Here is a 53592-nt window from a genome sequence, read left to right on the forward strand (position 1 = left end):
GATGTCTTCCAGCGCGGATTCGTCGCCAGCATCGGCGATTTGGCTCAGGTACTTTTGCTTCAGATCGTCCATGACAGGCCCTTGGAATAATACCCCGTCCTGCTAGCCCTCTCGCCCCTCGAATGCAAGCCGTAGGGGTTGTGGCGCCACGGGGGAACCACCACCTCTGCAAAGCGTTAGGCCGCATCCCCTCGGCGCGCCCTGCTTCAGCGGCGCGCCCAACCTCCCCCGAAAGGACAGACTGATGAAAATTCTGATGGTTCTGACATCGCATGATGAATTGGGCGACACCGGCAACAAGACCGGCTTTTGGCTCGAAGAATTCGCCGCCCCCTATTACGTTTTCAAGGACGCGGGCGCGGATGTGACCCTTGCCTCGCCCAAGGGCGGGCAGCCGCCGCTCGACCCCAATAGCGACAGCGAAGACGCGCAGACCGACGCCACCCGCCGGTTCAAGGGCGATGACGCCGCGCAGCAGGCACTGGCCTCGACCAAAGTGCTGGGCGATGTGGACGCGGATGGTTTCGATGCGATCTTCTACCCCGGCGGCCACGGCCCCCTGTGGGATCTGGCCAATGACGCCGACAGCAAGCGCCTGATCGAAACCTTCTGGGCCTCCGAGCGCCCCGTGGGGGCCGTCTGCCACGCGCCTGCTGTGTTCAAGGACACCCAAGCCAACGGCAAGCCGCTGGTTTCGGGCAAACGCGTGACCGGCTTTACCAACACCGAGGAAGAAGGCGTTGGCCTGACCGAGGTGGTGCCCTTCTTGGTCGAAGACATGCTGAAGGAAAACGGCGGCGACTACAGCAAGGGCGACGATTGGGCGTCCTATGTGCTGGTCGACGGCAAGCTGGTCACCGGCCAGAACCCCGCCTCTTCCGAGGAAGCGGCGAAAGAGATGCTGGCGCTCTTGAAGTGACGGCAGGTGGGGGGCGCAAGACCGCGCCCCCTCTCCCCCATGGGAGGAACCGCCACAGGGCGCGCCGTGTTTTGCCCGTGAAAGGAGCCTCCGAGATGGCAGATTATGACCGCAGCACCGGCGCCCCATGGAGCGCCGAAGACCTCGAACAGCTTCGCATTCTTGCAGCAGAGGGCACGGCGACCAGCGTGATCGCGGTGCAACTGAACCGCAGCGAAGAGGCGATTGCGCATCGCGCCTCACAGGATGGGATCAACCTGACCGCCGCCAGCCACAATCCCTATGACCCCGACAGCCTAAACCGATAGCAGGGCGCGCCCGTTTTTCTTGTGCTTTGCAATCAACCGCTTTTGCACGGGGCCCGCTGGGATCTGATGCGCGGGGGTGCCGAAGCCGTCACCCTCAACCAAAGCGGGGAAGAGCGTCGCGAACTCCTCGCGCTGCGCCTGACCGAGGGTTTTCACCGTTTCGGCATTCAGCAAAAAGCTCTCGCTCGGCGCGCCTTCGGCATAGACGATCTGATGCTTTTCAAAGACCAAGTGGAAATACTCCACCTGTGAGATGCCCTCATCCACATGCACCCCCGGCAGTTCGGTCAACCGGATCGCGGCGACGAGCACAGCCATCGCGCCGCAGATCCGCTTGACGATGCCTGAACGCGCGACCATGCGATGCTGTCTTGAGACCATGAGGTCACGCTTCGGCAGCCCCGCGCCCAAGGCTCCGGCACTGATCCGAATGGGGTAGAGCTTGGGGTTCTTCGCCAACTCCCCCACCCCGACCCTGCGGCGCAGCGCCGCGACAAGCTCCTGATAGCCGTGGCCTTGGGTCAGCACACGCACGCCGGGGGCCAAAGCCTCAACCGGGAGATCGCCCGCTTCGGTGGTGATCAGCGTGCCGCGCGCGAAACAGGCCACGCCGGTCGAGACCAGATCGCCCTCCTCGCGCATCGTGTCGATGTCGGATTTCCACGCCAGATTCCCCAATAACCCGCCCTCGGGCAGGTCTGAGAAATCGACTGTCATGGTGGTGAACAAATCCCCCGCAGCCGGGCTGCCTGCCAGATTGACGATGCCGGAATAGGTCACCTCAAGATCACCGGCCAAGTCCCGCGAACCGGACTCCACGCGGAAGGGAAACCCCTCAAGCGAAGTGGGGGTCGAGCCGCCATTGGGGTCATCGTCCGCCGTGGTGGTGGTGTCGAAAACGGAACTGGCGGGCTGAAGGTCGATCTCCATTGTGGCGAGCGGCTTGGTCGTCTCAAGATGGTGCCAGTCATAGCCGAAGGACATCTGCGTATCCTCGCCCACCGCCGCGCCATTCGTATAGGGATCTGTTGCGTGCCACGTCAGCGTCTCGACCGAGCCATCGGCATAGGTCAGCGTGATCCGCGCGCCCTCCAGATCGACGCCGCGCGAACTGGTATCGTCGCGAATGCCGTAGACCGTCTCATGGGGGTCTTCGTCCAACCTATTGATTACAATTCCGGGCATAAACGTCCCCACCTTTTACAAATAACTTGCCGACAAACAGCGCCAATTGCTGCGGCACCGGTGCAGATAGGCTGCACAGTGACCTGTCGTTGGGGCAGATTGTCCATGGGGGTGAGGAGCAGGCAAGGCCGTGGCAAGGGATTATCGGGGCAAGATTATGGCAAGGCCCTTGCGCCCGCCCCGAAACGCAGATCCCCCAAACGCAAAAAGCCCCGCCATCCGGCAGGGCTTTCGCACATTCAAAGCAATCTTGGCTTAGGCCGCCAGCGCGTCCTGCGCTTGCTTGACGATCGCACCGAAGGCTTCGGGCTCGTGCACGGCCAGATCGGCCAGAACCTTGCGGTCCACTTCGATGCCGGCCAGCGTCAGACCGTTGATGAAGCGGCTGTATGTCAGCGCCTCGTCGTGGCTGCGCACGGCGGCGTTGATCCGCTGGATCCACAGGGCGCGGAAGTTGCGCTTGCGGTTCTTGCGGTCACGCGTTGCATATTGGTTGGCCTTGTCGACCGCCTGCGTGGCGACCTTGAAGACGTTCTTGCGGCGACCATAGTAGCCTTTTGCGGCTTTGATGATCTTCTTGTGACGCGCGTGGGTGACTGTACCACCTTTAACTCGGGACATCTCGGCTCTCCTTAATCAGCGGGCGTAGGGCATGAAGCCCTTGACGATCTTTGCATCGGCTTCCGACAGGGTTGTCGTGCCGCGTGCGTTACGGATGAACTTGTTGGTCCGCTTGATCATGCCGTGCTGTTTGCCGGCTTGGCTGGCGATGACCTTGCCGGTCGCCGAGACCTTGAAGCGCTTCTTGGCGCTCGATTTCGTCTTCATCTTGGGCATTTCCGTCTCCGTCTTTTGAGTTCGGTATAAACACGACTCGGCATGCCACTTGAGGCCGGTCGTGCAGGCTAAGATGCGCCGTATAGGCGCGGTCGGTCAGGGATGCAAGAGGTTTCGCGCAGCCCCTCAGGGCAAGAAGTCCGCCGCGACCGAGACGAAGACCTCCGGCAGGTTCTCAAAGGAATAGCGCCCCGGGTTTTCGCGCAGCGCAAAGACGATCAGCCCGCCCGCGATCAAGATCGTGATGGCCGAGGCGCGCGGCGACCGACGGTCGGTCACCGCGGACAGGATCGAGGGGATCGACAGCACCGCCAGAACGATGCCCACCACCATTGCCAAATCAGAGTCCACGCAACATCCCCCTATCTGAGGAAAGGCTACTCTGGATCGGAGGCGTAAATCAAACGTTCGTCACAGGGCGCGACGCGCAGAATATTGGTGCTGCCCGGCACGTTGAAGGGCACACCGGCGGTGACGACGATATGATCCTCCGGTCCGGCATACCCCTCTGACAGGGCGGCCCGCGCGGCGCTCAGCACGGCCAGCTTAAACCGGTCATGCCCATCGGTGATGATGCAATTCGTGCCCCAGCTCAGCGCCAGACGGCGCGCGGTGTTGACCAGCGGCGACAGGGCGATGATCGGCACACGGGGCCGTTCGCGGGCGGTCAGCAGGGCGGTGGTGCCCGATTGGGTAAAGCAGCAGATCGCCTTGATGTCCGTCGTCTCGGCAATCTCACGCGCGGCGGCGACGATGCCATCGGCCACGGTGGTGCGATCCGCCGTACGCGAGGATTCGATGATCTGCGTATAGGTCGAATCGGCTTCGACCTCTTGAGCCACGTTGTCCATCGTTGCAACGGCCTGCAGCGGGTAATCCCCGGCGGCGGATTCGGCGCTCAGCATCACGGCGTCGGCGCCTTCGTAAATCGCGGTGGCCACGTCCGAGACTTCGGCGCGGGTCGGCATCGGGCTTTCGATCATCGATTCGAGCATCTGTGTCGCCACGATCACCGGCTTGGCCGCCGCGCGGCATTTGCGCACCAGACGTTTCTGAATCGGCGGCACATTCTGCACCGGCAGCTCCACGCCCAGATCGCCCCGTGCCACCATGATGCCGTCGCTGACATCCAAGATCGCCTCGAACCGCTCCACCGCCGCGGGCTTCTCGATCTTCGACAGCACCGCCGCCCGGCCTCTGACCAGATCGCGCGCCTCGGTCACATCCTCGGGCCGCTGAACAAAGCTGAGGGCGAGCCAGTCGACCCCCAATTCGCAGACGAACTCCAGATCGGCGCGGTCTTTCTCAGAAAGCGCGGCCAGCGGCAGCAGCACGTCGGGCACGTTCACGCCCTTGCGGTTTGAGATGACACCGCCCGTCACCACTTCGCAATCGGCGAAATCCGGGCCGCAGTCGCGCACTTTGAGGCGGATCTTGCCATCATTGATCAACAGGCTCGCGCACGGCTCAAGGGCTGCGAAAATCTCAGGATGGGGCAGGCAGACGCGGGTCGCATCGCCCGGCGTCTCGTCAAGATCAAGCCGGAAGGATGCCCCCTCTTCCAAGGTTGGCCCATCGCCCTCGAACACGCCAACGCGCAGTTTCGGCCCCTGAAGGTCCGCCAGAATGCCGATCGCGCCGCCGGTCTCTTTCTCGATATCGCGGATGATCCGGTGCTTTTCCCGGATCTCTTCGTGGCTTCCGTGGCTCATGTTCAGGCGGAAAACATCCGCCCCGGCGTTGTGCAATGCCGCGATCACCTCTCGGGTTTCAGAGGCTGGCCCAAGCGTGGCCACGATCTTTACATTGCGCAAACGTCTCATATCTGTTCCTTCGTGTCCTATGTCCCCAGAGCGAATGTTAACGATAACATCGCCTGTCCGGTGGCCTAGCGCCCCCATGAGTGCCTGTCAAAGGTTTCATCAGAATGACGGTCCATCGCGGTTCCGTCCAGTGATATGAGAAGGAAGCTGTCATGCCCAGCCAACAAGAGATCGAACTGCAAGCCGCCGCCTTTCGGCGGTTGCAGAAACACCTGATGGAAGATCGGACGGATGTGCAGAACATCGACATGATGAACCTCGCCGGTTTTTGCCGCAACTGCCTCTCGCGCTGGTATCAAGAGGCCGCCAACGAACGCGGCATCGAGATGGGCAAGGACGAGGCGCGCGAATTGTTCTACGGGATGACGATGGACGAATGGAAAGCCAACTATCAGACCGATGCGAACGACAGCCAGAAAGAGGCGTTCAAAACAGCCTTTGAAGAGAATGTCGGAAAGGGTTGAGCAACCCGCCTGAATGAACCCACAAAGCGGGCGCGCATCCCTGTGCGCCCGCCTTTGCCTCGGCCAAGCGCGCTGAAGGGCTTCGCCTAGAACTGATAGAGCACAAGCCAATCCGCTTTGAGCGCAGGCCGCGCGGTGCCTTCGATTTCTACCGTTGCGGCAAAGCGGGTCATCAGGTCACCCCGCCCGCGCCTCTGCGCCTCGGCCAGCGTGAACCGCCCCCGAATCCGCTTGCCGGAATGCACGGGCGCCACGAAGCGCACGCTGTCGAACCCGTAGTTGATCGATGCCTTCGTTCCCGTCACCACCGGCAGCGCACCGTAAGCCATGCCCGACATCATCGACAGGGTGAGCATCCCATGCGCCACGGTGCCGCCAAAATCCGTCTTGGCCGCGCGGAGCGGGTCGACATGGATGAACTGGTGATCCTCGGTCACATCGGCAAAAGCGTCGATCCGCGCCTGATCCATCATGAACCACGGCGAGACGCCCAACTCACGGCCCACGGCGGCTTCCATCTCTGCCCGGTCAATCTCTCTGCGCATCGCGGCCTCCTCTTTGCGCCAGTCTAGCCGCGCGGGCGTTCGCTGCGAAAGCCCTTGCACCCGGCGGGACATCTCTCATGCTGGGGCCAAGCAGAGCGGAGCCGCCATGAACACCCCCATCCTCGCCCTTATCACCGTCGCCATCGCCGGGGCCGCCGTGGCCCTGCAAACCCCGATCAACGCTGCCTTGGGCCGCAACATTGGCAGCGGGGTCGCTGCGGCGGCGGTGTCCTTTGGCGTCGGCTTTGCGATCCTGTTGGGGGTCTTGCTGCTGCGGGGCGAGTTGAGCGCCCTGCCCCGCGCGACCTCGGCCTCGCCCGTTTTGCTGCTGGGCGGGGTGTTGGGGGCCTTCTACGTCTGGTCGGTGCTTTGGGCGATCCCGACGCTGGGGGCGCTGACAGTGATCTCGGCGCTGATCCTCGGGCAGTTGAGCGCGGCGCTGGTGATCGATGCCACGGGGCTTTTGGGGCTGTCGGTGCAGGCCATCACCCCCACCCGCATTGCCGCCGCCGCGCTGGTGGCGGCGGGGCTGGTTTTATCGCGGTTCTGAAACTCAGATCGCGGTTTTGCGCATCTCTTCGAGATAGATTTCACGCAAACGGGGCGCAAGCTTGCCCGGCGTGCCGCTGCCGATCTTGGCGCCGTCGATCTCAACCACCGGCGTCACGAAAGCGCTGGCCGAGGTGACAAAAGCCTCATCCGCCTGCTGCGCCTCTTCGATGGTGAAGTTCCGCTCTTCCACCTGCATCTGCGCTTCGCGGGCCAGTTCCAGCACCGCCTTGCGGGTGATGCCGTGCAGGATGTCGTTCGAGGTCTCGCGCGTTACGATCTTGCCGTCCTTGACGATATAGGCGTTGTTCGACGTGCCTTCGGTCACAAAACCATCTTCGACCATCCAAGCGTCTTCGACACCGGCTTTCTTGGCCATCATCTTGCCCATCGACGGGTAGAGCAGCTGCACCGTTTTGATATCGCGGCGGCCCCAGCGGATGTCTTCGATGCTGATCACGCGGATGCCGTCACGGGCGGCGGGATTGTCGGCCAGCCCCGGCTTGGACTGGGTGAACAGCACCAGCGAGGGCGCGGTCGTCTCGGGGTCGGGGAAGGCGAAATCGCGGTCGCCATCCGACCCGCGCGTCACCTGAAGATAGATCAACCCGTCTTTGATGTCGTTGAGACGCACCAACTCGCGGTGAATTTCCAGCAGTTCTTCGGTCGTCGCAGGCGCGCGCATGTCAAGCTCGCTCATCGAGCGGGTCAGACGCTGGGCATGGCCGTCAAAGGCGATGAGCTTGCCATTCAGCACGCTCGTCACCTCATAGACCCCATCGGCCATCAGGAATCCCCGGTCAAAGATCGAGATCTTGGCCTGATCCTCGGGCAGGTATTCGCCGTTTACATAGACAGTTCGCATGGTCACCCCCAGAGCGCTGCGGCGGGGGGATGCACGCCCGCGCCGTCGAATTTCAAAGCATTGGCGCGGTCTTCGGCCAGAAGCAGCGGGCCGTCAAGGTCCACCACCTTCGCGCCTTGGGCGACCAGCGTCGCGGGTCCCATGGCCAGCGACGAGCCGACCATGCAGCCCACCATGACCTCAAACCCCTCGGCCCGCGCTGCATCGCGCAGCGCCAGCGCCTCGGTCAGCCCGCCGGTCTTGTCCAGTTTGATGTTCACCACATCGTATTTGCCCTTGAGGCCCGGCAGGCTGGCGCGGTCATGGCAGCTTTCATCCGCGCAGACGGGCACGGGGCGGTCCATCCCCAAAAGCGCGTCGTCTTCGCCAGCGGGCAGGGGCTGTTCGACCAGCGCCACACCCAGACGGAGCAGATGCGGGGCGAGGTCGGCATAGACCTCAGCCGACCAGCCCTCATTGGCGTCGATGATGATTGTGGCATCGGGCGCCCCGGCGCGCACCGCTTCGAGCCGCGGCATGTCATCGGGCGTGCCGAGCTTGATCTTCAGCAGTGGCCGATAGCTGTGTTTCGCCGCCTGCGCGCGCATTGCCTCGGGTTCGTCCAGCGAGAGGGTATAGGCCGTGATCTCCGGCCCCGGCGCGGTCAGCCCGGCCAACTCCCACACCCGCTTGCCTGCGCGTTTGGCCTCCAGATCCCACAGCGCGCAGTCGACCGCGTTGCGTGCGGCCCCGGCAGGCAGCAGATCATAGAGCGCTTGGCGGGTGATATCGCCCGGCAGGCCGTTGATTTCAGCCGTGACCGATTCGAGGGTCTCGTCATAGCGCGCGTAGGGCACGCATTCGCCCCAGCCGGTCACGCCGCCTTCGGTTACGCGGACGGTCAGCACCTTGGCCTCGGTCCGCGAGCCGCGGCTGATGGTAAAGACCTGCGCCAGTTTGAACGTATCTGCGGTAACGTCGATCTGCATGGTCACAGCGCCGCCAGCGCATCGGCCAGTCGCGCCGCCCCTTGGCGGAAGGGATCAACCGCAGGCAGGCCAAGACGCTCTTCAACCTCGGCCAGATAGGCATCCGCCTCGGCCTCGGACATGTGGTAGGTGTTGACCGAGATACCGACGACTTTGCAGTCTGGGTTCGGCACCTGCGCCAGCGTCAGCGCCATGTCGCGCACCGCTTCAAGGCTGGGCAGGCTGTATTCCGGCAAGCCGCGCATATGGGTCCGGGTCGGCTCATGGCACAGAATCAGCGCATCGGGCTGGCCGCCGTGGATCAGCGCCATGGTCACCCCGGAATAAGAGACGTGGAACAGGCTGCCCTGCCCTTCGATGATGTCCCAATGGTCATCGTCATTGGCGGGGGTGAGATATTCCACCGACCCGGCCATGAAATCGGCGATCACCGCATCCAGCGGCACGCCTTCGCCGGTGATCAGGATGCCGGTCTGGCCGGTGGCGCGGAAGGTGCTTTTCATGCCTTTCTCGCGCATCGCCTCGTCCAGCGCGAGGGCGGTGTACATTTTCCCGACCGAACAATCGGTGCCCACGGCCAGAACCCGTTTGCCGCTGCGTTTCTTACCGTCGGCGATCGGGTATTCGACGCTGGGCACGCGCACGTCATGCAATGTGGTGCCGTTCGCCTCGGCAGCCGCCACCAGATCGGCTTCGTTGCGCAGCAGGTTGTGCAGGCCCGAGGCGATGTCGAAGCCCATGTTCAGCGCCTCAATCAGCACCTCTTTCCATGCCGCGCTGATTTTACCGCCACGGTTGGCGACACCGATGACCAATGTCTCGGCCCCCGCCTCACGCGCTTCGGCCAGCGTCATGTCTTGCAGACCGAGATCGGCCTTGCAGCCCTCCATGCGGAACTGGCCGACCGCATTGTCGGGCCGCCAATCCTTGATACCTTGAGCGACCTTGGCGGACAGAGAGTCAGGCGCGTCGCCCAGAAAGAGCAGATAGGGGGTTTTGATCATGGCAAGCCTCCGGCATTGAATTTGTCCGCATATTGCGCGCGAGAATACGCAAGTGCGTGGCGTTGTCGACGCGTCTGCATGCAAATGCGCGGCATTTCCCGCGAATTACCGTTGGCTGCGCAAAATTCGTGCGCACCTTTCGTCGAAGGGCGGGCCTTTCGAAATGCTGCAACTGCGAAAACCTCCTTGCGATTGACGGCGCAATTTCATACCAGAATGAAGACACACGTTGAAATAATATTACCCATAGGTGCCCCATGAGCTTTCGCATTCAGCCTGCCGCCCCTGCCCGTCCGAACCGCTGCCAATTGTTCGGCCCCGGTTCCCGTCCGGCGATCTTTGAAAAGATGGCAGCGTCGGATGCCGATGTGATCAACCTCGACCTCGAAGACAGCGTGGCACCTTCGGACAAGGACAGCGCGCGCGCCAATATCATCAAGGCGATTTCCGAGATCGACTGGGGCAACAAGACGCTTTCGGTGCGGATCAACGGGCTGGACACGCCCTATTGGTATCGTGACGTGGTGGAACTGCTGGAGCAGGCCGGGCCGCGGCTTGACCAGATCATGATCCCCAAGGTGGGCTGCGCGGCGGATGTCTATGCCGTTGACGCGCTGGTGACGGCGGTCGAGACCGCCAAGGGCCGCGAGAAGAAGATCAGCTTTGAGGTCATCATCGAATCCGCTGCCGGTATCGCCCATGTGGAAGAGATCGCCGCGTCTTCCCCCCGCTTGCAGGCCATGTCGCTGGGGGCCGCCGATTTCGCCGCCTCCATGGGGATGCAGACCACCGGCATCGGCGGCACGCAGGAGAACTACTATATGCAGCGCGGCGAGCAGAAGCATTGGTCGGACCCGTGGCACTGGGCGCAGGCTGCCATCGTCGCCGCCTGCCGCACCCATGGCGTGCTGCCCGTCGACGGGCCTTTCGGCGATTTCTCGGACGACGAAGGTTTCCGGGCGCAGGCGCGCCGCTCGGCCACGTTGGGCATGGTCGGCAAATGGGCGATCCACCCCAAGCAGGTGGCGCTGAGCAACGAGGTGTTCACGCCGTCGGAAGAGGCTGTGGCCGAAGCGCGCGAAATCCTCGCCGCGATGGAAGAGGCCAAGGCCAAGGGCGAAGGGGCCACCGTCTATAAGGGGCGTTTGGTGGATATCGCCAGCATCAAACAGGCTGAGGTGATCGTGCGCCAGTCCGAGATGATCGCCGGGGGCTGAGCGCTTTTGGCAAGCCGCCGGGGGCCCTGCCCCCGGACCCCCGAGGGTATTTGAAAAAGGATGAAGAGGGAGGGGCGTGGGCTTGCCTGCCTTGCAAACCCGCGTTGCAAACCGGCGCGCGGCGCTCCATATACACAGGCAACAAGCCGGAGCATGCAATGACCCAATATCTGGATTTCGAAAAACCCCTGGCCGAGATCGAAGGCAAGGCGGAAGAGCTGCGGGCGTTGGCCCGGTCCAATGAAGAGATGGACATCACCGATGAGGCCCGCGCGCTGGATAAGAAAGCCGCCGGGATGCTCGAAGACCTCTATGGCTCTTTGACGCCTTGGCGGAAATGTCAGGTGGCGCGCCATCCGGAGCGGCCCCATTGCAAGGATTATATCGAGGCGCTTTTCACCGAGTTCACGCCTTTGGCCGGGGATCGAAACTTTGCCGATGATCTGGCCGTCATGGGCGGGTTGGCGCGGTTCAATGATACGCCTGTCGTGGTGATTGGCCATGAGAAGGGCAATGACACCAAGAGCCGGATCGAGCGCAATTTCGGCATGGCGCGGCCTGAGGGCTATCGCAAGGCGGTGCGGTTGATGGAACTGGCGGATAAGTTCAACCTGCCGGTGGTCACCATCGTCGACACGCCCGGCGCCTATCCCGGCAAGGGTGCCGAAGAGCGCGGCCAGTCCGAGGCGATTGCCCGTTCGACGGAGAAATGCCTGCAGATCGGCGTGCCTTTGGTCAGCGTGATTGTGGGCGAAGGCGGCTCTGGCGGGGCGGTGGCATTCGCCACGGCGAACCGTGTCGCGATGTTGGAGCATTCGGTTTATTCGGTGATCACGCCCGAAGGCTGTGCGTCGATCCTGTGGAAAGACAGCGAGAAGATGCGCGAGGCCGCCGAGCAGATGCGTCTGACGGCTGATGAGCTCAAGACGCTCGGCGTGATCGACCAGATCATCCCTGAGCCGATGGGGGGTGCGCATCGCCATGCCGAGGAATCGATCAAGGCCGTGGGCAAGTCGATCAAAGCGATGCTCAAGGAACTTGATGGCAAGGACGGCAAGACGCTGGTTCAGGAACGCCGGACCAAGTTCCTTGAGATGGGGCGCAAGGGGCTGGCGGCCTAAGCCAGCCGCCGCCGAAAACGCGGATCGGGCGTGATTTGATCGAAACCGGCGGCGCGGTAGAAACCCTGCGCGCGCCGGTTTTTTGTATCCGTGCCCACGGTGACATAGCTGCATCCTTGGCTCTGGGCGTGGTCCAGCGCCGCTTCGACCAGCGCGCGGCCAATGCCGCGCCCGCGGGCCGTGTCGCAGACGAAGAGGTGGTGCAGGTCCATCCCTCTTGCGCCAAATTGCAACTGCATCTGCGGGCAGAGCGCGGCATAGCCATGCAGGCCGGTGGCGCCTTCGGCCACCAGAAGGGTCACCCAGGGTGTGGGGCCGAAGCAGTCACGTTCCAGCGCGGCGCGCGTCACGGTGGCGGTGTCACCATGGCAGGCGGCCAGCGCGTGGGCCAGATCGAGCACCATCGGCAGGTCGGATTTCACGGCGGGTCGAATGGGGGGCATGTCGTCTCTTTCTGTGAGGCCACAGGGAGACAGGATAAGCCGCGCTGTGGCGGCTTGTGGGTATGGGAATGGGTGCCGCGCCGGTCAGGAGCGGGGGTAATAGACAGATGTGAAGCTGGTCTTTTCCATATGCCTTTGATGCGCCGCCGCTGCCTGACTGTCAAGCCATGGGCGGGATCAGCTGGCCAGCATGCGCAGCCCTTGGGTCACGTCCGAACGCACCGCCAGCCGCAGCCCCGGCTCATCGCCGGCGCGCAGGGCGGCGATGATCAGACGGTGGAAATGCGGCGGCTCGGTCCGGCGCAGGCGGCCATAGAGCGCGCGCATGGTGGGGCCGAGTTGCAGCCAGACCGTTTCTGCCATGGCGAGCATAGCGGGCGCTTGGGCACGCAGGTAGAGCGTGCGGTGAAATTCGAGATTGGTGCGGATATAGCTGACCGCATCGCGGTGGGCCACGGCCTCGGCAATATTGGTGTTGATCGTCTGCATCCGCTCGATCAGCGCCATATGGGCGCGTGGCAGGGCGCGAGAGGCAAGCTCGACCTCCAAGAGCGCGCGGAGGGCGGCCAACTCCTCGATCCGCTCGTTGCTGAGTTCGGGGGTGGAGATGCGCCCGGAGGTCGACATGGTCAGCGCCCCCTCTGCCGCCAGCCGCCGCACCGCTTCGCGCGCCGGGGTCATTGAGACCTCATATTCCTTGCCAATGCCGCGCAGGGTCAGCGCGTGACCGGGCGGCAGATCGCCATGCATGATCCGCGCGCGCAGGCGGCGGTAGACACGATCATGGGCCAGCGGCGTGGCCTCGACAGGGCGTGGAGTCAGGTTCATGATGCGGTTGTGATCACAAACCAGCCACCCGTCAAGCGCGGCATTTTGCAGCCAAGACGCGATCACCCGTTGTCGCGGGCCTTGCGGCGATTTATCGGAGGTCAAACTGCCTTAAGGAGACGCGCTGTGACCAAACGAAACTTCATCCGTCATGTGGTCTTTTTCTCAGCCAAGGACCCCAAGGACATTCCGACGATCGTGGCGGGGCTTTGGAAATTGGCCGACATTCCGCATTCGACGACTTTCGAGATCTGCGAAAACACCCGTGTCGATGCGCTGTCGGGGGATGTGGATGTGGTCGTCTATGCCGAATTCCCGGATGCCGAGGCGCTGACCGCCTATAAGGCGCATCCGATCTACCAGGAATCCATCGATATCGTGCGGCCCCTACGCGATATGCGCGTGCCTGCGGACTTTTAAGGCGCGCCATGGCTGGCCCGCGCGTTCTTTTCGACACTGGCCCGCTGGGGCACGGCACGGCCTTCACCGCGCCGCGGCGGATCATCAGTGCCGATACCCCGGCTGAGGTGCCTGCGGCCTTTGCAGCACTTGAAGCGGCGCAGGAAAGCGGCGCGTGGTTGGCAGGCTATGCGAGTTATGAGTTGGGCTATCTCGGCTCGCACAAGCTGCGCGAGTTGATGCCTGCGGCGCGCGGGCTGCCCCTGCTGCGTTTCGGCGTTTTTGATGCGCCCGAGGCCTATGGTTTTGCCGAAGATGCGGGTGATGCCAGCCTATCGGCGCTCACGCCGGATTGGGATTTTGCGCAGTATCAGGCCGCCTTTGCTGAGGTGCAGGACTTCATCAGCGCGGGGGACATCTATCAGGCCAATCTGACCTTCGGGATGGAGGGGCGCTATACCGGGACGCCAGCGGCGCTTTATGCCCGGCTGCGCCAGCGGCAAAGCGTGGCACATGGGGCTTTCGTCGATCTTGGCGGCCCTGTGCTGTTGTCACGCTCGCCGGAGTTGTTTTTCGCGCTCACCGCCGAGGGGCAGCTCACCGCCCGCCCGATGAAGGGCACGGCGCGGCGGGGGCGGGACGCTGGGGAGGACGCGAAGCTGCGCGGAGAGCTTGCGGCTTCGGAAAAGAACATGGCCGAGAACCTGATGATCGTGGACCTTTTGCGCAACGACATCAGCCGGATCGCGGAGGTGGGCAGTGTCGAGGTGCCGAAACTGTTCGAGATCGAGACCTATGAGACCCTGCATCAGATGACCTCGCGCATCACGGCGCAGGTCTTGCCGGGAAAGCGGCTGACCGACCTTTTTCACGCGCTCTTTCCCTGCGGCTCGATCACTGGCGCTCCCAAGATCCGCGCGATGCAGATCCTGCGCGCTTTGGAGCCGGCCCCGCGCGATGCCTATTGCGGGGCGGTGGGGTGGATCGCCCCCACGGGTGCGATGCAGTTCAATGTGGCGATCCGCACGGCGACCTGTCACCCAGAGGGGCGGCTGCGGCTGAACGTGGGCGGCGGCGTGGTGCATGACAGCACGGCCGAGGATGAATATGCCGAAGCGCTGCTGAAGGCGCGTTTCGCCACGCTCACCTAGAACCGGTAACGATGCAGCCCGCCGCCGTGGTCGCGCAGCCATTGGCGCGGCGCCTGATAATCGCCGTAGATCCGCGTGACCTCGGCCCAGAAGGCGGGGGAGTGGTTCATCTGCGCCAGATGCGCGACCTCATGGGCGGCGACATAGTCGAGCACCTCGGGCGGGGTCATAATCAGCCGCCAAGAGAACATCAGCGCCCCGTCGCTTGAACAAGACCCCCAGCGGGAGCGCGTGTCGCGCAGGGTGATGCGGGCATAGGGCTTGCCCAGTAGCGCGGCATAGTCGTCACAAGCCCCGGCGAGGCGGTCGCGCGCCACTTCGCGCAGGTGTGCGGCCAGACGTTTGCCCAGGCTTTCCTCCGGGCCGGGCACGAGGATCTCTTCGGGGCCGATCCGCACCCCCCTCCCCTGCCCGCCGCGCACGCGCAGCAGCTTGCCGCCTACCGGGAGTTCGGCCCCCGGGGCCACGATCACATCCTCGCCGCGCGCGGCGAGGTGTTGGCGAATCCAGTCCTGTTTGCTTTCGGCAAAGGCCAGCGCCTCACGCTCTGCCAGCCGTTTCGGCATGGTCAGGGTCACCCGTCCGTCCAATTGCGAGATGCGCAGTGAGATGCGCCGCGCGCGCGCCGAACGGCGCAGGATCAGCGGAATCGGCGGGTTGCCGGGCAGCACAGGGTCTTTCATTACCGGAGCAACGTCCCTAGATAGAGGCCAAAGCCTTTGACAGTGCCCCCCTCATATGGCACTTGGCCGGAATCATCTACACGCAACAGCAATATTATAAAGGGGTGTTTCATGCCCAACGAAGAATGGGGAACCAAGCGCCTGTGCCCCACTACGGGCAAGCGCTTCTATGACCTCAACAAGAATCCGATCATCAGCCCCTACACGGGCGAAGAGGTCGAGGTCGACAATTCCAAGTCGCGCATGATCGCGGCGGACGCCGAGGATGCGGTCACAGCCAAAGCCAAGAAGGGCGACAAGGTTGATGAGGAATCCTTGGTCGATGACGATGACGCGGTCGATGTGGATCTGGACGACGACATCCTCGACGATGACGACGATGATGACGATACAGTACCGCTCGACGACCTCGCCGATGTGGCGTCGGACGACGAAGATTAATTAATCGGCGGCGGGGTCAATTTTCCGCTTGATCCCGCCTCCGCCAGCGCCTAGACAGCGCCACAGAACGACCCGGATCACACGATCACGATCCACGATGGGGCCTTAGCTCAGCTGGGAGAGCGCCTGCATGGCATGCAGGAGGTCAGCGGTTCGATCCCGCTAGGCTCCACCAAGCCTTTTGCAAAGCAAAAGGCGTTGCGCGGCAGTCGCTTCGCAGAAGCGATGAGAGCGCAAACCCACCCTACTCAAAATCGGACAATGCTAGCGCCTAGCTGCATACGATGCGTCGCGATCGTTTCCTGAGGGTCATCGCCTTCCCGCGTGCAAGCGATGGCCCGGCGCCTGCGGCTGGTTTCCGGGCCCCGGGGGGGGCAACTTCAACCGATTAAAAAACCGCCCGCCGGATCAGGTTCAACCCCGCCACCATCAAGACCACCAAAGTCATCTTGCGAAACAGCACCGGATCGACCCGGTCCATCACCTTGCTGCCGAGCCAAACGCCCAGCATCACCGGTAGAATCAACAGCGCCGAGAAGGGCCAGGTCTGCGCGTTCAGAACGCCCGAGCCGATATGCGCGACGAGAAGCGCCACCGCGCCCAGCCCGTAGATCACCCCTTGGATCCGCATCTGATCATGTTTCGCGGTCCCGAGCGCGGTGAGATAGGCCACCGTGGGCGGCCCCCAGATGCCGGAAATCCCCCCAACGGCCCCGGCAAATCCGCCCACCAGCGCCTCGACCTTCGTCGACCGCTGGGCCAGATGAAACTGATGTTTCGACAGTTGCAGCAGCGCAAACAGCACCACCGGCACGCCGATCATCAGCAGCATCACGGTCGCCGGCACCAGTCGCACCATCTGGGCGGAGAGCACCAGCATCACGCCACCGCAGAGCAGGAACACCCAAAACAACTTGATCGACCGCAGCGCGGCCTGCGGCCCCTGCCGCAGCGCTTGGAAGGCATTGGCCAGCACCGTGGGCAAAATCAGCCCCGCCAATGCCAGATCGGGCGCCATGAAGGTCGTGAGACCGGAAATCAGCACCAGCGGCAGGGCAAAGCCCACCACGCCTTTGACGAAGCCACCGCAAAGACCGATTGCAAGTGCAGCATAAAATTCGAACGGGGTGAGAAAGGGGAAAATACTGTTCATACCGTTACATAGCACCCTCCTCCGGGGCCGCACGTCAAAAATGACTGCGCAAGATTAGAACAAAATGCCGCAGCAAAACGTATCTTTGTTGTGCTGCGACTGCGAAAGGTCTATGCCTGTCCCAAGCAAGAAAGGACAGCCCATGGCACATGACGGTCAGGACATGACGATGCATCGCGTAATTCTCGACGATCTGATCGGGCAGACCGGCGCGGCCCTGCTGCCGCTCGACCAATTGCTCGAAACCGCCACCGCCGCGGTCCGCGCGCAGGTGAGCGATGGCGACCGCGTGTCGGCCAAGCTGATCGAGGCTAACCAGACCGCCGCCCACGGGCTTGCTTGGCTCGCCACCTATGTCCAAGCCCTGCGTCAGATGCAGCTTTGGGCCGAGCGGCTGCAAAGTGAGGGGCGCTTTGGCGAGGTGGAGCAACTGCTGCACCAGATCGCCTTTGGCGAATACCTCTGCCAGATCCGCGGCGGCATCCAGATGAACCAAGGGGAGATGCTGCGCCTGCAAGATCTGGGGCTGAGCGCCGAGGATGAGGCCGCGCTCGACGATCCTGCGATCACCAGTCTGACCCGCGCGGGCAACACCCAAGCCGCGCGCAGCCGTCTGGTTGAACTGATGCAGGAACGCAACGCCGATGTGACATTCGGCGTCAGCGGACTGGACGAAGAGCTTGAAATGATCCGCGATCAGTTCCGCCGCTACGCGGTGGAAAAGGTCGAGCCGCACGCCCATGACTGGCACCTCAAGGATGAGCTGATCCCGATGGAGGTGATCGAGGAACTGGCCGAGATGGGCGTCTTCGGCCTGACCATCCCCGAAGAATACGGCGGGCTGGGCCTGACCAAAGCGTCGATGTGCGTGGTCAGCGAAGAGCTGTCGCGCGGCTACATCGGGGTCGGCTCGCTCGGCACCCGCTCGGAAATTGCCGCCGAACTGATCCTCTGCGGCGGCACCGAGGCGCAGAAAGAGAAATGGCTGCCCCGCATCGCCAGCGCCGAGACCCTGCCCACGGCGGTCTTTACCGAGCCGAACACCGGCTCCGACCTCGGCAGTCTGCGCACCCGTGCGGTCAAGGACGGGGACGACTACAAGGTGACCGGCAACAAGACATGGATCACCCATGCCGCGCGCACCCATGTGATGACCCTGCTGGCGCGCACCGATCCCGAAACCAGCGATCACCGCGGGTTGTCGATGTTCCTCGCCGAGAAAACGCCCGGCGATGATGCCAACCCCTTCCCCACCCCCGGCATGACTGGCGGTGAGATCGAGGTGCTGGGCTATCGTGGGATGAAGGAATACGAACTGGGTTTCGACGGTTTCGAGGTGAAGGGCGAGAACCTTCTCGGCGGCGAAGAGGGGCGCGGCTTTAAACAGCTGATGGAGACCTTCGAGAGCGCCCGCATCCAGACCGCCGCCCGCGCCATCGGCGTGGCGCAATCGGCGCTGGATATCTCGATGCAATACGCCCAAGACCGCAAGCAATTCGGCAAGGCACTGATCAACTTCCCCCGCGTCTCAGGCAAGCTGGCGATGATGGCGGTTGAGCTGATGGTGGCGCGGCAGCTGACCTATTACAGCGCCTTCGAGAAGGACGCCGGCCGCCGCTGCGACGTAGAGGCGGGCATGGCCAAACTGCTGGGCGCACGGGTCGCATGGGCGGCGGCCGACAACGGCTTGCAAATCCACGGCGGCAACGGTTTTGCTCTGGAGTACAAGATCAGCCGGGTGCTTTGCGACGCGCGGATCCTCAACATTTTTGAGGGCGCCGCCGAGATTCAGGCGCAGGTTATTGCCCGCCGCCTTCTGGGCTGATCTGCCGGGGTTGCAAGCGCTGCCGATGTCAGGGACATAGGCGGCGCTTCACTCCAAAGGACAGCCCATGCGCAGCTTTCTGATCCTCGCCGCCCTCAGCGCCCTGCCGCAATGCCAAGGCGATGAAACCGTCCGTGCCTATGGCGCGGGCGACAAGACATGGCATCTGGTGAAGTTGGACGGCAAGCCCTTCGATGCCCGCGCGACCCTGACCTTCCCCGAGACCGGCAAGATCGCCGGGCTGGCCCCCTGCAACGCCTATAGCGCCGCGATGACGGTGCCCTACCCGTGGTTCGACACCGGCCATATCGCCGTCACCCGCCGCGCCTGCCCCGACCTTGCGGGCGAGACGGCGTTCCTCGATGCGCTGACAGAGGTGACCATTTCAGACGTGCTGGGCGACACGATGATCTTGTCGGACGACAGCGGCGAACGTCTGGTTTTCAAAGCCGCCGACTAAAGGCCTCGACAAAGCGCGCGCGGGCTTCCGGCAGGGGTTTGCCGCCCAAGTCCCGCGCCAGATGCACGGTCAGGAAATGCCCCGTCGTCCGCAGCCCCTGCGCCACCTCAGCATCATTGCCCGCCCCGCCGCGCAGCACGGGCGGCAGGGGCAAGAGCCGATCCGCCCACTCCCCCGCCCCCTTGGCCGAGACCGCGCGCCCGGTCTTGGGAGAGACATAGATCAGCCCCTCGGTCGCCCCCGTCACCGCGCAGGCGTCGAGGTCGAGCGCATAGCCCATTTCCTCCAAAAGGCGCAGCTCCCACTTGAGGTAGGCCAGCGGCCAGACATCGCCCTGCCCCAGCATATCCAACAGCGCCTCGGTGCGCCGATAAAGCGCCGGATGCGGCTCGCGTTCGGGCAGGCAAAAGGCCAAGAGCGCGGTGACCGCGTTCAGCCCCGCCAGTGCCAGACGGTCCTGCATTGCCACGGCGGCACGGCTGCGCAAAGGCTCGACGGTGAAGGCGCCGATGTGGTCCTCCAGCCGCGCGCGCCATGCCACGTCAAGCTGCGCGCCGGGTTGCAGACTGGGGGCGATCTTGCGGCTGGTGCCGCCGCGGACGATGCCAGCGTGGCGGCCTTGGGCGGGGGTGAAGACCTCAATGATGGCGGAGGTCTCGCCATGTCGCCGCGCGCTCAGCAGGATGCCCTGATCGCGCCATTCCATCAGGCGAGCCCCGGTTCGTCCAGAAGGTGCCGCCCGGCGCGGTCCTCGACCTCGATCACCCAGAGGTCGGGATCGAAGCTGCGTTGGCGGGTAACGGTGGCATCGACCTCAGGTTCGTCGCCCGCGGCCAGTTCGACCCACTTACGCGCGCCGCTCATCAGATCGAAAGAACGCTGGAACAGCACCGCGCGGCCATCGAGCGTTGCCAGCTTCACCAGCACCGCGCCGCCGGTGTCATCGCCATGGGCGACCACGAAAGCGGGGATGTCCTGCAACCTGAGCCGCGCGAGATAGGCATCGACCCAGAAGCGCGCGGTCAGGCGGGCCATGGCAGACCTTTGGCGTCAGTCATTGCCATCTTTGAAATCCAGGCCCATCTCGGAATAGCGCTCGGCCTCTTCCAGCCAATTGGCGCGGACTTTCACCTGCAGGAACAGATGCACCTTGCGGCCGAGGAACTCTTCGAGTTCCTCTCGGGCGGCCTTGCCCACGGCCTTGATCGTCTCGCCTTTGTTGCCCAGCACGATGCCCTTGTGGCCGTCGCGAACGACATAGACCAGCTGGTCGATCCGGGCCGAGCCGTCCTTGCGCTCTTCCCAGTTCTCGGTCTCGACGGTGAGCTGGTAGGGCAGTTCCTGATGTAGGCGCAGGGTCAGTTTCTCGCGCGTGATCTCAGCGGCGATGTTGCGCATCGGCAGGTCGGCGATCTGGTCTTCGGGGTAGAGCCACGGGCCTTCCGGCACCTCGCCCGCCAGCCATTCGCGCAGGGTATCGGTGCCGTGACCGCGCTCGGCGGAGATCATGAAGGTTTCGGCAAACTCAAACCGCTCGTTCATCTTCTCGGCCAGCCCCAGCAGCACCGGCGCCTCGACGCGGTCGATCTTGTTGATCGCCAGCGCCACGCGGCGGCCTTTGGCGATGTTGCCGAGCTCTTCGAGGATGCGCTCCACGCCCTCGGTCACGCCGCGGTGCGCCTCGATCAGCAGCACGATCACGTCGGCATCCGCGGCCCCGCCCCAAGCGGCGGCGACCATGGCGCGGTCCAGCCTACGGCGCGGCTGGAAGAGGCCCGGCGTGTCGACGAAGACCAGTTGCGCATCGCCCTCCATCGCCACGCCGCGGATGCGGGCGCGGGTGGTCTGGACCTTATGTGTCACGATCGAGACCTTGGCCCCGACCATGCGGTTCAGCAGGGTGGATTTGCCCGCGTTGGGCTCTCCGATCAGGGCGACGAATCCGGCACGGGTGGTCATGTATTGCTCTCCAATTGCCGCAGCAGCGTGCTGGCGGCCGCCTGTTCGGCGGCGCGTTTCGACGGCGCGGTGGCGGCGGCCTCGGCCCCGTTGTCCAACCGCGCGGTAATGGTAAAGACGGGCGCGTGATCCGGGCCGCTGCGCCCGGTCTGCACATAGCGCGGCGGGTTCAGCCCGCGCGCCTGCGCCCATTCCTGCAGCGCCGTCTTGGCGTCGCGCGCGTCTTCCTTGACGGTTTTAAGGCGGTCACCCCAGAGCCGCAGCACGAGGTCTTTGGCAGCGTCAAAACCACCGTCGAGATAGACCGCGGCGATCACCGCCTCGATCGCATCGCCCAAAAGCGCCTGTTTGCGCCGCCCGCCCGAGATCATCTCGGACCGACCGAGCTTGAGCACCTTGCCCAGATCAATCTCACGCGCCACATCGGCGCAGGTTTCCTTGCGTACCAATGCGTTGAAACGGGGGGCCAACTGGCCTTCGCTGGCGCCGGGATCAAGCGCCAGCAGCGCTTCGGCCATGACAAGGCCCAGCACCCGGTCGCCCAGAAACTCCAACCGCTGGTTGTCGTCGCGGTTGGCCGAGGACATGGAGGCGTGCGTCACCGCGCGCACCAGCAGCTCCGGCTTGGCAAAGTGATGGCCAATCCGCGTCTCGAAGGCTTTGAGGTCTCCGCTCAGCTTCATCTGACAGCTTCAAAGAAGCGGTCGCCGCGCCATGTCCAGAAGAACAGCATCGAACGCCCGGCAGAGCTGAACATGATGCGATCCGCGCGGCCAATGAGGTTTTCGAACGGCACGAAACCCACGCCCCCGGCGCGCTGCGCCAGACGGCTGTCGGCAGAGTTGTCGCGGTTGTCGCCCATGAAGAAGTAATGCCCCTCGGGCACGGTATAGACGCCTGTGTTGTCCGACTGCTGATTGGTGATGTTCAGGGTCGGGTAGGACACGCCATTGGGCAGGGTTTCGATCTGGCGGCTCTTTTCGCAGGTCGCCCCTTGGCCCACGGGGCCGTTTTCGCAGCGCGGGCGCAGTTGTTGCGGGCCTTGGGGGGCCATGACCTCTTCAAACGTGCCGGCATCTTCGACCTCGACCGGGGTGCCGTTCAGGCTGATGACACCGTTTTTGATCTGCACCTTGTCCCCCGGCAGGCCAATCAGGCGCTTGATATAGTCGCGGCCCGAGACAGGGTGACGGAAGACGACCACATCGCCGCGCTCAGGCTCAGAACCGAAGAGGCGCTCGTTATCCCCATCAAAGACTCCGCAGACATCCTTGGCGTCAATCTCGATCCCGACACCGGGCAGCATCAGGCTGGGGCAAGAGGCGTAGGAATAGCCGTAGGCCATCTTGTTCACGAAGAGGAAATCACCGATCAGCAGCGTCTCTTTCATGGAGCCTGAGGGGATCCAGAAGGGCTGGAAGAACAGGGTCCGAAAGACACCGGCGATCAGCAGCGCCCAAAAGATTGTCTTGATGGTTTCGACAAAGGCGTTGCCGGTTTTTTCCTTAGCGGCCATGCGGCGCTCCTGACATATAGGTTTGGGGTTACATGCGGGGCCGTGCGGGCCAAGTCAAGTGACGCGGGGCCGGATCGGCCTGCCCCGCGTGCATATGACGCGAAACGGCGGGGTGCGCCAGTCTATGCAGCCTAATCGGCAAGAGGGCGCGCTTCGATCACCACGAAAGCCTGCGCCCAAGGGTGATCGTCGGTCAGGGTGACATGGATGATCGCCTCATGCCCCGGCGGGGTCATCGCGGCGAGACGGTCCGCGGCCCAGCCCGTGACCTCCATCACCGGCTGACCGCTGCGCAGATTGCTCACCGCCATGTCGCGCCAAGCGATGCCCATGCGCAGCCCGGTGCCAAGCGCCTTTGAACATGCCTCTTTCGCAGCCCAGCGTTTGGCATAGGTGCCCGCCACATCATGGCGGCGCTCGGCCTTGCGTTGCTCCACCTCGGTGAACACCCGGTTGCGAAACCGGTCGCCAAAACGGTCGAGCGTGCCTTGGATACGCTCGATATTTGCCAGATCAGTGCCGATGCCGAGGATCATTGAGTGCCATTCTTGCCGCGTGACGGGGCCGATGGCCCTTTGCCCTCAATAGATCACGCGGCGAAAGCGAGGAAAAGCGGCAATCCGACGCGAAAACGCCGCCCCGCAGGAACGGGACGGCGTTGAACCTACCACAAGGCGCGGCGCTTAGGCTGCGACGTGGCGCGCCTTCTCGGCTTTCGCCTCGTCGATGGCGCGCTGAACGGCGGCGCGCTGTTCGGTCAGGAACTCATAGCCGGGGCGGCCAGCAGTGGCTTTGATCGCATCGTCGTAGTTTTCGACCAATGCGGATTCGCCGTTGATGATCTCGTCATAGACAGCTTCGTTGTCGCCGGTCACTGCGTCGCGCAGCTTCAGCCAACCGCGGTGAGCCGATGCGGCGGCAGAGCCTTCTTCGGATACATCCACGCCGTCGACGCCAAGCTGGCGGTGCAGTTCTGTGTGGAACTTCTCACGTTCCGCGATGCGCTGGTCGAAGAAGCCGACAAAAGCCGCTTCGTCCGAGACCTGCTTGCGGGATTCACGATAGCCGTCGCGGCTGTCGATCAGGCGGGTGTGCAGTTTCTTCAGCGTGTCGATATGGTCGCTCATTGGTGCCTCCTTAGGTTTGTTAACCAGTCTGGCGGCCCAACGCGGCCAAGGCCGCTTTAGGTCCGGAGGGAGGCACGCTTTGAGAGATTTTCCGCCACCGGCGGGCGGCGGGCTCAGCCCTCGCGGGCCTCATCCATCAGGCGGCGCATCTCGGCAATCGCGGGTTCCAACCCGAGGAAGATCGCCTCTCCAATCAGGAAGTGCCCGATGTTAAGTTCCCGCACCTCGGGGAAAGCGGCGATCGGGGTGACGGTGTCATAGGTCAGCCCGTGGCCCGCGTGCACCTCAAGCCCGAGAGAGTCGGCGAAACGCGACATCTCGCGCAGCTTGTTGAGTTCGGCATCCGCCTCATCCCAACGGCCCTCGGCGAAGGCATCGCAATAGGCACCGGTGTGCAATTCGATCACCTCTGCGCCGATGCGGTTGGCGGCTTCGATCTGCGCGCGCTCGGCTGCGATGAAGATCGACACCCTGCTGCCCGCCTCGCGCAGGGGCGCGATGAAATGGGCCAATTTGTTCTCTTCCCGCGCGACTTCCAGCCCGCCTTCGGTGGTCCGCTCTTCGCGCTTTTCAGGCACGATGCAGACCGCGTGGGGCTTGTGGCGCAGGGCGATCTTTTGCATCTCATCCGTCGCGGCCATCTCGAAGTTGAGCGGGACCGACAGCACCTCCATCAAACCTTCGATATCGGCATCCGAGATATGCCGCCGGTCTTCGCGCAGATGCGCGGTGATGCCATCGGCCCCGGCCTTTTCCGCGATCTTGGCCGCGCGCAGCGGGTCGGGATAGGCGCCGCCCCGTGCGTTGCGCACCGTCGCCACATGGTCAATGTTCACGCCCAATCTCAGCTTTGGTTGATCCGCCATCTCGATTCCCCTTGCATCACTTGCCCCGACCATAGGTCGGAACTTTCGCCAACCCCATAGGGAGAAGCGGTTTTTCCCGAAAATTGATGGTGCGACAGGATCAGTCGGCGTGGCGCTTGGCGTCGGCCTTTTGCGCCGCCTTATGCTTGAGCGCCTCGAACTTGGCTTTGATCATGCCGCGCCGCCGCTTTTGATAGGCGCGCAGCACCGGGACCGAAATGTAATAGGCGATAGAGGCGCAGATCATCCCCGGCAGGATACCCCCGATCAGATAGGGGTAGAAGACCTGATGGAAGAACACCGTCAGCCCGGTCCAATCCATCTGGGTATCGGTAAAGATCGCGACGAAATTCTCTTTCAGATCGCGCCCGGCGTCGAGAAACTTACCCCCGAAAGAGCGATGCGCCGTCGGCGCCACAGGCGCGCCAAGGATCCAATGCCCGGTTTGCAGGGCCGCGATGCCGATGGGCACATAGGTCAGCGGATTGCCAAAGAAAGTCGCCATCAGCGCAGCAAGGATATTGGCCCGCATCACCCGCCCGATCAACGCGGCCACGATAAAATGCAGGCCATAGAAGGGCGTGAAGGTGGTAAAGACCCCGGCCCAGATGCCGCGCGCGATGCGCTCGGGGCTGTCGGGCAGCCGCCGCATGCGGTGTTTGACATAGTGAAACGCACGCGTCCAACCACCGCGCGGCCACAGAAACTCGGCCAGCGCGCGCAGGGTCGGTTTCGGATCGCGGCGTTTGAAAATCAAGTCTCAGGTCCAGTATCGGCGTTTCGTCTGCGCAGGGTCAGGTGGTCTTTTCGACGGTCTTTCCCATGCTCATATTGCGGTGCCTGCTGACATCGGCGACCTCACTCTCGGCTTCGAGCGTGGACATCAGCGAATGCAGGTGACTCACGTCTCGGAGATCCACATAGACCACCAGCCGGTAAAAGTCAGGCTTGCGCTCCACAAACTCCAGATCCGAAATATTGGCCGAGGCTTCGCCGATCAAGGTGCAGACCCGCCCCAGAACGCCCGCGCCATTGCCGATAGTGATGTCCAGCGCACAGGTATAGACCGCCGGATGGCTGCCGTCATGCCAACGCAGATCGAGCCAGCGTTCGGGCTGGTCTTCGTATTCCGAGAGGCGGTCACAATCGATGGCATGGACAGTCACGCCCTTGCCCCGGAAGGTGATGCCGACGATCCGCTCACCGGGCAGCGGGGTGCAGCAGGGCGCGCGGTCAAAGCTCTGCCCCGGCTCCAGCCCCACGACCGCGCGGCGCACGTCGATCTGTTCGCCCTTTTGCGGGGCAAGGTCGGGATAGACGCATTCCACCACTTCGCGGCCCGTGAGTTCCGAACTGCCAAGCCGGGCGAGCACTTCGTCGGGGCCATTCAACCGCATGTTCTTGGCCACGGTATGCAGCACCTTATCGGTGGCCTTTTTGCCCACCTGCGCAAAGGCCGAACGCGCCAATTCGCGGCCCAGTTTGATAAAGCGCTCGCGGTCGACCTCACGCAGGGAGCGCCGGATCGCCGACTTGGCCTTGCCCGTGGTGGCAATGTCGAGCCACGTCACCTGTGGCGTCTGGCCCTGCGCGGTGGTGATCTCAATCGACTGGCCGTTCTTGATCCGGGTCCACAGCGGCACGCGCATCCCGTCGACCTTGGCCCCCACACAGGCGTTGCCGATACGGGTGTGGATCGCATAGGCGAAATCAATCGGCGTAGCCCCGCGCGGCAGCTTCACCACATCGCCCTTGGGCGTGAAGCAGAACACCTGATCGGCGTACATCTCAAGCTTCACGGCTTCGAGGAAATCCTCGTGATCGGTCTCGGCGTCGAACTGTTCGGTCAGCTGGCTGATCCACTTGGCAGGATCGACAGCAAAGGGGTTCCGGCTGCGCACGCCGTCGCGGTAGGACCAATGGGCGGCGACGCCGGTCTCGGCCACGTCATGCATCTGGCGGGTGCGGATCTGCACCTCCACCCGCTTGCCATCGCGGCCCGAGACGGTGGTGTGGATTGACCGGTAACCGTTGGTCTTGGGCTGGCTGATGTAATCCTTGAACCGCCCCGGCACCGCGCGCCAGCGGCGATGGATCGCCCCGAGGGTGCGGTAGCAGTCTTCTTCAGAGGCGGTAATCACGCGAAAGCCGTAGATGTCGGACAGGCGGGAGAAGCTTTGCTCCTTCTCCTCCATCTTGCGCCAGATCGAATAGGGTTTCTTGGCCCGGCCAAAGACCTCGGCTTCGATATCCGCCTTTTCCAACTCCACCCGCATGTCGCCGGTGATGCGCTGGATCACATCGCCGGTGTCGCGTTGCAGGGTGATGAAGCGGCGAATGATCGAGGCGCGCGCCTCGGGATTGAGCACCCGAAACGCGAGGTCTTCCAACTCTTCGCGCATCCACTGCATGCCCATGCGGCCCGCCAGCGGCGCATAGATGTCCATCGTCTCCCGCGCCTTTTTGATCTGCTTGTCCGGGCGCATGGATTTGATCGTGCGCATGTTGTGCAGACGGTCGGCGAGCTTGACGAGGATGACGCGCAGGTCCTTGGACATCGCCATGAAAAGCTTGCGGAAATTCTCGGCCTGTTTGGTCTCGGTCGAGTTTAGCTGAAGGTTGGTCAGCTTGGTGACGCCATCGACCAATTCTGCCACTTCGCCGCCAAAGAGGCTTTGCACCTCGGCATAAGACGCTTTGGTGTCTTCAATCGTGTCGTGCAGAAGGGCGGTGATGATCGTCGCATCGTCAAGCTGCTGTTCCGTGAGGATCGCAGCGACAGCGACGGGATGAGTGAAATAGGGCTCACCGGAATGGCGAAACTGCCCCTCATGCATCCGCGCCCCATAGTCGAAAGCGGCGCGGATCAGGGGTTCGTTGGTACGCGGATTGTAGCCTTGAACGAGAGCGATCAGGTCGTCGGCAGTAATGTCGGCGCTGTTCATGCCATCTGCCTCATAGCCCCGGCCGGGGCGCGGGGGTTAGCCCTGCCCCTGTGCGGCCATCAACTGGCGCAGCAACATCTCTTCGGACATGCTGTCTTCTTCGGGCTTGTCCTCTTCGGCCCCCATCAGAAGCGCCATCGCGTCTTCTTCGGGCTCATCGACTTCGATCTGGCTCTGGTTGCTTTCGATCAGACGCTCGCGCAGGTCATCGGCCGACTGTGTTTCTTCGGCGATTTCGCGCAGGGACACGACGGGGTTCTTGTCGTTGTCACGGTCAACGGTCAACTGCGATCCGGCAGAGATCTCGCGGGCACGATGTGCGGCCAGCATGACGAGTTCGAAACGGTTCGGAACCTTATCCACACAATCTTCGACGGTGACGCGGGCCATGAAGCCTCCAATATCTCATTTGCTGCCAGAAGTGCAGTATTTAAGCCGCCTCGGGCAGATTTACAAGCCGTTATTGCAGCCGCCGCACCTCGGCACGATCCCGCTCAGGCAGGGCTTCAAGCAGGGCGCGCACCGGCTTTCCAATCAGCGGATGCACCCAGTTGGGGGCCACATCGGCCAGCGGCACCAAGACGAAGGCGCGGTCCTGTAGCCGGGGATGCGGCAAGATCAATTGCTCCGGCGTGCGGCCAATCTGTGCCTCCAAAGGCAGCTCGCGCCATATCTTGTGGGTCTGACGGTCTGGCAACACGATATCATCACAGGCCAAAAGATCCAAATCCAAGGTCCGCTGGCCCCAGCGTTGCACCCGCGCACGGCCCATCTGCGCCTCGATCCGGTGCAAGACGCCAAGAGCGGTCTGCGGATCCCACGGCGCTTCGAGCCAGGCCGCGGCATTCACATAGTCTGGCCCCGCCCCTGCGGGAAAGGCCGGAGTGTGATAGAATGCACTCGTGGCGCGAATCACCGCGCCGGACGTCTGCAATAGCTTTAAAGCCGATTTTAGCGTTTCCTGAGGTTTACCCACAGAAGATGCAAGGTTACCGCCGAGTGCAACCAGAAGACTATACTTTCGTATAGGGTCTTTACTGCTTAATTCCATACCCTCGGGGTCTTGCGACATCGTTAAAAAGCCTTAGTTATGCACCCTGATGTGGGGGCATCGCCAGAGGTCACGGATTTATTAATCCGCGGCGATTACAGTTCAAACCGGGAATACGGCGAAGCCTGCCGAAAGGATAGTTTAATGTTCTACAAAGATGAGCGGTTGGCGCTTTTTATAGATGGCTCCAACCTCTACGCCGCGGCAAAGACGCTGGGCTTCGACATCGACTACAAGCTGCTGCGGCAAGAGTTCATGCGCCGCGGCAAGCTGCTGCGCGCCTTCTACTATACCGCGCTTTTGGAAAACGATGAATATTCGCCGATCCGCCCGCTTGTCGACTGGTTGAACTACAACGGCTTTTCCATGGTGACCAAACCGGCCAAGGAATACACCGACAGCATGGGCCGCCGCAAAGTCAAAGGCGATATGGACATCGAACTGGCCGTCGATGCGATGGAACTGGCCCCGCGTGTCGATCACATCGTGATCTTCTCTGGCGATGGTGATTTCCGCCCGCTGGTGGAAAGCCTGCAACGCCAAGGCGTGCGCGTCTCCGTCGTCTCCACGATCCGCAGCCAGCCGCCGATGATCTCGGACGATCTGCGCCGCCAAGCCGACAACTTTATCGAGCTTGACGATCTGCGTGACGTTATCGGCCGCCCGCCGCGCGATCCCGCACCGCACGACTAATCGACGCAGCCCCATTTCGTGCAGAACCATGCCGCCCCCGCGCGGCAGCGGTCTTATTGTGCGCAGCGTCAGGATGATGGGCAAACGAATACCAGGCCAGCGACTGTGGCGTCACTGGCCTGTGAAATTTCTAAAATACCCCAGGGAAGATACAATACAGCACATGAACCCATGCGTTCCCCTTGATCCCACACTACCTGCTCCCGTAGAAGTAGACGACCCCCCGAAAAAGGGGGGTAAAAGTGAGGGAAGATGCTGTTCGATGCCGCTGTACGTTTGGAAAAGCTGCAAGATGTTAGCGCGCTTTGGGATGGGATCGTAAAGACATTTCGAGAGACCGGCTTTACCCATGCCATCCACATCAGCGTGGGTGCGGATTTCAAAGACGCTCAGTTTCTGTCCACCATCCCCGACCTTTACGATGACCTCCCGCCCGAGGATGATCCATTCCTGCACCACTCGTGCAACAGTTATGATGTGCTGACGATCGGCCAGGCCTTCGTACACCTCTACCCCGATGTCACCCCGTCCGAGCATTCGCTGATCGCCCGCGCAGGTCGCGAAGGTCTGCATGCTGCCTTCGCCGTGCCGATGCGGCTGAAGGGCTCCGAACGTTTTGGCGGCTTCATCGTCGGCAACGGGATGGAGGCTGATGAGTTCGAGCGCGCCTTCAGCGACATTGCCGAGGATCTGCGCCTCTTCTGCCTGCTGATGCACCGCCGGATCGAAGACCTGACCGGCACCGCGCCCCTGCCCCTGCCCGAGAATCCTTCGGCCTTCGACAAGCTCAGCCCGCGCGAAGCCGAAGTGGTGAACCTGCTGGCCCACGGCTACACCCGCCAGCAGACCGCGCACCGCTGCAACCTCTCTATCCACACCGTGTCGGACTATGCGAAATCCGGCTACCGCAAGCTCGGCATCCGCAACCGGGCGCAGGCGGCTGCGCTGGTGCACGCCACGGCGGGCGAGCCTGCGCCCAAGTCAGACTGACGGGCTGGACGAAGCGGGCCCAAGCCCTTACCTCTGCGCCAACCGTCCGGAGATTTCGCCATGACCAAACCGCCTCTTACCCTCTACCTTGCCGCGCCGCGCGGATTCTGTGCGGGCGTGGACCGGGCGATCAAGATCGTCGAAATGGCGATCGAGAAATGGGGCGCGCCGGTCTATGTGCGCCACGAGATCGTGCACAATAAATTCGTCGTCGATGGGCTGCGCGACAAGGGCGCGGTCTTTGTCGAGGAACTCTCAGAATGCCCCGACGACCGCCCGGTGATCTTTTCCGCCCATGGCGTGCCGAAATCCGTGCCCTCGGCGGCGCAGGCGCGCAACATGATCTACGTCGATGCCACCTGTCCGCTGGTCTCCAAGGTGCATATCGAGGCGCAGCGCCATGCGGATGCGGGCCTTCAGATCATCATGATCGGCCATGCGGGCCACCCTGAGACGATCGGCACCATGGGCCAATTGCCCGAAGGCGATGTGCTGCTCGTCGAAACGCCTGAGGATGTGGCCACAGTCGCCGTGCGCGATGACGCGCGTTTGGCCTATGTCACCCAGACCACGCTCAGCGTTGATGACACCGCCGATATCGTGGCCGCCCTACAGGCGCGCTTCCCCGCCATCATCGGCCCGCATAAAGAAGACATCTGCTACGCCACGACCAACCGTCAGGAAGCGGTCAAAGCCATGGCGCCGAAATGCGACGCGATGCTGGTGGTAGGCGCGCCCAATTCCTCGAACTCTAAACGGCTGGTCGAAGTCGGCGCCCGCGCAGGCTGCGCCTATGCGCAACTGGTGCAGCGCGCCGATGACATCGACTGGCGCGCGCTGGAGGGCATCGGCAGCATCGGCATCACGGCGGGCGCATCGGCCCCCGAAGTGCTCATCAATGAGGTGATCGACGCCTTCAAAGCGCGTTATGACGTGACCACCGATCTGGTCGAAACCGCGCAGGAGAACGTCGAATTCAAAGTGCCGCGCGTTCTACGCCAACCCGCCTGATTGACCGCCGCGCGCCAGCCGCCTAAACCGCGCTGGAAACTGCCGGAGATACCCATGCCTGACCTCTACGCCTATACTGACGGTGCCTGTTCGGGCAATCCCGGCCCCGGCGGCTGGGGCGTGCTGATGCGCGCGATGGACGGGGACCAGATCGTCAAGGAACGCGAGTTGAAAGGCGGCGAGGCGCAGACCACCAACAACCGCATGGAGTTGATGGCCGCGATCTCGGCCCTGGAATCGCTCAGCCGCCCGACCGAGATCACGCTGGTGACCGATAGCAACTACGTCAAGAACGGCATCACTGGTTGGATCTTCGGCTGGAAAAAGAACGGTTGGAAGAACGCGGCCAAGAAGCCGGTCAAGAATGCCGAGCTTTGGCAACGGCTGGACGCCGCGAATGCGCGGCACAATGTGACGTGGAAATGGGTCAAGGGCCACGCTGGCCACCCCGAGAACGAGCGCGCCGATGAACTGGCCCGCGCGGGCATGGCCCCCTTCAAACCGGGCACCAAGAAGTGACCCTGCTGGCCCTGCTGGACTATGCCGCCGTGCTGGTCTTTGCCATCACCGGCGCGCTTGTTGCCAGCCGGGCGCAGCTTGATATCGTGGGCTTTGCCTTTATCGCCTGCCTGACCGCCGTGGGCGGCGGCACGATCCGTGACCTCCTGCTCGACCGCAACCCGATCTTCTGGATCGAAACCCCCAGCATGTTAGGCGTGGCCATCCTGGCCGCTTTGGTGGTGTTTTTCACCGCCCACCTGCTCGAAAGTCGCTTTCGCACCTTGATCTGGCTCGACAGTCTGGCGCTTGCCGTCGCGGTCGCGGCGGGGGTTGGTGTGGCGATAGCGCAAGAGCAGTCCGCGCCGATCATCATCGTCATGGGCATGATCACCGGCTGCATGGGCGGGCTGATGCGCGATGTGGTGGTGGGGCAGCTGCCGCTGGTGCTGACCCAAGGCGAGCTTTACGCCACCGCAGCGCTCTCCGGTGCCGCCGTTGCCGTGCTGCTGTCGCCCTATTTCGATGGCACGCTCTACCCGCTGCTGGCCTGCGCTGCGACGACTTGGGTGCTGCGCGCCGGATCGCTTTATTTCGGCTGGCACCTGCCGGTTTACAAAAGCACCCCGCCCAAAAGCTGAACGCTCAGCCTCAGCTAAGACGCGCACCCGCTGCGATCTGCGCACCGCGTTGAAACACATCCGCCTCCTGCACGCCCTTGCCCGCGCGCTGTAGCCGCGTCAGCCGCACCGCCCCCTCGCCACAGGCGATGCGCAGCGCGTCCGACAGCACCTCACCCGGCGCGCCGGTGCCCTCGTCCAGCACCGAGCCAAGGACTTTCACCCGCTGGCCGTCAATCTCGAACCACGCGCCGGGAAAGGGCGAGAGCCCGCGGATCTGGCGATCCACCTCGACCGCCGGGCGGGTCCAGTCGATCCGCGCTTCGGCCTTGTCGATCTTGGCGGCATAGGTGACGCCCTCTTCGGGCTGGGGCTGCGGCGTCAGATCGGTCAGTTGCGACAGCGCCTTGTTGATCGCCACCGCGCCCATGGCGCTCAACCGGTCATGCAACTGTGCCGTCGTCTCAGCCTTGCCGATCTCGGTCTCTTCGCACAGCAGCACCGGCCCGGTATCCAACCCCGCTTCCATCTGCATGATGCACACGCCGGTCTTTTCGTCGCCCGCCATGATCGCACGGTGAATGGGCGCTGCCCCGCGCCAGCGCGGCAGCAGGCTGGCGTGGATGTTCAAACAGCCATGTTTCGGCGCGTCGAGAATGGGCTGCGGCAGGATCAGACCATAGGCCACGACCACCGCCGCATCGGCCTCAAGCGCTGCGAATTCTTCCTGCGGCTCGGGATGTTTGAGCGAGACCGGATGGCGCACCAGCAGTCCAAGCGCTTCGGCGCGTTGCTGCACCGGGCTGGGGCGGGGTTTCTTGCCGCGCCCGGCGGGGCGGGGCGGCTGGCAATAGACCGCACAGATCTCATGCCCGCCCTGCACCAGGGCATCGAGGATCGGCACCGAAAAATCGGGCGTGCCCATGAAGATCAGTCGCATCTGTTCACTCCTGCCGGACAGCGCCTTGGAGAGCGCCGTCAGCCGTTCTGTTTGCGTGCCTTGCGCAACAGCATGTCGCGCTTGGTTTTGCTGAGGTTGTCAAAATACATCTTGCCCGCCAGATGGTCGATTTGGTGCTGCACGCTCACCGCTTCCAGCCCGACGAAATCACGCTCCACCTCGGCTCCCGTCTCGTCAAGGAAACGCACCTTCACCCCGCGCGGGCGGCGGATCACGGCGCTGAAACCGGGCAGATTGGGGCTGGCCTCATCGTAAGGATGCAACACGGCAGAGGCATCGACGATCACCGGGTTCGCGAGACGGATGCGTTTGTTGCGCGCTTCCGAGGCATCGACGACCGCCACCTGCAACATCACCCCGATCTGCGGCGCGGCAAGGCCAACGCCGGGCATGGCGTCCATCGTCTCGATCATGTCGTCCCAGAGGGTGCGGATTTCATCCGTCACCGCATCGATGGGTTCGGCGGGGCTGCGCAGGCGTTTGTCGGGCCATGGAACATAGCGGCGTAGGGTCATTGGGCGTTGAACTCCGCAATCTTGGCGGCGCGGGTCTCTGCGTCGAGGTGATCGAAGGTCACCACCCCATCAAGGTGATCCATCTCATGCTGCGCGATCAGCGCAGCGGCGCCTTCCATGCTCTGCACATAGCGGCCCCCGTTCAGACCGGTCCAGACCATCTGCACCTGCGCAGGGCGCGAGATATCGGTGCTGATGCCGGGGATGCTAAGACAGCCTTCGGTATTGGTCACCCGCTCTTCGCCGATCTCTTGAAACATCGGGTTGATGCAGACCAGCGGGTCGGACTTATCCTCTTTCCACCCCGCATCCATCACGAAGATGCGCAGCATCGCGCCCACCTGCGGTCCGGCAAGGCCACGCCCCGGCGCGGCATACATCGTCTCAAGCATATCGGAGGCGAGGCGTTCGATCTCGGGCGTGATCTCTTCGACCGGGGCGCAGGTCTCGGCCAGTCGCGGGTCGGGCCAGCGGAGAACCTCGAGCACGCTCATCCGCGCGCCAGCTCGCGTTTGAGCTTGACCATCTTGCGGGTGATCATCTGGCGCTTCAGTGGCTTGAGGTAGTCGATGAAAAGCTTGCCGTCGAGGTGGTCGATCTCATGCTGAACGCAGGTCGCCCAAAGCCCGTCAAAGGCCTCCTGCTGCTCTTTCCCGTCACGGTCGAGCCAGCGCACCTCAACCTCCGCCGGGCGGGTCACCTCGGCATATTGGTCGAGGATGCTGAGGCAGCCTTCTTCATAGGTGTTGAGCGCGTCCGAAGAGGCCACGATTTCGGGGTTGAACATCAACAAGGGCCGGGGCGCTTCGCCCTCTTCCTTGACGCAATCCAGCACGATCACCCGGCTCAACACGCCGATCTGCGGCGCAGCAAGGCCGATGCCCGGCGCATCATACATGGTGGTCAACATATCATCGCCCAGCACGCGCAGCTCGTCGCTGAGATCGGCGACGGGGGCTGCGGCTTTCTTGAGCCGTGGATCGGGGTGCAAAAGGATCGGGCGTTTCATCCCGCTCATTTAGGCCATGCCCGTGCATCGCGCAACCGGGGGCTTGCAGCGCCTGCGGCAGCCGTTAGCTTGGCCGCAATATCAGGAGAGACCAGCATGAGCTTTGACGACATCATCGACCGGCGCGGCACCCATTGTGCGAAATGGGACAAGATGGAAGCGATCTATGGCGTGCCCGCGGATACCGGCATCGCCATGTGGGTGGCCGACATGGATTTCCGCCCCCCGCAGGTGGTGCAGGACGCGCTTCAGGCCCAGATTGATCACGGGGTGCACGGGTATTTCGGCGATGACAGCAAATACCTCGCCGCGATCCAATGGTGGATGGAAAACCGCCACGGTTGGAAGGTCGACGCCGAGGCGATCTTTACCACGCATGGTTTGGTGAACGGCACCGCCATGTGCGTCGATGCTTTCACCCAGCCCGGCGATGGGGTGGTGCTGTTCACCCCGGTCTATCACGCCTTCGCCCGCGTGATTAACGCCGCCGAGCGTCGGGTGGTGGAATGCCCGCTGACCAATGCCTCGGGCCGTTACGAGATGGATTTTGACGCCTATGACGCCCTGATGACCGGGAATGAGAAGATGGTGATCCTCTGCTCGCCGCATAACCCCGGCGGGCGGGTCTGGAGCCGTGAGGAACTGCAAGGCGTGGCCGACTTCGCCAAGCGGCACGATCTGGTGCTGGTCTCGGATGAGATCCACCACGATCTGGTGATGCCGGGGCACAAGCATATCCCCATGGCCCAGATCGACGGGATCGAAGACCGTCTGGTGATGATGACCGCCACGACCAAGACCTTCAACATCGCGGGCGGCCATACCGGAAACGTCATCATTCATGACCCCAAGCTGCGCGAGCGCTTAGCCCGGCGCATGGCGGCCTTGGGCGTTTCGGCAAACTCCTTCGGGCTGATCATGGCGACCGCTGCCTATTCGCCCGAGGGGGCCGCTTGGGTGGATGAGTTGACCGCCTATCTCGACAACAACCGGCAGATCTTCGACGAGGCGGTGAACGCGATCCCGGGGCTAAGCTCGATGCCACTGGAATCGACCTATCTGGCTTGGGTGGACTTTTCGGGCACCGGCATGGCGCCCGCAGAGTTTCAGGACCGTGTCGAGAAAAGCGCCGCTATCGCTGCCAACCACGGCGCCACCTTTGGCACGGGGGGCGAAAGCTTCATGCGCTTCAACCTCGCCACCCCGCGCGCACGGGTCGAGGAAGCCTGTGAGCGGCTCACCAAAGCCTTCAGTGATTTGCAGTAACGAAACGGCGCGGCGGGGAAGCCCCGCCGTGCCGCCCTATCAGGCGCGGCCGTCTTCGATCAGATCCAGCGGCGCATCGGCGGAGCGTTCGAAATCAAGCGGCGGACGGTCCGCCACGGCGGTGGCGCGCTTGAACTCATAACGCATCTCGCCCGCTTCTTCCTCGCTCGCCACGATCAGACATTGGAACAGATGCAGGCTGCCGTCATAGAGATCGACCAGCCCGCGCAGCTTGGGCGCGTCCTGTGCATCGACGGAGAAACCGGTCTTCCACATGCGCAGCACGCGGTAGACATCACCGCCCGCCTCAAGCCGCAGGCGCGCGCCCTTGCGCAGGCTTGCCATACGCGCGGCATCCAGCCCCGCCTGTATTTCTTTCGACAGAAATTCTTCCATGCACAATCCCCCCGCTGATGCCTCTAAGCTGGCGGAAAGCGTAGAAAATTCAAGTTAAGAATTGGTGACGTTTGGGCAGTCTGCATCAGCGCAGAGCGGCTGCGCGCCTATGAAGATGGGCGGCCCCCGCGCCCTGCCCTAGATATACCCTCAAACGCGGAAAGGAGAACAAGATGGGCCTATTGGTCGACGGTAAATGGCAAGACAAATGGTATGACACCAAATCCTCGGGCGGCAAATTTGAGCGCAGCGAGGCCAAGTTTCGCAACTGGGTGACCGCCGATGGCAGCGCCGGACCGAGCGGCAAAGGCGGGTTCAAGGCAGAATCGGGGCGCTACCACCTCTACGTCAGCTATGCCTGCCCATGGGCGCATCGCGCGCTGATCTTCCGCCAGTTGAAGGGGCTGGAAGATCACATCGGTGTCTCTGTCGTGCATCCCGATATGCTGGGCGAGGGCTGGACCTTTGACACGGATTTCCCCGGTGCCACGGGCGACACGCTCTTCGGCCTGCCCTATGCCCGCGACATCTACACCCGCGCCGATCCCGATTTCACGGGCCGCGTGACCGTGCCGATCCTTTGGGACAAAGAGCGCGAGACCATCGTCAGCAATGAGAGCGCCGAGATCATTCGCATGTTCAACAGCGCCTTCAACGCGATCACCGGCAACAGTGATGACTATTACCCCGCCCCCCTGCACGACCGCATCGAAAAGGTGAACGCCCGCGTCTATGACACGCTGAACAACGGCGTCTACAAAGCCGGTTTCGCCACCACGCAAGAGGCCTATGACGCTGCCGTGCATCCGCTCTTCGACACGTTGGATTGGATCGAAGACATCCTGTCGCAGAACCGCTACCTCGCGGGCGACCGGATGACCGAGGCCGACTGGCGGCTTTTCACCACGCTGGTGCGCTTCGACAAGGTTTATCACCTGCACTTCAAATGTAACCGCCACCGGATCGTCGATTACCCGAACATCTGGGCCTATACGCGCGAACTCTATCAGGTGCCGGGCGTGGCCGAGACGGTGAACTTCGACCATATCGTGCGGCACTATCACTACAGCCATGACACGATTAACCCACACCGCATCATCCCGATCAATCCGGTGCTGGACTTCGACGCGCCGCACGGGCGCGGCTGACCTCCCCTCCCCCTGCCCCGTGGAAGGCGCTTGATCGCGCAGCGCTTTTGCGCTTTCACCGCAGCGACGACGGCAGGGGGATGATCATGCAAAAGCCAGACCAGCGCGACCACGGCGGCGGTGTCGATGCGGCAGCGGCGCGTTTCGGCGGGCAGCGGTCGGATTGGATCGACCTTTCCACTGGGATCAACCCCGCGCCCTACCCAATACCTGCCCTGCCTGCGGGCGCATGGGCTGCCCTCCCCGACGCGGTGGCGCAAGACGCGCTGCTGGCCGCCGCCCGCGGCTTTTGGCAAGTGCCCGAAGGGGCCGCGATCCTCGCCGTGCCGGGGGCCTCCTCGGCCATCGCGCGAATCCCGGCGCTGGCCCCGAAGGGCCGCGTGCGCATCCCCGGGCCGACCTATAACGAACATGCCGCCAGCTTCGCCGAGAACGGCTGGCAAGTGGTCGAGACGGGCGAGACCGAAGCCGCCGTTCACGTCCATCCCAACAACCCCGACGGGCGCCTGTGGCCCATGGCAGAGACGACAGCCCCGCTCAGCATCATTGATGAGAGCTTTTGCGACATCACGCCCAACGCCACCCTGATGGCGCAGGCCACGGTGCCCGGCACGTTGATCCTCAAGAGCTTTGGCAAATTCTGGGGGCTGGCCGGGCTGCGGCTGGGGTTCGTGATCGGCGATCCGGCCTTGGTCGCGCGGCTTGAACAGATGCTTGGGCCATGGCCGGTCAGCGGCCCCGCGCTGCATATCGGCGCGGCGGCGCTGCGGGATGAAACATGGGCCGAAGCCACGCGGGCGCGGCTGGGGGCCGAGGCCGCGCGTCTCGATGGGCTGATGACCACAGCAGGCGCGCAGATCGTCGGCGGCACCCCGCTTTTCCGGCTCTATGAGGTCGAAGACGCGCAGGCATGGCAAACCCGCCTCGCAAGGCACCATATCTGGAGCCGCGTCTTCCCCTATAACCCCCGCTGGCTGCGCCTTGGCCTGCCCCCCTCGATAGGTTGGGCGCGGCTGGAGCGGGCGCTGGCATGAGCACGGCGGCGATCCTCGCGCTGGCCATGCTGCTGGACGCGGCGCTTGGAGAGCCGGACTGGCTCTGGCGCCGCCTGCCGCATCCGGCGGTGCTGATGGGGCGGCTGATCGGTTGGGGGGACCGTCGGCTGAACCACGGCCAAGCCCGCCGCGCCAAGGGCGTGGCGTTGCTGCTGGCGCTGATGATCGGGGCCGCGCTGCTCGGCTGGGCGCTCAGCCTTTTTGGCCCCCTCATCGAGATCATCCTCGCCGCCATCCTGCTGGCGCAACGTTCCCTCGTCGAGCACCTGCGCGCCGTGGCCGACGGGCTGCGCCAGTCGCTGCCCGCAGGGCGCCGCGCCGTGGCGATGATCGTCAGCCGCGATACTGGCGAGATGCCCGCAGATGCGGTCGCCCGCTCGGCAATCGAAAGCGGGGCGGAGAACCTCAGCGACGGGATCATCGCCCCTGCCTTTTGGTTCCTGCTGGGCGGTCTGCCGGGGCTGCTGGTCTATAAAATCGTTAACACCGCCGACAGTATGATCGGCTACCGCACCCCGCGCTATGCCGATTTCGGCTGGGCCGCGGCGCGGATGGACGACCTTCTGAACCTCGCCCCCGCACGGCTGACCGCCCTCCTGATTGCCTTGCCCGGCGGGGTGCTGCACCGCTGGCGCGACATCAAGGCCGACGCGGCGCTGCACCGCTCGCCCAATGCCGGTTGGCCGGAAGCCGCCATGGCGCGGGCCATAGGTGTGGCCCTCGCCGGTCCGCGCAGTTATGATGGGCGGGTGCAGCAGTTTCCTTGGGTGCATGGCGCGGGGGCGCGCGTCATCGGACCTTTGGAGATCGATGCGGCCATCACCCGCCTCTGGCAGGCATGGTTGGTGATGTGGGCAATCGCCCTAGTTCTGGCCTGTCTGTGACAAAGAGGTAACCATGCGCCCCACGTTTCTCGCCGCCGCACTCGCGGCGCTCACCCTTCCCGCCAGCGCCTATGCGCAAGCCAAATGCGGCGGGGATTTCTCCAGTTTCATCGCCGATGCCAAGGCCGAGGCCGTGGCGAACGGCGCCGATCCCGCCAAGGCCGAGCGTTTCTTTGCCAGCCTGCGCCAAGACCCCGCCGTGCTGCGCGCCGATCAGGCCCAAGGGGTGTTTCAAAAGCCCTTCATCGAATTCTCGCGCCGCCTGATCTCGGAAAACCGGATCAACCGAGGCCGCGCCATGGCCGAGAAATACGACGCCATCTTCGACCGGATCGAGGCGGAATACGGCGTCAGCCGTGGCGTGCTTTTGGCCTTCTGGGCGTTCGAGACGGATTACGGCGCGTTCCAAGGCGACTTCAACACCGCCAACGCGCTGGCGACCCTTTCCCATGACTGCCGCCGCCCCGAACTGTTCCGCCCACAGCTTTTCGCGGCGCTAGAGCTTTTCGAGCGCGGTGCGTTCGACCCGGCCACCACCACCGGCGCTTGGGCCGGTGAGATCGGCATGGTGCAAATGCTGCCGCGCGACATCCTCGAGAACGGGGTGGATGGCGACGGCGACGGCGCGGTCTCGCTCAAGACATCTGCCCCCGATGCGCTGCTGTCGGGTGCCAAGATGCTGCAAAGCCTTGGCTGGCGCGCGGGCGAGCCTTGGTTGGCCGAGGTCACCCTGCCGCAGGATTTCGACTGGTCGCAAACCGGGCTGGAGACCACAAAACCCGTCAGCGAATGGCAGGCCATGGGTGTCTCCCCCCGCAACGGACCGCTGGCCGAGGGGCTGACCGCCTCTGTCCTGCTGCCGCAGGGGCGCGGCGGGCCTGCTTTCATCGCCTATCCGAACTTCCGCGTTTATTTCGAGTGGAACCAGAGCTTTACCTACGTCATGACCGCCGCCTATTTCGCCACCCGGCTGGAAGGCGCGCAGGTCTATGACGCGGGCAATCCGGCCCCCGGTCTGGGCGGCGAGGCGATGAAAACGCTGCAACGCAAACTCCAAGCCAAGGGCTATGACGTGGGCGATGTGGATGGCATCCTCGGCTCTGGCACCCGCGGTGCGGTGCGGGCCGAGCAGGAACGTCTCGGCATGCCCGTCGATGGCTGGCCCACGCCTGAGTTGCTGAACAAACTGTAAGGAGAAGACCGATGGCCCTCAAGAAAACCGCCGCGCAAATGGTCGCCGAGGCGCGCGCCCGGATCGAAGAGATCGACAGCACTGAGGCCATCGCCATGCTGGAGGACGAAAACGTGCAATTCGTCGACCTGCGTGACCCCCGCGAACGCGAACGCACCGGGTTCATCCCCGGTGCCTTCCACTGCCCGCGCGGCATGTTGGAGTTCTGGGTTGACCCCGAGAGCCCATATTTCAAAGAGGTCTTTGCCCAAGACAAGAAGTTCGTCTTTCACTGCGCCTCTGGCTGGCGCTCGGCCATCTCGGTCGCGACGCTGCAAGACATGGGTTTTGACGCGGCCCATCTGAAAGACGGTTTCGGCGGCTGGGAAAAAGCGGGCGGCCCGATCGAGAGGTCTTGAAGCGCAGGCTTTGATCTGGCCTCCCCCACGTAAAGCTGCCACAAGTTTTGCAACGTCAAAGGAGAGACAGAATGACCGAGATCAAACGCCACCACACCAACACCCGCATGAGCCAAATCGTCGAGCATGGCGATGTGATCTACCTTGCCGGTCAGGTCGGCACGGCGGGGGCGGATGTGGCCCAGCAGACCCAAGATTGCCTTGATAAGGTCGACGCCCTTCTGGCCGAAGTCGGCAGCGACAAGACCCGCATCCTGCAATCCACCATCTGGCTGGCCGACATGGCCGATTTCGAAGCCATGAACGCCGTCTGGGACGCATGGGTGCCCGAGGGCCAAGCCCCCGCCCGCGCCTGCGGCGAATCCAAACTCGCCACGCCGGAATATCTGGTCGAAGTGCTGGTGATCGCCGCCAAGGCCTGAGCCATTCCCCCGCGCCCTGTCACGGGGCGCGGGGCCTTGCCGGACCCCCAGATGACACCCTGCACCCTCACCGCCCTGTCGGACCTCGCCCAGCTCCGCGTCGATACGATCATCGACGTGCGCGCGCCAATGGAGTTTGCCGAGGATCATCTGCCCGGCGCCATCAACCTGCCCGTGCTGTCGGACGCGGAGCGCGCCGAAGTGGGCACGATCTACAAGCAGGTCAGCCCCTTCGACGCGCGCAAGATCGGCGGGGCGCTGGTGGCGCAGAACACGGCGCGGCATTTGCAAACGGCGCTGGCGGATAAAGACGGCGGCTGGCAGCCACTGGTCTATTGCTGGCGCGGCGGGCAGCGGTCGGGGGCATTCTCGACGATCCTCGATCAGGTCGGCTGGCGCGTGCAACTGCTGCGCGGCGGCTATCGCAGCTACCGGCGGCTCGTGGTCGCCGCGCTCTACGACACGCCCCTGCCGCATCGGCTGATGCTGATCGAAGGCGGCACCGGCACCGCCAAGACACGGCTGCTGCACCATCTGGCCAAGACAGGCGCGCAGGTGCTTGACCTCGAAGGGCTGGCGCAGCACCGCGGCTCCCTTTTCGGTGCGGTGGATGGCGGGCAGCCGCATCAAAAGATGTTCGAATCCCGGCTCGCCCAAGCGCTATTGCCGCTCGAGCCCGCGCAGGTGACATGGGTCGAAGCCGAGAGCAGCAAGATCGGCGACATCACCCTTCCGCCTGCGCTTTGGGCCGCGATGCGTGACGCCGCGCGGGTTGAGATCGCCGCCCCCTTGGCCGCGCGGGCGGATTTTCTGTGCCGGGCCTATGATGACCTGACCACCGACCCCGCCATGCTCGAAAATCGCATCGACAAGCTGCGGCCCTATCATAGCGGAGAGACGATCACCCAGTGGCAGACCCAAGCCCGCGCGGGCGATTGGGCCAGCCTCGCCGAAGGGCTGATCGGCCAGCATTACGATCCGCGCTATGCCAAGGCCGCCAGCCGCACCCCTCCCCCGCGCGCCCGGCTGACGCTTGACCGGCTTGATGACAGCACATTGGCCGAGACCGCCGCCACGCTGCACAGCCGTTTCACCGCAGGCGGATAGAGGGCACCCCCGCCTCAAGCCGGCCGATGATATGGCCCGCCAAACCTTCGCCCCTTAACCGCGCCTGCGCCGCTTTCGCGGCATCCTCGGGCAGGGCTGCCAGCAGTCCCCCGGCGGTTTGCGGATCGTGGGAAAGCGGGTTCACCGGGTCTGCCGCCGCAATCGGGGCATCCGCCTGATTGACCGCCAGCAGGGAGGAGGCCACCCCCTGATCCGACAGTGCCTGCGCGCCGGGGTAGAGCGGCACCGCCTCCGCCCAAAGCTCCGCCGCCAGTCCCGAGGCACGGCAGATCGCTTGCACATGGCCGGCAAGGCCAAAGCCCGTCACATCCGTCATCGCATGGGCCTTGCCCAAAATCTCCGCCTCCCGCGCCTGCGGTGTGGCCATGACGCCAAGTGCTTCGGCCACCACCCGCCCCGGCGCCCTGCCCGCCATATGCCCTGCAAGGATCACCCCCGATCCGATGGGCCGGGTCAGCATCAGCACATCGCCCGGCTGCGCGCCGCCGAGGCCGATGGGCATCGCGCCCCGCGTGCCGGTGACCGTAAAGCCGATGGTCAGTTCCGCGCCCATGGTCGTATGGCCGCCCACGATCTGCGCGCCTGCACCCGCCATCACCTCCTGCGCGGCCACCGCGATTTCGCGCAGGGTCCGGGCCTGCAATGCGGGCGACATGCGCGGCAGGATGATCGAACTCAGTGCCGCCTGCGGTGTGGCCCCCATCGCCCAGACATCGCCCAAGGCATGCACCGCCGCAATCCGCGCCATCATTGCGGGGTCTTCGACAAAGCCGCGCAGATGATCCGTGCTCATCACCTGAAAGCCGCCGCCGGGGCGGCGCAACACCGCCGCATCATCGCCCGCCCCGGTGAGCACATCGCCCGAGACGGGCGGCTGCACCTCGGCCAAAAGATCGCCCAGCACCGCGCCGCCCACCTTGGCCCCGCATCCACCACAAAGCGGTTTGCCCGCCAGTGCCTCCTGCACGCCCGAGGCCACCGGGTCCGTCAGCGCATCGGTCTTCATCTCGGGCAGGTCATCGAGCCCGTCCATAAACTTCCGGTCGATCCGGTCCTTCCACCGCCACAGCAGCGCACCGCCGAGGGCCAGCCCATTCCGCTCCGCCACAGCGGCTTTCCCGCCGAGTGAGATCAGCTTGAGATAATGCCGCTGCGGTTTGAACACCCGCCGTGCCCCGCCGCTGAGCGCCGCGCGCAGGTTGTCGTGCAGCACCGGCGCCGCCCGCACGGCAAAGACACCGGCCTTGGGGCGCGGGTTGGCCTCCATATGCGCGCAATCGCCAACGGCGAAGAGCCTGTCATCATCTACCACCCCCAGATCGGCCCCCACGCGGATGAACCCCGCGTGCAGCGGCAGATCGGTCTGGGCAAGCCAGCCCTGCGGCACCGCCCCCGCAGCCCCCACGCAAAGCGCCGCAGGGATCGGCGCGCCATCCGCCAAGAGCACCTGCCGGTCGGTGATCTGCGTGACCTTGGCCTCAAGCGCCACGGTCACCCCAAGCTCCGCCATCTGCCGCCGCACCATCGCCCCGGTCCGGGGGGCCATGCCGGAAAGCTGCGGCCCATGTTCCACCACCGTTACCGCAGGCTGCCCCCCCGCGTCGCGTAGGGCAAAAGCCATCGCCATGGCAAGCTCGCAGCCCGCCACACCGCCGCCGATCACCGCCACCTCGGGCGGCTGCTCCCCCGCCCTGACCGCCGCCAGAAACGCACGCCAACGCGCGGCATAGAGATCGAGCGGCTTGGCCCCGACCGCGTGTTCGGCAAATCCCGGCAGGTCCATCTTGGCCGTGATGCCTATGTCGATCGACGCCAAATCATAGGCCACGGCCCCGCGCCCTTCGACCGTGATCTCCCGCGCCGCGCGGTCGATCCCCGTCGCCGCCCCAAGGATCAACCGCGCCCCGGCGTGGCGACAAAGGCGCATCAGGTCGATCTCCAACGCATCGCGGTCGTAATGCCCGGCGATATGACCGGGCAGCATGCCGGTATAGGGCGCGGTGGGGCCGGGGTTGATGACGGTCAGCCGCGCGCCGGGCAGCGGGTCCATCCCCCATTTGCGCAGCACCAGCGCATGGGCGTGCCCGCCCCCCACCAGCACCAAATCCCGCGTCAGGGGCAGATCGCTTTGCACCAGATTGCCTCACTCTCTCTTTCCGCTTTGGATCATAGCTACCCCAAGCCGCCCGCTCGCGCCATCGGCCTGACCGAGATGTGAGCGGGCCGGATCAGAGCGGGCCGGATCAAAGCGGAAATGGCGCTTCCCCGCCCATTCAGGCCCGGAAAGCCGCCAAACCGGTAAAAAGGGTGACAATTCGCCACAAAACCCCCATGTACATTCCATCCCCGACCCTCTACCGACGGTCGGATTCCTTTGCCGTGGCTGGTAGCACCCCACGTGCCCGCCCCCCGCACAACGTTCAAGACAGGACAGCCTTCGTGATCCAGACTATTGCCGATGCCCTTGCCCAACAGGGTTATGAAACACTTACCGCCGTACAGGAGGCCGTCACAGACCCTGCGCTGAACGATCAAGACCTTCTGGTTTCGGCCCAAACCGGGTCGGGCAAGACGGTGGGCTTTGGCCTTGCCATCGCGCCGACGCTTCTGGGCGAGGACACGCATTTCGGCCAAGCAGGCGCGCCGCTGGCGCTGATCATCGCGCCGACGCGCGAATTGGCCATGCAGGTCAGCCGCGAGTTGACCTGGCTTTACGGCAAGGCGGGCGCGGTGGTCACCACCTGCGTCGGCGGCATGGACACCCGGACCGAGCGCCGAGCGCTGGACCGCGGCGCGCATATCGTCGTCGCCACGCCGGGGCGTCTGTGTGACCACATTAAGCGCAACAACATCGACCTCGATTCCTTGCGCGCCGTAGTGCTGGACGAGGCTGACGAGATGCTCGACCTCGGCTTCCGCGAAGACCTTGAGTTCATCCTGTCGGAATCCCCCGAGGAACGCCGCACGCTGCTGTTCTCCGCCACCGTGCCCGCGGCCATTGCGAAGCTCGCGCAATCCTACCAGCGCGACGCGCAGCGCATCACCACCGTGGGCGAGACCAAGCAGCACAGCGACATCGAATACCGCGCGCTGAACGTGCATCCGCGCGACACCGAGAACGCAATCATTAACGTGCTGCGCTTCTACGAGGCCAAGAACGCCATCGTCTTTTGCAACACACGCGCCGCCGTGGCGCGACTGACCACGCGGTTCACCAACCGCGGCTTTTCGGTCGTGGCGCTTTCGGGTGAGCTCACGCAGTCCGAGCGCACCAACGCGCTGCAGGCGCTGCGCGACGGGCGCGCGCGGGTCTGCATCGCGACGGATGTGGCTGCACGCGGCATCGACCTGCCGAACCTCGAACTGGTGATCCACGCGGACCTGCCCAGCAACTCCGACACGCTGCTGCACCGTTCGGGCCGCACCGGCCGCGCCGGGCGCAAGGGGGTCTCGGCCCTGATCGTGCCGCCCAAGATGCGCAGCAAGGCAAACCGGCTTCTGGGCTGGGCCAAGCTGAAAGTGGAATGGGCCGCACCGCCCTCCGCCGCCGAGGTCAACGCCGCCGATGAGGCCCGCCTGCTGGCCGATTCCGCATGGGTGGAGCCTGCGCCCGAGGATGCGGCGGAATTCGTCACCTCGCTGGTTGAAAAATTCAGCGCCGAGCAATTGGCCACCGCCTTCGTCAACCTCTACCGCAAGCGGCAATCCGCCCCGGAAGAGCTGAGCGACCCCGGCGCGCCGGGCGAGGACAAGCCGCGCCGCGACTTTGGCCCATCGGTCTGGTTCTCGGTCTCGACCGGGCGCAAGGACGGGGCCGAGCCGCGCATGTTGCTGCCGATGCTCTGCCGCCGGGGCGACCTGACCAAGGACGACATCGGCGCGATCCGCGTGCAAGACAGCCACAGTTTCGTAGAGGTGGCCGAAGCCTCGGTGCCCGGCCTGCTCGACACGCTCGGCGGCGAAATGACGCTGGAAGACGGCGTGGTGCTGACCAAGTTGGACAAGGCCCCGGACCTGCCGCGCGGCCCCAAACCCGGCGGCAAACGCGGCCCGAAACCCGGCGGTTTCAAAGGCGACCGCGGCCCGCGCAAGCCGCGCGGCGATTACGACCCGGATGCCGCCCCCGCGCCGCGCAAACCCCGCGCGAAATCCAGCGACGGCCCCGGTGCTGCGTCTTTCGACAAGCCGAAATACGACAAGCCCAAGTTCGATAAACCCCGCGCGCCCAAGGGCGAACGCCCGCCGAAGTCACACAAGACCGAGCGTAGCCCGATGAAACCCGGCGCGACGCCCAAGCCCAAATCGGGCGGCGACACGAGCGGCAAGCCCAAGGCAAAGGCCGTTTGGAAAAAGGAAAAGCCCGCGGGCGCTGCGCCGCGCAAGGGCAAAGGCAAACCGACCACCTCGGCCACCACGCCGGGCGGCGAAAAGACCTACAAACGGGCCTCCGACCCGTCCAAACGCTTCACCCCGCCGAATAAGATTGGCAAACAGGGCGGCAAGGGTGGCCCGAAATCGAAGTAAGACCAAACGCCGGGGCCTCACCCCGGCGTTTTTGCATCCGGCGCAATTTCTTCAAAGAAATCGCCCCCTCTGGCCTCACCGAAGGGGGCAAACTGGCACTACTGGATCTTGCCTATTCGCGGTGTTCTTGGAACAGTTTACCCCGCCTTTGCGCGGGCTTCATTCGTGGGCTCGCCCACCCGTAAAGAAAGGTTTGCCCCATGGACGGCAATTTCAACGAGAACGACATCTCCCGCGTTGTCGAAGCCGACCGCGCGCATATCTGGCACCACCTGAGCCAGCACAAACCCTATGAAACCACCGACCCGCGCATCATCGTCGAAGGCAAGGGAATCCGGGTCTGGGACCAAAAGGGCAAAGAACACCTCGACGCCGTCTCGGGCGGGGTCTGGACGGTCAACGTCGGCTATGGCCGCGAGAGCATCGCCAATGCGGTGCGCGACCAATTGATCAAGCTGAACTATTTCGCCGGTTCCGCAGGCTCGATCCCCGGCTCCCATTTCGCCGAGAAATTGCTCGACAAGATGCCGGGTCTTGACCGCGTCTACTACTGCAACTCCGGCTCCGAGGCGAATGAGAAAGCCTTCAAAATGGTCCGCCAGATCGCGCACAAGCGCTACGGCGGCAAGAAGCACAAGATCCTCTACCGCGACCGCGACTACCATGGCACCACGCTTGGCTGTCTCTCGGCGGGCGGTCAGGACGAGCGCAATGCGCAATACGGCCCCTTCGCACCGGGCTTCGTGCGGGTGCCGCATTGCCTTGAATACCGCAGCTTTGAACAGGACGGCGCGCCGCAGGAAAACTACGGTGTCTGGGCCGCCGATCAAATCGAAAAGGTGATCCTCACCGAAGGCCCCGAAACCGTGGGCGCGCTCTGCCTCGAACCGGTCACAGCAGGCGGCGGCGTGATCTGCCCGCCCGAGGGCTATTGGGAGCGCGTGCAGGAAATCTGCCGCAAATACGACATCCTGCTGCACATTGACGAGGTTGTCTGCGGCGTGGGCCGCACCGGCACATGGTTCGGCTATCAGCACTACGGCATCCAGCCCGACATGGTGACCATGGCCAAGGGCGTCGCCTCGGGCTATGCCGCCATCGCCTGTCTGGTGACGACCGATGCGGTCTTCGATATGTTCAAGGACGATGCCAGCGATCCGCTGAACTATTTCCGCGACATCTCGACCTTTGGCGGCTGCACCGCGGGGCCGACCGCGGGCATCGAAAACATGAACATCATCGAGCGTGAGAACCTGTTGGAGAACACCACCAACATGGGCCACTACATGCTGGAGCAGCTGCACGCGCTGGCCGACAAGCACAAGGTGATCGGCGACGTGCGCGGCAAGGGGCTGTTCTTGGGCGCTGAACTGGTGACGGACCGCGACAGCCGCGCCCCTGTTGAGGAAAAGCGCATTCAGGCCGTGGTGGGCGATTGCATGGCCCAAGGGGTGATCATCGGCGCCACCAACCGCTCCCTGCCCGGCAAGAACAACACGCTGTGTTTCTCGCCCGCGCTGATCGCCACCCGCGATGATATTGATGAGATCATCACGGCGGTCGATGGCGCCTTGGGCCGGGTCTTCACTTCGGCGTAAAACCGCGTCTTGCGGCATGCGACAGGCGGCATCGGTTGACCCGGTGCCGCCTTCGTCTATCTAAACCCCTGTCTTGCCCGAACATGACATCGCACCGAAAGATCGCCGCGGATCGAAACCCGCGGGATTTTTCTGAAAATGTAACGCCTTCGCGGGAACCTCTTCCAATCCCCCCGCGTTGGCAAATGAGTAAACTGGGAGAAAGACATGAAGAAGTTTCTTATCGCAATTCCGATGATCGCCGGCCTCGCCGCTTGTGACGGCACCACCTCCAACCAAGGTGCTCTGACTGGCGCGGCTCTCGGAGCTGCCACCGGTGCTGCCGTTTCAGGCGGTGACGACAAGGTTCAAGGCGCAATCATCGGCGGTCTCGCAGGTGCGGCGGCTGGCAACTACATCGGCCAGACACAGTCCGGCAAATGCGTTTACCAGAACGCCAACGGCCAGCGTTACACCGCAGCTTGCCCATAAACGGCTGACATCGCGCGATTTCGCGTTATCGGGGCTTCGACCATTGGTCGGAGCCCTTTTTCGTTTCCGCTTCTCCCCTCACCTTGGCACCGGCATGAATTGATCCTAACAGGGATCAAGCGCCCCAAGGGCGCGGGGAGGAACCATGACCACAATAAGCGATATCGCGATCTTGCTGATCGCGGCCTTCGGCGCGGGGGTGTTGAACACCATCGCCGGGGGCGGCACCTTTCTGACCTTTCCCGCGCTGGTCTTTACCGGCATGCCTCCCGTGGCCGCCAATGCGACCAGCGCCGTGGCGGTGTTTCCGGGCTACCTTGCAGGCGCTCTTGGCTTTCGCAACGAGCTTGGCCGCTTCGACCGCCGCACGCTGCTGCGGCTGTGCCTCATCACGCTGTCGGGCGGGGTGGTCGGTTCGGGCTTGCTCCTGATCTCTTCCAACGCGGCCTTTTCCGTTGTCGTGCCTTTCCTACTGCTCGCGGCAACGCTGGTGTTTCTGCTGGGCGACCGCATCCGTACCTTCGCGGCCGCCCGTGCCCGCGCCGTGACACCCCAAGGCGCGCTCGGCCTCTTTGCGGTCAGTGTCTATGGCGGCTATTTCAACGGGGGTTTGGGCATCGTTCTGCTGGCCCTTTTCGCGCTTTGGGGGATGACCGATCTGCACGGGATGAACGGCCTCAAGACCGGGCTGAGCTTCGTGCTCTCCTCGATCTCCGTGGCGGTCTTTGCCTTGGCCGGTCTGGTTGCATGGCCGCAGGCGCTGCTGATGATGCTGGCGGCCACGGCGGGCGGCTATGCCGGGGCGCCCTTGGCGCGGGCCTTGCCGAAAGAGACCGTGCGCTGGCTGATCGCCGCCATCGGGTTCGGCATGAGCGCGGTGTTTGTCTGGCGGCTCGGGGCGGGCTAACCCACCACCCGCGCCGCGCCGCTTTCGGGATCGAAATGCACCAAGGGGTGGGTCGCCCGTTCGATCCGGCCCAGCCCCATGTCATCGCACAATAGCGCAACCGGCCCCGAAATCGCCCGCGCGAGTGCCACCTCCAGCGGCTCCCCCACTGCATGGGTCAGCGTATGGACCGCGCGGCCCATTTCCAGATCAGCCCCCGCCAGCGTGCCATCGGCCAAGGTCAACCGGCCCTCGGCGCGATACACCTCCCGCCCATTGAGGGTGAAGCCCGTGATATCCGACCCCGCCGTCGCCATGGCATCGCTGACAAGAAAAATGCCCGAAGGTTTGGCCGCCAGCGCGTTGCGCATGGAGGCGGGATGCACATGGATGCCGTCGGCGATCAGCCCGGCATGCACCCCATCCCGCGACAGCGCCGCCCCGACCAGCCCCGGCGCGCGGTTGCCCATCTGGCTCATCGCGTTGAACAGATGGGTGACGCAGGTCGCGCCCGCGTCGAAGGCCGCCACGCAGGTCTCGTAATCCGCATCGCTATGGCCGAGCGAGACCACGACCCCCGCCTCGGCCATCGCGGCGATCTGCGCGGTGCTGGTATTCTCTGGCGCGGCGGTGACCATGAGATTCGGCAGACGCGCGGCGGCGCGTAGGATCAGGGCGAGGTCGGCCTCACGCATCGGGCGGATCAGCGCCCCGTCATGCGCGCCCTTGCGCGAAAGCGCCAGATGCGGTCCCTCCAGATGCAGCCCGATGATGCCCGGCACCCCTTCTGCGATGGCGTCGACAGCGGCCTCTATGGCGGCTTCGGTCTTGTCGGGCGTGTCGGTGATCAGGGTGGGCAGCAGCGCTGCGACACCGGTGCTGCGATGCGCGTTGGCCATGCGCCGCAGGGTCACCACATCGGGGCTGTCGTTGAACATCACCCCGCCGCCGCCGTTGACCTGAAGATCGACGAAACCGGGGCAGAGCACGCCGCCCGCCATAGGCTCCGCCACGATGCCCTGCGGCACCTCTTCGGCGGTGAGGATGCGGCGGCTGCCGTCCTGCATCTGCGCCAGCACCTTGCCGGGGTGCAGCCGCTTGCCGTCGTGGATCTGGGCCTCGGTGAAAACCTTCGCGATCTCGCTCATCACAGAACCTCTTCCGCCGCGGCCTTGCAGGCCAGATGAAACGCCCCGTCGAGCGCCGTGCCCCGCGCCGCGATCCGGCCTGCCAAATGGTCTTCCGGCAAGTACGGCGCATAATGCGGGCCGACCCCGCCGAGCAGACAGAGCGGATCGCCGGGCGCGAAATCCAGCGTCTTCAACGCGCGGGTGTAATAGGCCGCGCCCTCCCGCATCAACGCCTGCGCGTGATGGTCCCCGGCCTCAGCCGCCGCGATGACCTTGGGCGCGAATGCCGCGTAATCCCCCGGCTGCGCCGTCAGGCTAAAGGCCACGAAAGCCTCAGGATCATCTGCGAAATCCGCCATCAAAGCGCGGGTCAGGTTGCTGTGGGGCAACACCCCATCATGACATTGCAACGCCAGATCCAGCGCGCCGCGGCCCAGCCAAGCGCCCGATCCCTGATCCGCCAGATGAAACCCCCAACTGCCGACATAGCGAAACGCCGTGCCATCCGTGGCGGCCACGATCGTGCCGGTGCCGATGGCCAAGACCCAGCCCGCCGCGCCTTCGCCAAGCGCGCCGACCACGCAGGCGGGGCGGTCATCCTCCGCGATGATCCGGGCATAGGGCAGCGCCGCGCGCAGCCGCGCTGCGTCCCGCGCGACGTTCATCCCGGCGAGGCCGAGAAAGGCGGTGGCCCCGGCAAGCGCCTCGGCAGGCAGCCCCGCCGAGGCCGCCGCCGCTTCGACCGTGGTGCGGATATTGATCAGGGTCTGATCCGGGTCATTGCCGATATTGGCCCGCCCGCCAGAGGCCCGGCCAAGGATGCCACCGCGCTGCGTGCCGATGGCCGCACGGCAGCCGGTGCCACCGCCGTCTACGGCGATCAAGAGAGGGGCGGGAATGCTCATGCAATAATTCTAGGCGAGGGGCCGGGCGAACGGAAGTGCGGGCGCGGCCCCGGGGATAAATTCGGCAAGCCGTAATGCCAGATTGAACTCCCCCTAAGGCCAGCCTAACCTTCGCCCCATGGCCCTGCCCGTCGAAACCTTTTTCCTGCGCCCCGATGCGCAAGGCACCCTGCAACAGCAGATCCAGCAGATGATCGCCCAAGGCATCCTCTCGGGTCGGTTCCAGCGGGGGGAGAAGCTGCCTTCGACCCGCAGGCTCGCCGCGCATCTCGGCGTCAGCCGGATCACCGTGACCATCGCCTATACCGAGCTTTTGGCGAATGATTACCTTACCTCGCGCGGGCGGTCTGGCTATTTCGTCTCGGACAACGCGCCCGCCCCGCCCGCTTTCGCCCCCCGGGCCGAGGCGGAGGACGCCATCGACTGGACCCGCGCCATCGGGCAGCGGTTCAGCGCCAATGGGTTGGCCGCCAAACCGCAGGATTGGGCCAGCTACCGCTACCCGTTCATCTATGGCCAAGCTGACCCGACGCTCTTTGATCACGCCAACTGGCGGCTTTGCGCCTTGCAAGCCCTCGGCCAGCGCGATTTCACCTCGATGACGACTGATTACTACGATCAGGACGACCCGCAGCTGATCGAGTTCATCGCCCGCCACATCCTGCCCCGGCGCGGCGTCTCGGCCCAGCCCGAGCAGATTCTCATCACCCTCGGCGCGCAAAACGCGCTTTGGCTGACCGCGCAGGTACTGCTGACCCAACGCCGCCGCGCCGTGCTCGAAGACCCGTGCTATCCGGCGCTGAGCGGTATTCTCAGCCAATCCCGCTGCCACATCACGCCCGTGCGGGTGGATCAAGACGGCCTCCCGCCCGAGGCGATCCCCCCCGATACGGATGTGATTTTCGCAACCCCAAGCCACCAATGCCCGACCAATGCGACCATGCCGATGGACCGCCGCCGCGCGCTCTTGTCCCGCGCCCGCGCGCTGGAAGCGCTGATCGTCGAGGATGACTATGAGTTCGAGATGTCCTTTCTCAAACCCGCCTCGCCCGCGCTCAAATCACTCGATGACGAGGGGCGGGTGATCTATGTCGGCAGCTTTTCCAAATCGCTCTTTCCGGGGCTGCGGCTGGGGTATCTGGTGGGGTCCGAACCCTTCATCCGTGAGGCCCGCGCACTGCGCGCCTCGGTCCTGCGGCACCCGCCGGGGCATATCCAGCGCACCGCCGCCTATTTTTTG

63 protein-coding genes and 1 tRNA gene (1 of these 64 running past the window's edge) are annotated in these 53592 nt (G+C 64.1%); 30 read left to right on the forward strand and 34 right to left on the reverse strand.

The window, feature by feature from the left end; genetic code table 11:
* Nucleotides 1-72, reverse strand: the 5' end (the start) of a protein-coding gene (gene pheS, locus FCK22_RS03390) for a phenylalanine--tRNA ligase subunit alpha (protein ID WP_067264498.1). 1002 nt of this gene lie to the left of the window's left edge; only the first 72 of its 1074 coding nucleotides appear in the window; the start codon lies at nucleotides 70-72; its stop codon lies off the left edge, out of view.
* 172 nt (nucleotides 73-244) lie between these two features.
* Between pheS and FCK22_RS03395 the strand changes: the two genes are divergently transcribed.
* Together FCK22_RS03395 and FCK22_RS03400 are read left to right on the forward strand one after the other, a co-directional pair.
* Entirely contained in the window at nucleotides 245-919 is a 675-nt protein-coding gene (locus tag FCK22_RS03395) for a type 1 glutamine amidotransferase domain-containing protein (RefSeq protein WP_067264500.1), read from the forward strand.
* A 95-nt stretch (nucleotides 920-1014) separates the two neighbouring features.
* On the forward strand, nucleotides 1015-1227 hold the full coding sequence (locus tag FCK22_RS03400; RefSeq protein WP_067264502.1) for a hypothetical protein: 213 nt from the start codon (nucleotides 1015-1017) through the stop codon (nucleotides 1225-1227).
* Here FCK22_RS03400 and FCK22_RS03405 read toward each other — a convergent pair.
* From FCK22_RS03405 to pyk, 5 genes are all read right to left on the reverse strand, one after another.
* Nucleotides 1216-2412: a Hint domain-containing protein gene (locus FCK22_RS03405; RefSeq protein WP_082852060.1), complete on the reverse strand. Its 1197-nt coding sequence runs from the start codon at nucleotides 2410-2412 to the stop codon at nucleotides 1216-1218. The two genes, FCK22_RS03400 and FCK22_RS03405, sit on opposite strands and share 12 nt — an antisense overlap.
* Nucleotides 2413-2667: 255 nt before the next feature.
* Nucleotides 2668-3033 carry a 50S ribosomal protein L20 gene (gene rplT / locus FCK22_RS03410; RefSeq protein WP_067264504.1) on the reverse strand — a complete coding sequence of 122 codons (366 nt, stop codon included), beginning with the start codon at nucleotides 3031-3033 and terminating at the stop codon, nucleotides 2668-2670.
* Nucleotides 3034-3048: 15 nt separating this feature from the next.
* The gene (rpmI, locus tag FCK22_RS03415) at nucleotides 3049-3249 is read right to left on the reverse strand and encodes a 50S ribosomal protein L35 (protein WP_067264506.1); all 201 of its coding nucleotides are present in this window, start codon (nucleotides 3247-3249) and stop codon (nucleotides 3049-3051) included.
* 126 nt (nucleotides 3250-3375) lie between these two features.
* Nucleotides 3376-3600, reverse strand: a complete 225-nt coding sequence (locus tag FCK22_RS03420; RefSeq protein ID WP_067264509.1) for a hypothetical protein — start codon at nucleotides 3598-3600, stop codon at nucleotides 3376-3378.
* 26 nt (nucleotides 3601-3626) lie between these two features.
* Nucleotides 3627-5072 (reverse strand): pyruvate kinase, encoded by a 1446-nt coding sequence (pyk, locus tag FCK22_RS03425; protein ID WP_067264517.1) that lies wholly within the window; start codon nucleotides 5070-5072, stop codon nucleotides 3627-3629.
* Nucleotides 5073-5224: 152 nt separating this feature from the next.
* Here pyk and FCK22_RS03430 point away from each other — a divergent pair, with 152 nt between their 5' ends.
* The gene (locus tag FCK22_RS03430; protein ID WP_067264526.1) at nucleotides 5225-5536 is read left to right on the forward strand and encodes a DUF1244 domain-containing protein; all 312 of its coding nucleotides are present in this window, start codon (nucleotides 5225-5227) and stop codon (nucleotides 5534-5536) included.
* An 86-nt stretch (nucleotides 5537-5622) separates the two neighbouring features.
* On the opposite strand, the gene FCK22_RS03435 is transcribed toward FCK22_RS03430, so the two are convergent.
* Complete coding sequence (locus tag FCK22_RS03435) at nucleotides 5623-6081, reverse strand: MaoC family dehydratase (protein ID WP_067264647.1); 459 nt, start codon at nucleotides 6079-6081, stop codon at nucleotides 5623-5625.
* 106 nt (nucleotides 6082-6187) lie between these two features.
* Here FCK22_RS03435 and FCK22_RS03440 point away from each other — a divergent pair, with 106 nt between their 5' ends.
* A complete protein-coding gene (locus tag FCK22_RS03440; RefSeq protein ID WP_067264528.1) occupies nucleotides 6188-6631 on the forward strand; it encodes a DMT family transporter in 444 nt (147 codons plus the stop codon).
* 3 nt (nucleotides 6632-6634) lie between these two features.
* On the opposite strand, the gene FCK22_RS03445 is transcribed toward FCK22_RS03440, so the two are convergent.
* Genes FCK22_RS03445 through dgcN form a run of 3 tightly spaced genes read right to left on the reverse strand, consistent with a single transcriptional unit; the run spans nucleotide 6635 to nucleotide 9467 of the window.
* Nucleotides 6635-7495 carry a D-amino-acid transaminase gene (locus tag FCK22_RS03445; protein ID WP_067264531.1) on the reverse strand — a complete coding sequence of 287 codons (861 nt, stop codon included), beginning with the start codon at nucleotides 7493-7495 and terminating at the stop codon, nucleotides 6635-6637.
* Nucleotides 7496-7497: 2 nt separating this feature from the next.
* Entirely contained in the window at nucleotides 7498-8463 is a 966-nt protein-coding gene (gene dgcA, locus FCK22_RS03450) for an N-acetyl-D-Glu racemase DgcA (protein WP_067264650.1), read from the reverse strand.
* A gap of 2 nt (nucleotides 8464-8465) precedes the next feature.
* Nucleotides 8466-9467: an N-acetyltransferase DgcN gene (gene dgcN, locus FCK22_RS03455; protein ID WP_067264538.1), complete on the reverse strand. Its 1002-nt coding sequence runs from the start codon at nucleotides 9465-9467 to the stop codon at nucleotides 8466-8468.
* Nucleotides 9468-9724: 257 nt separating this feature from the next.
* On the opposite strand from dgcN, the gene FCK22_RS03460 reads away from it, so the two are divergent.
* Together FCK22_RS03460 and FCK22_RS03465 are read left to right on the forward strand one after the other, a co-directional pair.
* Nucleotides 9725-10684 carry an L-malyl-CoA/beta-methylmalyl-CoA lyase gene (locus FCK22_RS03460; RefSeq protein ID WP_067264541.1) on the forward strand — a complete coding sequence of 320 codons (960 nt, stop codon included), beginning with the start codon at nucleotides 9725-9727 and terminating at the stop codon, nucleotides 10682-10684.
* 158 nt (nucleotides 10685-10842) lie between these two features.
* Nucleotides 10843-11805, forward strand: a complete 963-nt coding sequence (locus FCK22_RS03465) for an acetyl-CoA carboxylase carboxyltransferase subunit alpha (protein ID WP_067264544.1) — start codon at nucleotides 10843-10845, stop codon at nucleotides 11803-11805.
* Here FCK22_RS03465 and FCK22_RS03470 read toward each other — a convergent pair.
* Together FCK22_RS03470 and FCK22_RS03475 are read right to left on the reverse strand one after the other, a co-directional pair.
* A complete protein-coding gene (locus FCK22_RS03470; protein ID WP_067264547.1) occupies nucleotides 11802-12248 on the reverse strand; it encodes a GNAT family N-acetyltransferase in 447 nt (148 codons plus the stop codon). The two genes, FCK22_RS03465 and FCK22_RS03470, sit on opposite strands and share 4 nt — an antisense overlap.
* Before the next feature lie 177 nt (nucleotides 12249-12425).
* Nucleotides 12426-13076: a GntR family transcriptional regulator gene (locus FCK22_RS03475; RefSeq protein ID WP_067264652.1), complete on the reverse strand. Its 651-nt coding sequence runs from the start codon at nucleotides 13074-13076 to the stop codon at nucleotides 12426-12428.
* Between the two features lie 126 nt (nucleotides 13077-13202).
* Between FCK22_RS03475 and FCK22_RS03480 the strand changes: the two genes are divergently transcribed.
* Together FCK22_RS03480 and FCK22_RS03485 are read left to right on the forward strand one after the other, a co-directional pair.
* Entirely contained in the window at nucleotides 13203-13496 is a 294-nt protein-coding gene (locus tag FCK22_RS03480) for a Dabb family protein (protein ID WP_067264550.1), read from the forward strand.
* An 8-nt stretch (nucleotides 13497-13504) separates the two neighbouring features.
* Entirely contained in the window at nucleotides 13505-14626 is a 1122-nt protein-coding gene (locus FCK22_RS03485; protein WP_067264554.1) for an aminodeoxychorismate synthase component I, read from the forward strand.
* On the opposite strand, the gene FCK22_RS03490 is transcribed toward FCK22_RS03485, so the two are convergent.
* Nucleotides 14623-15309 (reverse strand): SprT family zinc-dependent metalloprotease, encoded by a 687-nt coding sequence (locus FCK22_RS03490; protein ID WP_067264558.1) that lies wholly within the window; start codon nucleotides 15307-15309, stop codon nucleotides 14623-14625. The two genes, FCK22_RS03485 and FCK22_RS03490, sit on opposite strands and share 4 nt — an antisense overlap.
* 111 nt (nucleotides 15310-15420) lie before the next feature.
* On the opposite strand from FCK22_RS03490, the gene FCK22_RS03495 reads away from it, so the two are divergent.
* Both FCK22_RS03495 and FCK22_RS03500 read left to right on the forward strand, forming a co-directional pair.
* The gene (locus tag FCK22_RS03495; protein WP_067264560.1) at nucleotides 15421-15750 is read left to right on the forward strand and encodes a TIGR02300 family protein; all 330 of its coding nucleotides are present in this window, start codon (nucleotides 15421-15423) and stop codon (nucleotides 15748-15750) included.
* Between the two features lie 99 nt (nucleotides 15751-15849).
* Nucleotides 15850-15925: transfer RNA gene (locus tag FCK22_RS03500), tRNA-Ala, on the forward strand.
* Between the two features lie 213 nt (nucleotides 15926-16138).
* Here the strand turns inward: FCK22_RS03500 and FCK22_RS03505 are convergent.
* A complete protein-coding gene (locus FCK22_RS03505; protein ID WP_067264563.1) occupies nucleotides 16139-16903 on the reverse strand; it encodes a sulfite exporter TauE/SafE family protein in 765 nt (254 codons plus the stop codon).
* Between the two features lie 142 nt (nucleotides 16904-17045).
* Here FCK22_RS03505 and FCK22_RS03510 point away from each other — a divergent pair, with 142 nt between their 5' ends.
* Nucleotides 17046-18728: an acyl-CoA dehydrogenase family protein gene (locus FCK22_RS03510; RefSeq protein WP_067264565.1), complete on the forward strand. Its 1683-nt coding sequence runs from the start codon at nucleotides 17046-17048 to the stop codon at nucleotides 18726-18728.
* Nucleotides 18729-18795: 67 nt separating this feature from the next.
* Nucleotides 18796-19188, forward strand: a complete 393-nt coding sequence (locus FCK22_RS03515) for an META domain-containing protein (protein ID WP_067264568.1) — start codon at nucleotides 18796-18798, stop codon at nucleotides 19186-19188.
* Here FCK22_RS03515 and recO read toward each other — a convergent pair.
* The 12 genes from recO to folK form a co-directional block, all read right to left on the reverse strand.
* Nucleotides 19172-19894 (reverse strand): DNA repair protein RecO, encoded by a 723-nt coding sequence (gene recO, locus FCK22_RS03520; RefSeq protein WP_067264572.1) that lies wholly within the window; start codon nucleotides 19892-19894, stop codon nucleotides 19172-19174. The genes FCK22_RS03515 and recO overlap by 17 nt on opposite strands.
* A complete protein-coding gene (locus FCK22_RS03525) occupies nucleotides 19894-20223 on the reverse strand; it encodes a DUF1491 family protein (RefSeq protein WP_067264577.1) in 330 nt (109 codons plus the stop codon). The genes recO and FCK22_RS03525 overlap by 1 nt, the downstream gene beginning before the upstream one ends.
* 15 nt (nucleotides 20224-20238) lie before the next feature.
* Nucleotides 20239-21147 (reverse strand): GTPase Era, encoded by a 909-nt coding sequence (gene era, locus FCK22_RS03530; RefSeq protein ID WP_067264580.1) that lies wholly within the window; start codon nucleotides 21145-21147, stop codon nucleotides 20239-20241.
* Nucleotides 21144-21830 carry a ribonuclease III gene (rnc, locus tag FCK22_RS03535; protein ID WP_067264583.1) on the reverse strand — a complete coding sequence of 229 codons (687 nt, stop codon included), beginning with the start codon at nucleotides 21828-21830 and terminating at the stop codon, nucleotides 21144-21146. Before rnc ends, era begins: the two co-directional genes overlap by 4 nt.
* Entirely contained in the window at nucleotides 21827-22663 is an 837-nt protein-coding gene (gene lepB / locus FCK22_RS03540; protein WP_067264586.1) for a signal peptidase I, read from the reverse strand. The genes rnc and lepB overlap by 4 nt, the downstream gene beginning before the upstream one ends.
* A 131-nt stretch (nucleotides 22664-22794) precedes the next feature.
* Entirely contained in the window at nucleotides 22795-23199 is a 405-nt protein-coding gene (gene acpS, locus FCK22_RS03545; RefSeq protein WP_067264589.1) for a holo-ACP synthase, read from the reverse strand.
* Nucleotides 23200-23346: 147 nt separating this feature from the next.
* Complete coding sequence (locus FCK22_RS03550) at nucleotides 23347-23790, reverse strand: PA2169 family four-helix-bundle protein (RefSeq protein WP_067264591.1); 444 nt, start codon at nucleotides 23788-23790, stop codon at nucleotides 23347-23349.
* Between the two features lie 113 nt (nucleotides 23791-23903).
* Nucleotides 23904-24656, reverse strand: coding sequence for a pyridoxine 5'-phosphate synthase (locus tag FCK22_RS03555; protein WP_067264594.1), 753 nt, complete (start codon nucleotides 24654-24656; stop codon nucleotides 23904-23906).
* A 100-nt stretch (nucleotides 24657-24756) separates the two neighbouring features.
* On the reverse strand, nucleotides 24757-25413 hold the full coding sequence (locus FCK22_RS03560) for a DUF2062 domain-containing protein (protein WP_067264597.1): 657 nt from the start codon (nucleotides 25411-25413) through the stop codon (nucleotides 24757-24759).
* Between the two features lie 37 nt (nucleotides 25414-25450).
* On the reverse strand, nucleotides 25451-27601 hold the full coding sequence (locus FCK22_RS03565) for a bifunctional (p)ppGpp synthetase/guanosine-3',5'-bis(diphosphate) 3'-pyrophosphohydrolase (protein ID WP_067264600.1): 2151 nt from the start codon (nucleotides 27599-27601) through the stop codon (nucleotides 25451-25453).
* 36 nt (nucleotides 27602-27637) lie between these two features.
* A complete protein-coding gene (gene rpoZ, locus FCK22_RS03570; protein ID WP_067264606.1) occupies nucleotides 27638-27991 on the reverse strand; it encodes a DNA-directed RNA polymerase subunit omega in 354 nt (117 codons plus the stop codon).
* Between the two features lie 70 nt (nucleotides 27992-28061).
* The gene (gene folK / locus FCK22_RS03575) at nucleotides 28062-28673 is read right to left on the reverse strand and encodes a 2-amino-4-hydroxy-6-hydroxymethyldihydropteridine diphosphokinase (RefSeq protein WP_331711012.1); all 612 of its coding nucleotides are present in this window, start codon (nucleotides 28671-28673) and stop codon (nucleotides 28062-28064) included.
* A gap of 123 nt (nucleotides 28674-28796) precedes the next feature.
* Between folK and FCK22_RS03580 the strand changes: the two genes are divergently transcribed.
* The 5 genes from FCK22_RS03580 to FCK22_RS03600 all read left to right on the forward strand — a co-directional run bounded on the left by FCK22_RS03580 (nucleotide 28797) and on the right by FCK22_RS03600 (nucleotide 32485).
* On the forward strand, nucleotides 28797-29345 hold the full coding sequence (locus tag FCK22_RS03580; protein ID WP_067264609.1) for an NYN domain-containing protein: 549 nt from the start codon (nucleotides 28797-28799) through the stop codon (nucleotides 29343-29345).
* A gap of 252 nt (nucleotides 29346-29597) precedes the next feature.
* Entirely contained in the window at nucleotides 29598-30335 is a 738-nt protein-coding gene (locus FCK22_RS03585; protein ID WP_067264611.1) for a LuxR family transcriptional regulator, read from the forward strand.
* 60 nt (nucleotides 30336-30395) lie between these two features.
* The gene (gene ispH / locus FCK22_RS03590) at nucleotides 30396-31346 is read left to right on the forward strand and encodes a 4-hydroxy-3-methylbut-2-enyl diphosphate reductase (RefSeq protein ID WP_067264614.1); all 951 of its coding nucleotides are present in this window, start codon (nucleotides 30396-30398) and stop codon (nucleotides 31344-31346) included.
* A gap of 54 nt (nucleotides 31347-31400) precedes the next feature.
* Nucleotides 31401-31865, forward strand: coding sequence for a ribonuclease HI (gene rnhA, locus FCK22_RS03595; protein ID WP_067264616.1), 465 nt, complete (start codon nucleotides 31401-31403; stop codon nucleotides 31863-31865).
* A complete protein-coding gene (locus tag FCK22_RS03600) occupies nucleotides 31862-32485 on the forward strand; it encodes a trimeric intracellular cation channel family protein (protein WP_067264624.1) in 624 nt (207 codons plus the stop codon). The genes rnhA and FCK22_RS03600 overlap by 4 nt, the downstream gene beginning before the upstream one ends.
* 10 nt (nucleotides 32486-32495) lie before the next feature.
* Here FCK22_RS03600 and fmt read toward each other — a convergent pair whose 3' ends face one another.
* Genes fmt through def (FCK22_RS03620) form a run of 4 tightly spaced genes read right to left on the reverse strand, consistent with a single transcriptional unit; the run spans nucleotide 32496 to nucleotide 34949 of the window.
* On the reverse strand, nucleotides 32496-33404 hold the full coding sequence (gene fmt, locus FCK22_RS03605) for a methionyl-tRNA formyltransferase (RefSeq protein ID WP_067264626.1): 909 nt from the start codon (nucleotides 33402-33404) through the stop codon (nucleotides 32496-32498).
* 38 nt (nucleotides 33405-33442) lie between these two features.
* Complete coding sequence (gene def / locus FCK22_RS03610) at nucleotides 33443-33940, reverse strand: peptide deformylase (RefSeq protein WP_067264629.1); 498 nt, start codon at nucleotides 33938-33940, stop codon at nucleotides 33443-33445.
* Nucleotides 33937-34434, reverse strand: a complete 498-nt coding sequence (gene def, locus FCK22_RS03615; RefSeq protein WP_067264632.1) for a peptide deformylase — start codon at nucleotides 34432-34434, stop codon at nucleotides 33937-33939. Before def (FCK22_RS03615) ends, def (FCK22_RS03610) begins: the two co-directional genes overlap by 4 nt.
* Entirely contained in the window at nucleotides 34431-34949 is a 519-nt protein-coding gene (def, locus tag FCK22_RS03620; protein WP_136720223.1) for a peptide deformylase, read from the reverse strand. The genes def (FCK22_RS03615) and def (FCK22_RS03620) overlap by 4 nt, the downstream gene beginning before the upstream one ends.
* A 96-nt stretch (nucleotides 34950-35045) precedes the next feature.
* On the opposite strand from def (FCK22_RS03620), the gene FCK22_RS03625 reads away from it, so the two are divergent.
* Nucleotides 35046-36215 carry a MalY/PatB family protein gene (locus FCK22_RS03625; RefSeq protein WP_067264637.1) on the forward strand — a complete coding sequence of 390 codons (1170 nt, stop codon included), beginning with the start codon at nucleotides 35046-35048 and terminating at the stop codon, nucleotides 36213-36215.
* 39 nt (nucleotides 36216-36254) lie between these two features.
* Here FCK22_RS03625 and FCK22_RS03630 read toward each other — a convergent pair whose 3' ends face one another.
* Entirely contained in the window at nucleotides 36255-36611 is a 357-nt protein-coding gene (locus FCK22_RS03630; protein WP_067264640.1) for a hypothetical protein, read from the reverse strand.
* Between the two features lie 173 nt (nucleotides 36612-36784).
* Here FCK22_RS03630 and FCK22_RS03635 point away from each other — a divergent pair, with 173 nt between their 5' ends.
* The 7 genes from FCK22_RS03635 to mnmH all read left to right on the forward strand — a co-directional run bounded on the left by FCK22_RS03635 (nucleotide 36785) and on the right by mnmH (nucleotide 42817).
* Nucleotides 36785-37759, forward strand: coding sequence for a glutathione S-transferase family protein (locus FCK22_RS03635; protein WP_067264642.1), 975 nt, complete (start codon nucleotides 36785-36787; stop codon nucleotides 37757-37759).
* Nucleotides 37760-37845: 86 nt separating this feature from the next.
* Nucleotides 37846-38793 (forward strand): threonine-phosphate decarboxylase CobD, encoded by a 948-nt coding sequence (gene cobD / locus FCK22_RS03640; RefSeq protein ID WP_067264656.1) that lies wholly within the window; start codon nucleotides 37846-37848, stop codon nucleotides 38791-38793.
* A complete protein-coding gene (gene cbiB / locus FCK22_RS03645; protein ID WP_067264643.1) occupies nucleotides 38790-39698 on the forward strand; it encodes an adenosylcobinamide-phosphate synthase CbiB in 909 nt (302 codons plus the stop codon). Before cobD ends, cbiB begins: the two co-directional genes overlap by 4 nt.
* A 13-nt stretch (nucleotides 39699-39711) precedes the next feature.
* Entirely contained in the window at nucleotides 39712-40890 is a 1179-nt protein-coding gene (locus tag FCK22_RS03650; protein ID WP_136720225.1) for a lytic murein transglycosylase, read from the forward strand.
* Nucleotides 40891-40901: 11 nt separating this feature from the next.
* A complete protein-coding gene (locus tag FCK22_RS03655; protein WP_067265622.1) occupies nucleotides 40902-41288 on the forward strand; it encodes a rhodanese-like domain-containing protein in 387 nt (128 codons plus the stop codon).
* Nucleotides 41289-41359: 71 nt separating this feature from the next.
* The gene (locus FCK22_RS03660; RefSeq protein ID WP_067265627.1) at nucleotides 41360-41710 is read left to right on the forward strand and encodes a RidA family protein; all 351 of its coding nucleotides are present in this window, start codon (nucleotides 41360-41362) and stop codon (nucleotides 41708-41710) included.
* Between the two features lie 51 nt (nucleotides 41711-41761).
* Nucleotides 41762-42817 (forward strand): tRNA 2-selenouridine(34) synthase MnmH, encoded by a 1056-nt coding sequence (gene mnmH / locus FCK22_RS03665; RefSeq protein WP_067265629.1) that lies wholly within the window; start codon nucleotides 41762-41764, stop codon nucleotides 42815-42817.
* On the opposite strand, the gene selD is transcribed toward mnmH, so the two are convergent.
* Complete coding sequence (gene selD / locus FCK22_RS03670) at nucleotides 42801-44975, reverse strand: selenide, water dikinase SelD (protein WP_067265631.1); 2175 nt, start codon at nucleotides 44973-44975, stop codon at nucleotides 42801-42803. The two genes, mnmH and selD, sit on opposite strands and share 17 nt — an antisense overlap.
* A 302-nt stretch (nucleotides 44976-45277) precedes the next feature.
* On the opposite strand from selD, the gene FCK22_RS03675 reads away from it, so the two are divergent.
* From FCK22_RS03675 to FCK22_RS03690, 4 genes are all read left to right on the forward strand, one after another.
* Entirely contained in the window at nucleotides 45278-47362 is a 2085-nt protein-coding gene (locus FCK22_RS03675; protein ID WP_067265634.1) for a DEAD/DEAH box helicase, read from the forward strand.
* A gap of 200 nt (nucleotides 47363-47562) precedes the next feature.
* Complete coding sequence (locus FCK22_RS03680; protein WP_067265637.1) at nucleotides 47563-48960, forward strand: aminotransferase class III-fold pyridoxal phosphate-dependent enzyme; 1398 nt, start codon at nucleotides 47563-47565, stop codon at nucleotides 48958-48960.
* A 207-nt stretch (nucleotides 48961-49167) separates the two neighbouring features.
* Nucleotides 49168-49431 (forward strand): glycine zipper 2TM domain-containing protein, encoded by a 264-nt coding sequence (locus FCK22_RS03685; protein ID WP_067265639.1) that lies wholly within the window; start codon nucleotides 49168-49170, stop codon nucleotides 49429-49431.
* A gap of 145 nt (nucleotides 49432-49576) precedes the next feature.
* Nucleotides 49577-50338: a sulfite exporter TauE/SafE family protein gene (locus tag FCK22_RS03690; RefSeq protein WP_197470923.1), complete on the forward strand. Its 762-nt coding sequence runs from the start codon at nucleotides 49577-49579 to the stop codon at nucleotides 50336-50338.
* Here the strand turns inward: FCK22_RS03690 and nagA are convergent.
* Together nagA and FCK22_RS03700 are read right to left on the reverse strand one after the other, a co-directional pair.
* Complete coding sequence (nagA, locus tag FCK22_RS03695; protein WP_067265643.1) at nucleotides 50335-51465, reverse strand: N-acetylglucosamine-6-phosphate deacetylase; 1131 nt, start codon at nucleotides 51463-51465, stop codon at nucleotides 50335-50337. The two genes, FCK22_RS03690 and nagA, sit on opposite strands and share 4 nt — an antisense overlap.
* Nucleotides 51465-52352, reverse strand: coding sequence for a BadF/BadG/BcrA/BcrD ATPase family protein (locus FCK22_RS03700; protein ID WP_067265646.1), 888 nt, complete (start codon nucleotides 52350-52352; stop codon nucleotides 51465-51467). Before FCK22_RS03700 ends, nagA begins: the two co-directional genes overlap by 1 nt.
* A 118-nt stretch (nucleotides 52353-52470) precedes the next feature.
* Here FCK22_RS03700 and FCK22_RS03705 point away from each other — a divergent pair.
* Nucleotides 52471-53592 (forward strand): PLP-dependent aminotransferase family protein (locus FCK22_RS03705; protein WP_136720241.1); only part of this gene is annotated, 1122 nt, incomplete at its 3' end.

It is taken from the genome of Sulfitobacter sp. 15WGC (genome assembly GCF_005068605.1).
Classification (GTDB): Bacteria; Pseudomonadota; Alphaproteobacteria; order Rhodobacterales; family Rhodobacteraceae; genus Sulfitobacter; species Sulfitobacter faviae.

Coding starts and splice junctions, on each gene's coding strand:
- folK (WP_331711012.1), bottom strand. CDS start 28,673: ATGTCGCAAGACCCCGAGGGTATGGAATTAAGCAGTAAAGACCCTATA.
- nagA (WP_067265643.1), bottom strand. CDS start 51,465: ATGAGCGAGATCGCGAAGGTTTTCACCGAGGCCCAGATCCACGACGGC.
- FCK22_RS03465 (WP_067264544.1), top strand. CDS start 10,843: ATGACCCAATATCTGGATTTCGAAAAACCCCTGGCCGAGATCGAAGGC.
- FCK22_RS03440 (WP_067264528.1), top strand. CDS start 6,188: ATGAACACCCCCATCCTCGCCCTTATCACCGTCGCCATCGCCGGGGCC.
- FCK22_RS03430 (WP_067264526.1), top strand. CDS start 5,225: ATGCCCAGCCAACAAGAGATCGAACTGCAAGCCGCCGCCTTTCGGCGG.
- FCK22_RS03565 (WP_067264600.1), bottom strand. CDS start 27,601: ATGAACAGCGCCGACATTACTGCCGACGACCTGATCGCTCTCGTTCAA.
- lepB (WP_067264586.1), bottom strand. CDS start 22,663: ATGGCCGCTAAGGAAAAAACCGGCAACGCCTTTGTCGAAACCATCAAG.
- FCK22_RS03585 (WP_067264611.1), top strand. CDS start 29,598: ATGCTGTTCGATGCCGCTGTACGTTTGGAAAAGCTGCAAGATGTTAGC.
- FCK22_RS03435 (WP_067264647.1), bottom strand. CDS start 6,081: ATGCGCAGAGAGATTGACCGGGCAGAGATGGAAGCCGCCGTGGGCCGT.
- FCK22_RS03475 (WP_067264652.1), bottom strand. CDS start 13,076: ATGAACCTGACTCCACGCCCTGTCGAGGCCACGCCGCTGGCCCATGAT.
- recO (WP_067264572.1), bottom strand. CDS start 19,894: ATGGAATGGCGCGATCAGGGCATCCTGCTGAGCGCGCGGCGACATGGC.
- FCK22_RS03555 (WP_067264594.1), bottom strand. CDS start 24,656: ATGGCGGATCAACCAAAGCTGAGATTGGGCGTGAACATTGACCATGTG.
- FCK22_RS03490 (WP_067264558.1), bottom strand. CDS start 15,309: ATGAAAGACCCTGTGCTGCCCGGCAACCCGCCGATTCCGCTGATCCTG.
- FCK22_RS03445 (WP_067264531.1), bottom strand. CDS start 7,495: ATGCGAACTGTCTATGTAAACGGCGAATACCTGCCCGAGGATCAGGCC.
- era (WP_067264580.1), bottom strand. CDS start 21,147: ATGACCACCCGTGCCGGATTCGTCGCCCTGATCGGAGAGCCCAACGCG.
- FCK22_RS03460 (WP_067264541.1), top strand. CDS start 9,725: ATGAGCTTTCGCATTCAGCCTGCCGCCCCTGCCCGTCCGAACCGCTGC.
- def (WP_067264629.1), bottom strand. CDS start 33,940: ATGACCCTACGCCGCTATGTTCCATGGCCCGACAAACGCCTGCGCAGC.
- FCK22_RS03685 (WP_067265639.1), top strand. CDS start 49,168: ATGAAGAAGTTTCTTATCGCAATTCCGATGATCGCCGGCCTCGCCGCT.
- FCK22_RS03680 (WP_067265637.1), top strand. CDS start 47,563: ATGGACGGCAATTTCAACGAGAACGACATCTCCCGCGTTGTCGAAGCC.
- acpS (WP_067264589.1), bottom strand. CDS start 23,199: ATGATCCTCGGCATCGGCACTGATCTGGCAAATATCGAGCGTATCCAA.
- FCK22_RS03525 (WP_067264577.1), bottom strand. CDS start 20,223: ATGGCCCGCCTGACCGCGCGCTTCTGGGTCGATGCCTATCTCGCGCGG.
- FCK22_RS03395 (WP_067264500.1), top strand. CDS start 245: ATGAAAATTCTGATGGTTCTGACATCGCATGATGAATTGGGCGACACC.
- FCK22_RS03625 (WP_067264637.1), top strand. CDS start 35,046: ATGAGCTTTGACGACATCATCGACCGGCGCGGCACCCATTGTGCGAAA.
- FCK22_RS03630 (WP_067264640.1), bottom strand. CDS start 36,611: ATGGAAGAATTTCTGTCGAAAGAAATACAGGCGGGGCTGGATGCCGCG.
- rnc (WP_067264583.1), bottom strand. CDS start 21,830: ATGAAGCTGAGCGGAGACCTCAAAGCCTTCGAGACGCGGATTGGCCAT.
- def (WP_067264632.1), bottom strand. CDS start 34,434: ATGAGCGTGCTCGAGGTTCTCCGCTGGCCCGACCCGCGACTGGCCGAG.
- rplT (WP_067264504.1), bottom strand. CDS start 3,033: ATGTCCCGAGTTAAAGGTGGTACAGTCACCCACGCGCGTCACAAGAAG.
- FCK22_RS03515 (WP_067264568.1), top strand. CDS start 18,796: ATGCGCAGCTTTCTGATCCTCGCCGCCCTCAGCGCCCTGCCGCAATGC.
- FCK22_RS03485 (WP_067264554.1), top strand. CDS start 13,505: ATGGCTGGCCCGCGCGTTCTTTTCGACACTGGCCCGCTGGGGCACGGC.
- FCK22_RS03405 (WP_082852060.1), bottom strand. CDS start 2,412: ATGCCCGGAATTGTAATCAATAGGTTGGACGAAGACCCCCATGAGACG.
- rnhA (WP_067264616.1), top strand. CDS start 31,401: ATGCCTGACCTCTACGCCTATACTGACGGTGCCTGTTCGGGCAATCCC.
- mnmH (WP_067265629.1), top strand. CDS start 41,762: ATGACACCCTGCACCCTCACCGCCCTGTCGGACCTCGCCCAGCTCCGC.
- FCK22_RS03505 (WP_067264563.1), bottom strand. CDS start 16,903: ATGAACAGTATTTTCCCCTTTCTCACCCCGTTCGAATTTTATGCTGCA.
- FCK22_RS03510 (WP_067264565.1), top strand. CDS start 17,046: ATGGCACATGACGGTCAGGACATGACGATGCATCGCGTAATTCTCGAC.
- FCK22_RS03635 (WP_067264642.1), top strand. CDS start 36,785: ATGGGCCTATTGGTCGACGGTAAATGGCAAGACAAATGGTATGACACC.
- pyk (WP_067264517.1), bottom strand. CDS start 5,072: ATGAGACGTTTGCGCAATGTAAAGATCGTGGCCACGCTTGGGCCAGCC.
- FCK22_RS03690 (WP_197470923.1), top strand. CDS start 49,577: ATGACCACAATAAGCGATATCGCGATCTTGCTGATCGCGGCCTTCGGC.
- FCK22_RS03655 (WP_067265622.1), top strand. CDS start 40,902: ATGGCCCTCAAGAAAACCGCCGCGCAAATGGTCGCCGAGGCGCGCGCC.
- rpmI (WP_067264506.1), bottom strand. CDS start 3,249: ATGCCCAAGATGAAGACGAAATCGAGCGCCAAGAAGCGCTTCAAGGTC.
- FCK22_RS03580 (WP_067264609.1), top strand. CDS start 28,797: ATGTTCTACAAAGATGAGCGGTTGGCGCTTTTTATAGATGGCTCCAAC.
- dgcN (WP_067264538.1), bottom strand. CDS start 9,467: ATGATCAAAACCCCCTATCTGCTCTTTCTGGGCGACGCGCCTGACTCT.
- def (WP_136720223.1), bottom strand. CDS start 34,949: ATGAAACGCCCGATCCTTTTGCACCCCGATCCACGGCTCAAGAAAGCC.
- cobD (WP_067264656.1), top strand. CDS start 37,846: ATGCAAAAGCCAGACCAGCGCGACCACGGCGGCGGTGTCGATGCGGCA.
- FCK22_RS03470 (WP_067264547.1), bottom strand. CDS start 12,248: ATGCCCCCCATTCGACCCGCCGTGAAATCCGACCTGCCGATGGTGCTC.
- dgcA (WP_067264650.1), bottom strand. CDS start 8,463: ATGCAGATCGACGTTACCGCAGATACGTTCAAACTGGCGCAGGTCTTT.
- rpoZ (WP_067264606.1), bottom strand. CDS start 27,991: ATGGCCCGCGTCACCGTCGAAGATTGTGTGGATAAGGTTCCGAACCGT.
- FCK22_RS03400 (WP_067264502.1), top strand. CDS start 1,015: ATGGCAGATTATGACCGCAGCACCGGCGCCCCATGGAGCGCCGAAGAC.
- FCK22_RS03660 (WP_067265627.1), top strand. CDS start 41,360: ATGACCGAGATCAAACGCCACCACACCAACACCCGCATGAGCCAAATC.
- FCK22_RS03550 (WP_067264591.1), bottom strand. CDS start 23,790: ATGAGCGACCATATCGACACGCTGAAGAAACTGCACACCCGCCTGATC.
- cbiB (WP_067264643.1), top strand. CDS start 38,790: ATGAGCACGGCGGCGATCCTCGCGCTGGCCATGCTGCTGGACGCGGCG.
- fmt (WP_067264626.1), bottom strand. CDS start 33,404: ATGCGACTGATCTTCATGGGCACGCCCGATTTTTCGGTGCCGATCCTC.
- FCK22_RS03700 (WP_067265646.1), bottom strand. CDS start 52,352: ATGAGCATTCCCGCCCCTCTCTTGATCGCCGTAGACGGCGGTGGCACC.
- FCK22_RS03650 (WP_136720225.1), top strand. CDS start 39,712: ATGCGCCCCACGTTTCTCGCCGCCGCACTCGCGGCGCTCACCCTTCCC.
- FCK22_RS03495 (WP_067264560.1), top strand. CDS start 15,421: ATGCCCAACGAAGAATGGGGAACCAAGCGCCTGTGCCCCACTACGGGC.
- ispH (WP_067264614.1), top strand. CDS start 30,396: ATGACCAAACCGCCTCTTACCCTCTACCTTGCCGCGCCGCGCGGATTC.